The 57671-nt window shown below is 60.6% G+C and carries 50 protein-coding genes and 1 tRNA gene (2 of these 51 running past the window's edge); 25 read left to right on the forward strand and 26 right to left on the reverse strand.

Annotated elements, in window-relative coordinates; translation table 11 throughout:
• On the reverse strand, window positions 1–868 hold the 5' portion of the coding sequence (locus ACQZAB_RS05030; RefSeq protein WP_428387649.1) for a SulP family inorganic anion transporter. The gene continues 779 nt to the left of window position 1, outside the view; the window shows 868 of its 1647 coding nt (coding positions 1–868); it begins with the start codon at window positions 866–868; its stop codon lies beyond the left edge, outside the window.
• Between the two features lie 243 nt (window positions 869–1111).
• On the opposite strand from ACQZAB_RS05030, the gene ACQZAB_RS05035 reads away from it, so the two are divergent.
• The 3 genes from ACQZAB_RS05035 to ACQZAB_RS05045 all read left to right on the forward strand — a co-directional run bounded on the left by ACQZAB_RS05035 (window position 1112) and on the right by ACQZAB_RS05045 (window position 6968).
• Window positions 1112–2557 carry an efflux transporter outer membrane subunit gene (locus ACQZAB_RS05035; protein WP_428387650.1) on the forward strand — a complete coding sequence of 482 codons (1446 nt, stop codon included), beginning with the start codon at window positions 1112–1114 and terminating at the stop codon, window positions 2555–2557.
• Window positions 2550–3785 (forward strand): efflux RND transporter periplasmic adaptor subunit, encoded by a 1236-nt coding sequence (locus ACQZAB_RS05040; RefSeq protein WP_428387652.1) that lies wholly within the window; start codon window positions 2550–2552, stop codon window positions 3783–3785. The genes ACQZAB_RS05035 and ACQZAB_RS05040 overlap by 8 nt, the downstream gene beginning before the upstream one ends.
• A gap of 105 nt (window positions 3786–3890) precedes the next feature.
• Window positions 3891–6968, forward strand: coding sequence for an efflux RND transporter permease subunit (locus tag ACQZAB_RS05045; protein ID WP_428390142.1), 3078 nt, complete (start codon window positions 3891–3893; stop codon window positions 6966–6968).
• Between the two features lie 46 nt (window positions 6969–7014).
• On the opposite strand, the gene ACQZAB_RS05050 is transcribed toward ACQZAB_RS05045, so the two are convergent.
• The gene (locus ACQZAB_RS05050; RefSeq protein WP_428387654.1) at window positions 7015–8013 is read right to left on the reverse strand and encodes a glycoside hydrolase family 130 protein; all 999 of its coding nucleotides are present in this window, start codon (window positions 8011–8013) and stop codon (window positions 7015–7017) included.
• A gap of 276 nt (window positions 8014–8289) precedes the next feature.
• On the opposite strand from ACQZAB_RS05050, the gene ACQZAB_RS05055 reads away from it, so the two are divergent.
• The 7 genes from ACQZAB_RS05055 to ACQZAB_RS05085 all read left to right on the forward strand — a co-directional run bounded on the left by ACQZAB_RS05055 (window position 8290) and on the right by ACQZAB_RS05085 (window position 18911).
• Entirely contained in the window at window positions 8290–9330 is a 1041-nt protein-coding gene (locus ACQZAB_RS05055; protein ID WP_428387656.1) for a LacI family DNA-binding transcriptional regulator, read from the forward strand.
• Window positions 9331–9431: 101 nt separating this feature from the next.
• Window positions 9432–10082 (forward strand): PEP-CTERM sorting domain-containing protein, encoded by a 651-nt coding sequence (locus tag ACQZAB_RS05060; protein WP_428387658.1) that lies wholly within the window; start codon window positions 9432–9434, stop codon window positions 10080–10082.
• 110 nt (window positions 10083–10192) lie between these two features.
• Window positions 10193–11074 (forward strand): type II secretion system protein, encoded by an 882-nt coding sequence (locus ACQZAB_RS05065; protein ID WP_428387660.1) that lies wholly within the window; start codon window positions 10193–10195, stop codon window positions 11072–11074.
• A gap of 93 nt (window positions 11075–11167) precedes the next feature.
• Entirely contained in the window at window positions 11168–12667 is a 1500-nt protein-coding gene (locus tag ACQZAB_RS05070) for a glycoside hydrolase family 113 (RefSeq protein ID WP_428387662.1), read from the forward strand.
• A 16-nt stretch (window positions 12668–12683) separates the two neighbouring features.
• Window positions 12684–14192, forward strand: a complete 1509-nt coding sequence (locus ACQZAB_RS05075) for a hypothetical protein (protein WP_428387663.1) — start codon at window positions 12684–12686, stop codon at window positions 14190–14192.
• A gap of 71 nt (window positions 14193–14263) precedes the next feature.
• Window positions 14264–17272, forward strand: coding sequence for a hypothetical protein (locus ACQZAB_RS05080; RefSeq protein ID WP_428387665.1), 3009 nt, complete (start codon window positions 14264–14266; stop codon window positions 17270–17272).
• A 511-nt stretch (window positions 17273–17783) separates the two neighbouring features.
• Window positions 17784–18911, forward strand: a complete 1128-nt coding sequence (locus ACQZAB_RS05085) for a transposase (protein ID WP_428387667.1) — start codon at window positions 17784–17786, stop codon at window positions 18909–18911.
• Between the two features lie 267 nt (window positions 18912–19178).
• Here ACQZAB_RS05085 and ACQZAB_RS05090 read toward each other — a convergent pair whose 3' ends face one another.
• From ACQZAB_RS05090 to ACQZAB_RS05120, 7 genes are all read right to left on the reverse strand, one after another.
• The gene (locus ACQZAB_RS05090) at window positions 19179–21041 is read right to left on the reverse strand and encodes a hypothetical protein (protein ID WP_428387669.1); all 1863 of its coding nucleotides are present in this window, start codon (window positions 21039–21041) and stop codon (window positions 19179–19181) included.
• Complete coding sequence (locus ACQZAB_RS05095) at window positions 21038–22270, reverse strand: hypothetical protein (RefSeq protein ID WP_428387671.1); 1233 nt, start codon at window positions 22268–22270, stop codon at window positions 21038–21040. Before ACQZAB_RS05095 ends, ACQZAB_RS05090 begins: the two co-directional genes overlap by 4 nt.
• The gene (locus ACQZAB_RS05100) at window positions 22267–23427 is read right to left on the reverse strand and encodes a glycoside hydrolase family 130 protein (RefSeq protein WP_428387673.1); all 1161 of its coding nucleotides are present in this window, start codon (window positions 23425–23427) and stop codon (window positions 22267–22269) included. Before ACQZAB_RS05100 ends, ACQZAB_RS05095 begins: the two co-directional genes overlap by 4 nt.
• Window positions 23428–24303 carry a type II secretion system protein gene (locus ACQZAB_RS05105; protein ID WP_428387675.1) on the reverse strand — a complete coding sequence of 292 codons (876 nt, stop codon included), beginning with the start codon at window positions 24301–24303 and terminating at the stop codon, window positions 23428–23430. It lies immediately after the preceding gene.
• 87 nt (window positions 24304–24390) lie between these two features.
• Window positions 24391–25425: a PEP-CTERM sorting domain-containing protein gene (locus tag ACQZAB_RS05110; RefSeq protein ID WP_428387677.1), complete on the reverse strand. Its 1035-nt coding sequence runs from the start codon at window positions 25423–25425 to the stop codon at window positions 24391–24393.
• A gap of 238 nt (window positions 25426–25663) precedes the next feature.
• A complete protein-coding gene (locus ACQZAB_RS05115; protein ID WP_428387679.1) occupies window positions 25664–27676 on the reverse strand; it encodes an alkaline phosphatase family protein in 2013 nt (670 codons plus the stop codon).
• Window positions 27677–27730: 54 nt separating this feature from the next.
• Entirely contained in the window at window positions 27731–28372 is a 642-nt protein-coding gene (locus ACQZAB_RS05120) for a PEP-CTERM sorting domain-containing protein (RefSeq protein WP_428387681.1), read from the reverse strand.
• 156 nt (window positions 28373–28528) lie between these two features.
• Here ACQZAB_RS05120 and ACQZAB_RS05125 point away from each other — a divergent pair, with 156 nt between their 5' ends.
• From ACQZAB_RS05125 to ACQZAB_RS05135, 3 genes are all read left to right on the forward strand, one after another.
• Complete coding sequence (locus ACQZAB_RS05125) at window positions 28529–29695, forward strand: XylR family transcriptional regulator (protein WP_428387683.1); 1167 nt, start codon at window positions 28529–28531, stop codon at window positions 29693–29695.
• A gap of 168 nt (window positions 29696–29863) precedes the next feature.
• Window positions 29864–30112: a hypothetical protein gene (locus tag ACQZAB_RS05130; protein WP_428387685.1), complete on the forward strand. Its 249-nt coding sequence runs from the start codon at window positions 29864–29866 to the stop codon at window positions 30110–30112.
• Between the two features lie 100 nt (window positions 30113–30212).
• A complete protein-coding gene (locus ACQZAB_RS05135; RefSeq protein ID WP_428387687.1) occupies window positions 30213–30434 on the forward strand; it encodes a hypothetical protein in 222 nt (73 codons plus the stop codon).
• Between the two features lie 211 nt (window positions 30435–30645).
• Here the strand turns inward: ACQZAB_RS05135 and ACQZAB_RS05140 are convergent.
• A tRNA-Ser gene (locus tag ACQZAB_RS05140) sits at window positions 30646–30736 on the reverse strand.
• A gap of 105 nt (window positions 30737–30841) precedes the next feature.
• Between ACQZAB_RS05140 and ACQZAB_RS05145 the strand changes: the two genes are divergently transcribed.
• Both ACQZAB_RS05145 and ACQZAB_RS05150 read left to right on the forward strand, forming a co-directional pair.
• The gene (locus ACQZAB_RS05145) at window positions 30842–31621 is read left to right on the forward strand and encodes a prolyl oligopeptidase family serine peptidase (RefSeq protein ID WP_428387689.1); all 780 of its coding nucleotides are present in this window, start codon (window positions 30842–30844) and stop codon (window positions 31619–31621) included.
• 152 nt (window positions 31622–31773) lie between these two features.
• A complete protein-coding gene (locus ACQZAB_RS05150; protein WP_428387691.1) occupies window positions 31774–32433 on the forward strand; it encodes a PEP-CTERM sorting domain-containing protein in 660 nt (219 codons plus the stop codon).
• Between the two features lie 73 nt (window positions 32434–32506).
• Here ACQZAB_RS05150 and ACQZAB_RS05155 read toward each other — a convergent pair whose 3' ends face one another.
• A complete protein-coding gene (locus tag ACQZAB_RS05155) occupies window positions 32507–33490 on the reverse strand; it encodes a type II secretion system protein (RefSeq protein WP_428387693.1) in 984 nt (327 codons plus the stop codon).
• Between the two features lie 275 nt (window positions 33491–33765).
• Between ACQZAB_RS05155 and ACQZAB_RS05160 the strand changes: the two genes are divergently transcribed.
• Entirely contained in the window at window positions 33766–35358 is a 1593-nt protein-coding gene (locus ACQZAB_RS05160; protein ID WP_428387695.1) for a M14 family zinc carboxypeptidase, read from the forward strand.
• A 4-nt stretch (window positions 35359–35362) separates the two neighbouring features.
• On the opposite strand, the gene ACQZAB_RS05165 is transcribed toward ACQZAB_RS05160, so the two are convergent.
• The 6 genes from ACQZAB_RS05165 to folP form a co-directional block, all read right to left on the reverse strand.
• Window positions 35363–36202: an alpha/beta hydrolase gene (locus ACQZAB_RS05165; protein ID WP_428387697.1), complete on the reverse strand. Its 840-nt coding sequence runs from the start codon at window positions 36200–36202 to the stop codon at window positions 35363–35365.
• Between the two features lie 42 nt (window positions 36203–36244).
• Window positions 36245–36814, reverse strand: a complete 570-nt coding sequence (locus ACQZAB_RS05170; RefSeq protein ID WP_428387698.1) for a PIN domain-containing protein — start codon at window positions 36812–36814, stop codon at window positions 36245–36247.
• 50 nt (window positions 36815–36864) lie between these two features.
• Complete coding sequence (locus ACQZAB_RS05175) at window positions 36865–37329, reverse strand: excisionase family DNA-binding protein (RefSeq protein WP_428387701.1); 465 nt, start codon at window positions 37327–37329, stop codon at window positions 36865–36867.
• A gap of 151 nt (window positions 37330–37480) precedes the next feature.
• The gene (locus ACQZAB_RS05180; RefSeq protein WP_428387702.1) at window positions 37481–38128 is read right to left on the reverse strand and encodes a hypothetical protein; all 648 of its coding nucleotides are present in this window, start codon (window positions 38126–38128) and stop codon (window positions 37481–37483) included.
• A gap of 156 nt (window positions 38129–38284) precedes the next feature.
• Complete coding sequence (locus ACQZAB_RS05185; RefSeq protein ID WP_428387704.1) at window positions 38285–38566, reverse strand: flagellar biosynthesis anti-sigma factor FlgM; 282 nt, start codon at window positions 38564–38566, stop codon at window positions 38285–38287.
• Between the two features lie 436 nt (window positions 38567–39002).
• The gene (gene folP, locus ACQZAB_RS05190; RefSeq protein ID WP_428387705.1) at window positions 39003–39905 is read right to left on the reverse strand and encodes a dihydropteroate synthase; all 903 of its coding nucleotides are present in this window, start codon (window positions 39903–39905) and stop codon (window positions 39003–39005) included.
• Window positions 39906–40052: 147 nt separating this feature from the next.
• Here folP and ACQZAB_RS05195 point away from each other — a divergent pair, with 147 nt between their 5' ends.
• Window positions 40053–40484, forward strand: coding sequence for a hypothetical protein (locus tag ACQZAB_RS05195; RefSeq protein WP_428387707.1), 432 nt, complete (start codon window positions 40053–40055; stop codon window positions 40482–40484).
• Window positions 40485–40486: 2 nt separating this feature from the next.
• On the opposite strand, the gene ACQZAB_RS05200 is transcribed toward ACQZAB_RS05195, so the two are convergent.
• From ACQZAB_RS05200 to ACQZAB_RS05210, 3 genes are all read right to left on the reverse strand, one after another.
• Complete coding sequence (locus tag ACQZAB_RS05200) at window positions 40487–41908, reverse strand: MATE family efflux transporter (RefSeq protein WP_428387708.1); 1422 nt, start codon at window positions 41906–41908, stop codon at window positions 40487–40489.
• Between the two features lie 68 nt (window positions 41909–41976).
• Window positions 41977–42726, reverse strand: a complete 750-nt coding sequence (locus tag ACQZAB_RS05205) for a ThuA domain-containing protein (RefSeq protein WP_428387710.1) — start codon at window positions 42724–42726, stop codon at window positions 41977–41979.
• A gap of 633 nt (window positions 42727–43359) precedes the next feature.
• Window positions 43360–43527, reverse strand: coding sequence for a hypothetical protein (locus ACQZAB_RS05210; RefSeq protein ID WP_428387712.1), 168 nt, complete (start codon window positions 43525–43527; stop codon window positions 43360–43362).
• A gap of 261 nt (window positions 43528–43788) precedes the next feature.
• Here ACQZAB_RS05210 and ACQZAB_RS05215 point away from each other — a divergent pair, with 261 nt between their 5' ends.
• Complete coding sequence (locus ACQZAB_RS05215) at window positions 43789–44235, forward strand: hypothetical protein (protein WP_428387714.1); 447 nt, start codon at window positions 43789–43791, stop codon at window positions 44233–44235.
• Between the two features lie 7 nt (window positions 44236–44242).
• Window positions 44243–45961: an NfeD family protein gene (locus tag ACQZAB_RS05220; protein WP_428387716.1), complete on the forward strand. Its 1719-nt coding sequence runs from the start codon at window positions 44243–44245 to the stop codon at window positions 45959–45961.
• 287 nt (window positions 45962–46248) lie between these two features.
• Here ACQZAB_RS05220 and ribD read toward each other — a convergent pair whose 3' ends face one another.
• Window positions 46249–47301, reverse strand: a complete 1053-nt coding sequence (gene ribD / locus ACQZAB_RS05225; protein WP_428387718.1) for a bifunctional diaminohydroxyphosphoribosylaminopyrimidine deaminase/5-amino-6-(5-phosphoribosylamino)uracil reductase RibD — start codon at window positions 47299–47301, stop codon at window positions 46249–46251.
• Window positions 47302–47358: 57 nt separating this feature from the next.
• Between ribD and ACQZAB_RS05230 the strand changes: the two genes are divergently transcribed.
• The 6 genes from ACQZAB_RS05230 to lpxC all read left to right on the forward strand — a co-directional run bounded on the left by ACQZAB_RS05230 (window position 47359) and on the right by lpxC (window position 52422).
• On the forward strand, window positions 47359–48300 hold the full coding sequence (locus ACQZAB_RS05230; protein ID WP_428387720.1) for an AsmA family protein: 942 nt from the start codon (window positions 47359–47361) through the stop codon (window positions 48298–48300).
• Window positions 48293–49489 carry an anhydro-N-acetylmuramic acid kinase gene (locus tag ACQZAB_RS05235; protein WP_428387722.1) on the forward strand — a complete coding sequence of 399 codons (1197 nt, stop codon included), beginning with the start codon at window positions 48293–48295 and terminating at the stop codon, window positions 49487–49489. Before ACQZAB_RS05230 ends, ACQZAB_RS05235 begins: the two co-directional genes overlap by 8 nt.
• A gap of 131 nt (window positions 49490–49620) precedes the next feature.
• Window positions 49621–50550: an N-acetylmuramic acid 6-phosphate etherase gene (murQ, locus tag ACQZAB_RS05240; protein WP_428387724.1), complete on the forward strand. Its 930-nt coding sequence runs from the start codon at window positions 49621–49623 to the stop codon at window positions 50548–50550.
• Window positions 50551–50621: 71 nt separating this feature from the next.
• On the forward strand, window positions 50622–51071 hold the full coding sequence (locus ACQZAB_RS05245; RefSeq protein WP_428387726.1) for a hypothetical protein: 450 nt from the start codon (window positions 50622–50624) through the stop codon (window positions 51069–51071).
• 17 nt (window positions 51072–51088) lie between these two features.
• Window positions 51089–51547, forward strand: coding sequence for a hypothetical protein (locus ACQZAB_RS05250; RefSeq protein WP_428387728.1), 459 nt, complete (start codon window positions 51089–51091; stop codon window positions 51545–51547).
• 14 nt (window positions 51548–51561) lie between these two features.
• On the forward strand, window positions 51562–52422 hold the full coding sequence (lpxC, locus tag ACQZAB_RS05255) for a UDP-3-O-acyl-N-acetylglucosamine deacetylase (protein WP_428387730.1): 861 nt from the start codon (window positions 51562–51564) through the stop codon (window positions 52420–52422).
• 69 nt (window positions 52423–52491) lie between these two features.
• Here the strand turns inward: lpxC and ACQZAB_RS05260 are convergent, their stop codons facing one another.
• From ACQZAB_RS05260 to ppk1, 5 genes are all read right to left on the reverse strand, one after another.
• Window positions 52492–52887 (reverse strand): 2Fe-2S iron-sulfur cluster-binding protein, encoded by a 396-nt coding sequence (locus tag ACQZAB_RS05260; protein ID WP_428387732.1) that lies wholly within the window; start codon window positions 52885–52887, stop codon window positions 52492–52494.
• Between the two features lie 267 nt (window positions 52888–53154).
• Window positions 53155–53868 (reverse strand): hypothetical protein, encoded by a 714-nt coding sequence (locus ACQZAB_RS05265; protein ID WP_428387734.1) that lies wholly within the window; start codon window positions 53866–53868, stop codon window positions 53155–53157.
• Between the two features lie 206 nt (window positions 53869–54074).
• On the reverse strand, window positions 54075–54887 hold the full coding sequence (locus tag ACQZAB_RS05270) for a hypothetical protein (protein ID WP_428387736.1): 813 nt from the start codon (window positions 54885–54887) through the stop codon (window positions 54075–54077).
• 126 nt (window positions 54888–55013) lie between these two features.
• On the reverse strand, window positions 55014–55751 hold the full coding sequence (locus ACQZAB_RS05275) for a hypothetical protein (protein WP_428387737.1): 738 nt from the start codon (window positions 55749–55751) through the stop codon (window positions 55014–55016).
• A 328-nt stretch (window positions 55752–56079) separates the two neighbouring features.
• A protein-coding gene (ppk1, locus tag ACQZAB_RS05280) for a polyphosphate kinase 1 (protein WP_428387739.1) crosses the window boundary here: on the reverse strand, window positions 56080–57671 show its 3' portion. The gene runs 727 nt beyond the window's last position; the window shows 1592 of its 2319 coding nt (coding positions 728–2319); the start codon falls outside the window, past its right edge; it ends in the stop codon at window positions 56080–56082.

Raw genomic sequence — 57671 nt, forward strand, 5'->3', positions numbered from 1 at the left:
GATTGGCAACCCCCTGCCCGATCAGCTCTCGATCCGAGTCATGCTGCTTCCGCGTCAGGCTGTCCGCGATCATCGCCGTGAGCAGCGTATCAATACAGCCAAGCACCCCGAGAATCATGCCCTCAAACAGAATCAGGCTCAGCTGCTCAGCCGTAAACACAGGCAGCTGAAATGCTGGCAGGCCCATGGGTATTTCCCCAATTCGCCTCAGGTCAGCCTCCGCAAAAAACGCCAGCCCCACAACCGTTCCCAGAAGCAACGCCAGCAGATGAGGCGGGCACCAACGCCTCCAGGACTGCGGCATCAGAAATAGCACCACCAGAGCAATCCCCGCAAGCAGCACCTCTTGAGGCATCACCCCGACCACCAGCTCCGGCAGCGACTGCAGCATCCCGATCGCCCCACCGCCAGGCGACGCCTGCCCGCTCATCGGTGCCAGCTGCATCAGGATCAGCAGCACACCAATGCCTGACATAAATCCCGATATCACGCTGTAAGGCATCAGCGTGATGTACCGACCAAGCTTGAAAAAGCCGAACAACACCTGCGTCAGGCCCGCCACCAGAACCACTGCGAAGGCCATCGACAAACCACGATCTGGATCCGCCGCATGAAGCGTCGTGATAACAGCCGTCATCACCACCGTCATAGGACCGGTCGGCTCCGAGATCAGCGTGCGTGTCCCGCCAAACAGCGCCGCAAACAAACCCACGCAAACCGCCCCGTACAAACCCGCCTGAGCCCCCGCGCCCGAAGCCACACCAAACGCCAGCGCGAGGGGCAACGAGATCACCGCCGTGGTCACGCCACCAAACAGATCACCCCGCCAGCTGAACTCTCGAAACCGCTCACTGGCAATCATGCGCATGAATACCCAGACACGCCTTCCACATCAGCAACGACCACGCCACTGACGACTGCCCCGATGCTACCTCCCAAAGGATGACAACACCATGACAAACCCCGCAGAACCAGGCAGGGGGGCACCTCGCGCACCTGTGGTCACTTCAGCTCCTGATCCCTATGCTTTGCCATGCCCCTGCCCCGGCTCCACGACCAATGGCTTGGTAGCCATGCATGCACCCTTGGAATAAGTGTCTTGGCAGTCGCCATGGCCACGGGCTGTGAAACCTACACAGATCTTGGCGACTTGCCTCTGGAGAAGTCAGAACCCTTCTTTCTCGACTCGCCCGACCCCCAGTCCGCTCCATTCGAAGAGTCTGTCCCCGATCGCTGGTGGACCATCTTCAGCGATAAAGAGCTCGACCTGGTAATCGATCGGGCACTCGATGAAAACTTCACCCTCGAGACAGCCTGGCATCGTCTCCAGACCGCTTCAGCCATTGCCAGAAGAGCACAAGCGGATCGCTACCCAGAACTGAACGGCACCGCCGGCATCGACTTCGATGACCGCACGGATGGCGACAGCACAACGAACTTTCGTATCGGTCTTGAAGCAAGTTACGAAGTCGACCTCTGGGGTCGAATCGATGATGCCGTACAGGCTCAGCGGCTATTGGCCGAGGCCTCCGAAGAGGACTACCGAGCCGCAGCCCTGTCGCTGGCAGGCGATGTAACGACCGTCTGGTTCCAACTCACCGAAGCCAACGCACAACTCGATCTCATCCGCGAGCAGATCGAGATCAACGAAACCGTGCTCGAACTACTCAAAGAACGCTTCGCGATCGGCGAGATCACCAGCGCCGACGTCCTGCGACAACAACAACTCACCGAAGCGACCAATGAGCAGCAGATCATCGTCCGGTCAAGGCAAGAGGTACTCAAGCACGCCCTCGCGGTGCTTACAGGACAACCACCCCAGACGGTCAATCTGGCCTACAACCATGCATCCAGGCTGCCAGAGCCGCCTCCACTGCCGAAAGCCGGCCTGACCTCCCAACTGCTCCAGCGACGACCCGACGTCCGCGCCGCGATCCGACGACTCGAATCGGCAGATCGAGAACTGGCGGCCGCAGTCAGCGATCAGTACCCAAGACTCGATCTCACAGCGTCGGTTGCCACCGCCGCAGAACAACCCGAAGACCTGTTCCGTGAATGGCTCTTCTCAATCTCCGGGCAACTCGTCGCACCTCTCTTCGATGCCGGCGAACGCCGAGCCGAGGTGGAACGAGCCACATCCTTTCGCGACGAACAGATCGCGCGGTACGGACAAACCGTGCTCGTTGCCTTCCGGGAAGTCCAGGACGCGATCACACAGGAACAACAAGAAATACAACGAATCGAGAGCCTCAGTCGACAGCTGGAACTCACGCAACAAACCGTCGTCCAGCTACGCAACCAATACCTCAATGGCGTCGTCGACTATCTGGCCGTCCTCGATGCACTCACCCAGTTCCAACAGCTTCAACGGGATCAGCTGCAGGCGCAGCGACGACGTATCGAGTTCCGTATCGCGCTCTACCGCGCCGCCGCAGGCGGATTCATCACCTCAAGAGAAGACCAGAAAAAGAACGAAACAAACCAACCCTCGCAGGATCAAACAGACCAAACCGCCATCCCCCGGATAATGACCGCTGGAGAACCCGAACATGGCTGAAGACGGCGGTCACGCATCTGCCGGCAGGCTGCGCAAAACCCTCATCTCAATCGTCGCCTGTCTCATACTCCTGGGAACCGCTTTCGGAGCCAATCTGCTGATCTACAGCACAGAACCCACCGCCGAAAGGTCCGGAGCAACCCGCCGCAGCGCCGCCCTGGTCGAAACCACCACGGTCAGCCGCGGCACCTATCGACCCCGCATCGAAGTGTTGGGAACGGTAAGACCCGCACGTGACATCCTCCTCAGTCCCCGAGTCAGCGGCCAGGTCATCAGCGTTAGCCCGCAATTCAGGCCCGGCAGCCTCATAGAAGCCGGGGAAGTCCTGCTCGAACTCGACCCCGCCGACTTCGAGACAGAACTGGCCATGAGACAAAGCACGGTGACGCAGATCGAAACCGATCTCGCTATCGAACGCGGACGCCAGAACGTCGCACGCAAAGAGTTCGAACTCCTCGGCACCGAGATAGATGCTTCAAACCGTTCGCTCGTGCTCCGGGAACCCCAGATCAAATCCATCCTGGCCCGACTCGCCGCGGCCGAAGCCATGGTCAAACAGGCTCAACTCAACCTCGAACGAACCCGAATCACCGCACCATTCGACGCACAGGTACTCAGCCGTCTGACCGACATCGGCTCACAGGTGGCAACAGGCGATGAACTCGCTCGCCTCGTCAACATCGACGAATACTGGGTGATCGCCACCGTACCGGTTCGAGACCTGATGAGGCTCGACCTCACCCACGAAGACAACAAGCTGACAGCCAGGGATGCACGAGTGGTACTCCGAAAAACGCGCACATGGCCCGCGGGCAGCGTCAGATACGGCAAACTCGTACAGACCATCGGCGAGGTCGATGAACAGACCCGCCTCGCACGTGTGCTCATCACCGTCGACGATCCCCTCGGACGCTCAAACGGCCAGCCGCCACTCGTCATCGGATCCATCATCGAAGCCAGCCTGCCCTGCCAACCCATAACCGGTGTCGTAAGGCTTGACCGGGACCATCTTCGCCAGAACGAAACCGTCTGGGTAAACGAGAACGGCCGCCTCGCTATCCGCAAGGTGACAGTCGACTTCAGAGACGCCCAATACGCCTACATCAGCCAGGGACTCAGTGACGGCGACGAGGTGGTAACAACAACACTCGCAACCGTGGTAGAGGGCCTGGAACTGCAACAACTTCAGAACAATCCCACGCACCAGGCACCTACACGATCAGAATAAAACCGGTTCCCGGATCCATGCTTCATGCCCCCACAAGCCGATAAGACAAACCCAGCAAGCACCGCTGACGAGCAGGACAAGCACCATCGCGGACCGCTCGCATGGATGGCTCACAACTCGATCGCCGCTAATCTCATTATGGTGCTCCTGCTCGCAGGCGGGCTCTGGTCCGCGGTCAGCATCCAGAAAGAGGTCTTCCCCGAATTCGAACTCGATGTGGTCAACGTCCGCGTCGGTTATCCAGGTGCCGCACCGACGGAGGTAGAGCAAGGCATACTCCGACCTATCGAAGACGCGATCAGAGGCGTCGACGGCATCAGCGAGCTCACCTCACAAGCCAGCGAGGGCAGCGGATCGGTGTCCATCGAACTGGTCGCCGGCGCCGAACGCATGAAGGCCTTCCAGGACATCGAGCAGGCCGTGAGCCGGATCCGCACGTTCCCGGACGACATCGATCAGCCACAGGTACAACTCCAGTCCAGGCAGCGCGAAGTCATCGAGATCGGACTCTTCGGCTCCGTCGACATCTGGGTCCTGCGCCAACTGGGAGAACAACTCCGCGACCAGCTGCTCGCACACCCCAAAATCACGCAGGTTGAACTCAGCCGCGTCAGAGATTACGTCACCCACATCGAAATCCCTCGCAACCGACTCCGCGAGTACAACCTCACCCTCGATGATGTCGCACAACTCATCGAATCCTCCGCCGAGGATGTGGCCGCAGGAGCTGTGGATACCAGCGGCGGCGAAATACTCCTGCGAGTCAAAGCACGCAAGCAGTGGGCCCAGGAGTTTGCGAACATCGAACTGCTGGCCAACGAGGCCGGCGCGGTGCTACGCCTGGGCGACATCGCAAGCATCACCGACGGCTTCGAAGAGGGCGGCTTCCCATCCCAGTTCAATCAGACACCCGCCATCGAAGTCAATATCTTCAGAGTCGGCAACCAGTCCCCCCTCGAAGTCGCCGACGCCGTAGTGAACGTGATGGCTGCCTACGAAACCACGCTGCCACCAGGCGTCTCCTGGCGCATCAATGGAAATGCCGCCGAAGAGTTCGGCCGCCGACTCTCGCTGGTGGTCGAGAACGGACTGCTCGCCGTGGTCATCGTGCTGCTGATACTCGCCCTGTTTCTGGAGTTTCGGCTGGCATTCTGGGTCATGATGGGAATGACGGTCTCCTTCATCGGCGGAATCATGTTCCTGCCGATCGCCGGGGTCAGCATCAACATGATCTCCCTCTTCGGATTCCTCATGGTACTCGGCATCGTGGTCGATGATGCCATCGTCATCGGAGAGAACATCTATGAACACCGACAGTCCGAAACCGATCGTCTGAAGGCCGCCATAAAAGGTGCACGAGAGATGGCGGCACCCGTGACCTTCAGCATCCTCTCAAATGTCATCGCATTCATCCCGCTGATGTTCATCCCCGGTGAGACCGGAAAGTTCTGGGGACCGCTACCAATCGTTGTCATCATTGTCCTGCTTGTCTCCTTGTTCGAGGCGCTGTTTATTCTCCCGGCCCACCTCGCTCACAGCCGCACCCCGGCGTCCGGGCCGGGCATCCAGGGCAGACTCCACAGCGGACAACAGATCTTCTCGAAATGGTTCACCCGGATAGTTGAAACAATCTACCGTCCGTTTCTAAGAATCTGCCTGAGCTTTCGCTACGTCACCGCTACCGCCGCGCTCACGCTTTTTCTGATCGCCGGCGGATATGCACTCAGCGCACACATGGGCATGATCCTCATGCCCGTCGTCTCCGCACACGAAATCGAGGCCGGCGTGCGCCTGCCCGTCGGCACCACCACCGACCAGGCCGCCGAAATCGCCAACTGCGTGACCGAAGCAAGCATGCGCATGTTCCAGGAACATGACCTCCACCAAGTCGCAGATGGCATCAAAACCAATGTCCGAGGCGGCAGCTTCGTCGATGTCGAGATCGTCATGAAGCCACCAGACCAACGCGATATGACCGCAAACCAAGTCATCGCGCTCTGGAGAGACTCAATCGGCGACCTGCCAGGCGTCGATCAGATCACCTTCGAAGCAGAAGCAGGACCAGGCGGCTGGCGCCAGGATATCAGCATCGACCTCAGCCACGCCGATATCGACATACTCGAAGCCGCCACCAAAGCCCTGGTTCAACGACTCGAATCCTTCGATAACACACGCGACGTCAGTGACAACTACAACCGTGGCAAGCAACAGCTCGATTTCGAACTCCTGCTCGAAGGCAGAGCACTCGGACTCACGCCCGAAGAGGTCGGCCGCCAACTCCGCGGAGCCTATTTCGGATCCCTCGCACTCAGGCTCATGCGCGGCACCAATGAAGTCGAGGTCCGGGTCAAACTGCCGGAAAATGAACGAGAAGACCTGCACCACCTCGAAAGCCTCATCATCCGAACACCCTCAGGTGCCGAAGTCCCACTGATCGACGTCGTCCGTGTTGTCCCAGGCGAGGCCTTCAGCTCAATCAACCGCCGGGATGGGCGCAGGATTGTCAACGTCTCGATGGACGTCGAACCCAAACGCGCCGTCAATCAGGTCATCAGCGCCCTCCGCAATGAGGAGCTGCCCGAACTGCGCCAGAACTTCCCCGGAATCACATGGACCTTCGAAGGAAGTGATGCCGAAATGCGCGACGCCACCGCCAAACTCTGGGGCGGCTTCGGCCTGGCACTCGGCGTCATCTACGCTCTGCTCGCCGTAGCCTTCAGAAGCTACGTACAGCCGCTCATCGTCCTCGTCGCGATCCCCTTCGGCATGATCGGTGCGGTCATCGGCCATATCCTCCTGGGATACGACCTGTCACTGATTAGCTTCATGGGCGTCATCGCGCTCTCCGGCGTGGTGGTCAACGACTCACTCATCATGGTCGATCACGCCAACAGACACCGCGGTCATCAGAACGCTTTCGACGCGATCTGTGATGCCGGCGTGCGACGCTTCCGACCCATCGTCCTTACCACGGCAACGACCTTCGGCGGACTCACACCAATCATCATGGAAACATCACTCCAAGCGCAGTACATCATCCCGATGGCTATCTCGCTCGGCTTCGGGATCGTTTTTGCCACCACCATCATCCTCCTCCTCGTACCTTGCCTCTACATGATCCTCGAGGACGTAAGCTCACTCGCACACGGCAACAACAAACACTCTGCCGCCACACACCAATAAACATCACCCCGGCACACAACCATAGAACTCCGCGATCGCTCCGCAGCTACGCCCGGTGAGTGCGCTTCACGAAGTCAACCACCTCATCCACATACCCAAACGCGAGAGCAGTCACCGTGTCTGCGGCCCCGTAGTAAATCGCGAGCCGACCGCTGGCCTCATCATGCAAAGCCGCACACGGGAACGTCACGTTGGGAACATCACCAACACACTCGTAGTCGTGCCACGGCGAGATCAGATAAGGCGTCGCGCGACAACGAACCTTCCACGGCTCTTCCAGATCAAGCAAAGCCGCAGAAAAGCTGTAGACAAAACCGTTACACGAAGTCAGCACGCCGTGATAAAAAAGCAGCCAGCCCTCTTCCGTCTCAATCGGAATCGGACCAGCTCCAATCTTGGTCAGCTCCCACGGCTGCTCAGGCTTCATCACATGCCGATGCCTGCCCCAATGAACCATGTCGGGACTGTGGCTAAGGAAAATCTCGCCAAACGGCGTGTGCCCGTTATCGCTCGGGCGACTCAGCATCACATACTGACCGTTGATCTTCCGCGGAAACAAAACCCCATTGCGATTAAACGGCAGGTAGGCGTTCTCCACCTGATGAAAGGTCTCGAAGTCGTGCGTGTACCCAACGCCAATCGTCGGGCCGTGATAGCCATTGCACCAAGTGATCCAGTAACGGTCCTCGATCCAAACCACCCGCGGGTCGTACCCGAACGAAAACACCCCCACCTCCTCATCCTCGCAAACCCACGCAATCCTCTCAGGCTCAATCTCCCAGGCCAGACCATCTGACGAGCGCCCCGCGTGAAGCTGCATCTGCCGAGTCCTGCTGTCAGCTCGAAACACGCCCGCAAAACCGTTGCCGTACCTGACGACAGCGCTGTTGAAAATACTGTTCGAAGTCGGAATCGAGTCACGCGCGATCACAGGGTTCGCGCTATAACGCCACAGCACGTCAGAGCTGCCCGAAGGACGATCCTCCCACGGAATAGGGGTTTGTGTGGATGCAGGAAACGTCGATGGGGTCGCCAGGTCGGTCATGAGATTAGCCCTGATACGCGTGAGACAAAATGGTCACAGACACAAAACAGTACCGCATGGAAGGATAACCACTGGCGACCTATTTGCAAACGTTTTCAGTGATTAGCCCCCCTATTCTGCGCGACCCCTATAAATAGATGCCGAACAAACACAATAAATACCCCAAAATTTCAACAATAGCACTTGACAGCGGCCGTTCGATGCTTCATTCTGCAAACGATTCAATTTGAGATCGATTGCGTATCAACCAGCCAGCCGCATCAACCGAGCACCGACATGAGTGTCACCATCGCAGAAATCGCGAAAAAAGCCGGAGTCTCCGCCGGAACCGTCTCGCGCGTGCTCAACGGCAAAAACAAGGAAAACCGGCCCGCAATCGCCAAACGCTCAGAACAGATCCGACGCATCGCACAGGAAATCGGCTACCGGCCCAACCAGGCCGCGAGAACCATGCGCCAGGGCCGATTCGGCTGTGTCGGCTTCCTCAGCTGCTCAGACCCCACCGCAGACTACTTCGAAGTCGCCCTGCTCCATGGGATCCAACGCGGCCTCGCCGAAACCGGCAACCGACTGCTCATGTGCGAACTGCCCATGGCCAGCTTCGAAGACTCCTCCACCATCCCACAGGTGCTCGATGAGTACAGCGTCGACGGCTTACTCATCGAATTCATGTACGACATGCCCGAGGAAACCCTCGCCCGTATCAATCAACTCAGCATCCCCTACGTCTGGCTTAACGCCAAAAAAGCCCATAACTGCGTCTACCCAAACGACTTCGCCGGTGGTCGACTCGCTGCAAAACACCTCCTCGAACTCGGACATACGCGCATCGCCTACGTCAGCTTCCATGAAGCCGACGGCTACATCCACTACTCCGTTCACGACCGCGCCGACGGCTTCTCTACCGCCATGCAGGATGCAGGTCTCGAACCGCTGCGAACCGTCATCACAGGCGGCTTCGTCCACGGCCTCGGCCTCGAACAGGCCAGGGCGCTCCTCGATTCGCCCGACCGACCCACCGCCGTCATCTGCTACGAACGCCACGAAACAGTCGCCATGTGGTCAGCCGCAATGAGCCTCGGCATCAGGATCCCCGAAGACCTCTCACTCATCTGCTTCGGCTCCGACATGATGCGCAACCACACAGGCTTACCAGTCACCACCCTTATCACACCCTTCGCCGAAGTAGGCGAGGCCGCCGTCGAGGTCCTCATGGCCGAAATCCTCGCCGGAGAGCCCGTCCCGGCCACCAGAGCCATCCCCTACGTCATCGCACCATCTCGGTCTTGTGCTCCACCCACAGAAAAGAGACCCTAATGGATGCTAGAAAACCAGAACCATCCGCCCAAAGCGGAATACAAGCCCCAAGCCTTTCACACCGGTCCCGTCTGGACCAACAACCCCTAAGGAGGATTCGTATGTTTGGAGGAAGAACCCAGATCGCACTCATCGCCGGCCTCGCCGCTGGCTTCACGGCCTCAGCCGATGCCCAGCTGCTCTTCTCATTCGAGGATGGCGTCCAGGACTGGGAATACGCCGGCTTCAGCTCACAACCCGGCTCGGTCGCCGTCTCAACCAACTTCGCCACCGAGGGGAGCCAGTCGCTCGCCATCACCCAGAACATCTCCGGCTTCAGCTGGACCGCGACCATCGACTTCTTCAACGGCAAGCAGACCGACGCCTTCAACGCACTGATCGCCGCCGCGGCCAACCCCAACGCCGAAATCGCCTACGACATCACCTACGACCCCGCCTCAACACCCTCAGCCTATACCTTCGTCAACAACTCATTCTCCGTGCAGGCCCCAGACTTCCTGCAGATCGATGGCGTCGGTCTCATCGGATCCGGAGCCCTCGACAACGGGCCCGTCACCCTCACTGTTCAGGAGCCCCTCAGCTCCTTCAACGTGGACCCATCGTCAACCTTCGCCCGCCTGACGCTAGGACTCAACGGCGACTGGGGACGCGCTCCGCTCACCGTCTATCTCGACAATGTCAGAATCGTTCCCGAACCCGCTTCGGCGGGGCTCCTCGGACTCGCCGGACTCGCACTGCTACGCAGACGCTAAACAAACCGGCTCGACAAGAAACACCCAACCATTCCCGGCCGGTTAACGCCGACCGGGAAAATTAACTGTCACTGCGCCTCATCCGCCAGCAAGCCGAACGGAAACAACAGATGAAACACAAAACCCACGCCTTCACGCTCATCGAGTTGCTCGTGGTGATCTCAATCATCGCACTCCTCATAGGCATCCTGCTTCCCGCACTCGGGGCCGCTCGCCTGACAGCAAAGCGACTCGCCGACTCGAGCAACCTGAGGCAGTTTGTCGTGGCCAACACGGCGCTCGCCGTCGATAACGATGGCCGATACGCACACCCGGACACAAACTTCCAGCCCGCCGATACCGCCTCTCTCAGCCAGACATCAGACAGCCTCAGGCGAGCACCCACAACCGGATGGTTAAGGTGGGACGTCGCCCAGACGCTGATGAACAGCTACGGCCTACCCCCCGTGGCCTTTGGCTGCAACAGCTACGTCGAATTCGAAGACATCGACTTCGACGCAGATGCACAGGCAGCCGCCGGCTACACAAACCTGACTTCCGATCCCACCGAAAACAAACAGTGGATCCGCTGGGCCGTCTACGCCGGCAAATACCCCGAAGACAGCCAGGGTAACCCCGCTGGCGGTTCGCTGGTCGATGTCGACACAAGAGAAACCGTGGTCTTCCCCCAGGGACTCGATGACCAGGCAGACAGCGAAGTCATCGTCGCCTGCTATCAGCACATCTCCGCCGCCGCATGGGGCTGCGACCTGCCCCACCTCAACGGCTCCAACGAGAGCATCGCCCGCAACTTCGAAGGCGACCCCTCCCCGCTCAAGATCGGCATCACCCGAACAGTCCAATGGGATCGCATCGAGGACATCTACCGGCCCGACGGCATCTACATGGGCTTCCGCGATGGCTCCGTCGCCTGGCAGGCGCGTGACACCTGGCAGCAGTTCATCTCAAGCACCGGCGCCAGCAACGCCTACTTCTACGTCACCGAACGCTAATCCTCAAAAATCACTGGCTCACGCCACTGTATGGGTGAGAATACTTAAGTGAATCAGCCGAACCAAACATCCCGAACGCTCCTAGCCACCGCGATGGCCATCTTCGCTGCCGGCTCGTCCGCCCACGCAAACCTCACCTTCCAACCCGGCCACGACCCCAAACTCGGCTTCAACGCCGTCTCCTGGTGGAACTTCGGCAACGGCTCAGAACTCTGGGAAACCGAGATCCAGCAGATGTTCGACCACGGCTTCCGCGAGGTCTCCATCAGCCCCGTCCGCTACGTGACACCAGGCGTCGGGGTCATCCCGCAGTCCTCTCAGCGAGGCCCCGAACTCAGCCACATCGCCGCGGGCATCACCCGTGCCAAATCACTCGGCATGACCGTCACCGTCAACCCCTTTGTCGAAGTCGAAAACTTCCAGTACTGGCGGGGCTTCTACGACCCAGCACCGGGCTCCAACGAAGCACAGACCTTCTGGTCCGACTACACCAACTACGTCATCGACGTCGCGACGCTCTCCGAGTCCCTCGGCGTCGAAGCCCTCACCATCGGCACCGAACTCAAAACACTCTCCCGAAACACCGGACACAACCCCAACTGGACCGCACTCATCGACGCCGTCGACACCGTCTTCACAGGCGATATCGGCTACGCCGCCAACTGGGACAACTACGACCACCCCAATGTCGCAGCAACCATCTGGGACCACCCGGCCATCGACTTCATCGGCGTCGACGCCTACTTCCGCATCGTCTCACCACAGGAAGCCGACAATTCAAGCTCCGCGGGCTTCGAAGACCTCGTTGAGAATCGCTGGAACAGCCTCATCGACAACGCCATCCTGCCCTTCGCCAACGCACGTCAGGCCGGCACCGGACTCCCCGTCAAATTCACCGAGTACGGAGCCACACCCCTCAATCGTGGCATCGCCATCGCCTCCAACGGCACCAACCCGGACGTCGACGAACAACTCAAAGGCTTCCGCGGGCTGCTCAAGGCACTTGACGGACGAGCCGACGACATCAACGCCGTGCACGTCTGGCAGTGGGGCATGCCCGGAACCACCGGCAGCGAATTCCACATCGACCCAACACTGCAGACAAACCTCTCAGGGGGATTCGACGAAAGCCTGAACACCGCACTCGGACAGATGCTCTCCGATTTCGTCAGCTCACCAGCAATCCCAGGCGACTTCAACACAGATGGCCTGCTCACAGCCGCCGATATCGACCTGCTCACCAACAGCACCACCGACCCGGCCTTCGACCTCACCGGCGACGGCATCGTCGACGCCACCGACCTCACGACGCTCGTTGAAGAACTCATCGGCACGGCCTTCGGGGACGCCAACCTCGACGGCAACGTCGATCTGATAGACCTCTCTACGCTCGCAGTACATTTCGGCGGGCCAGGCGGATGGGCCGATGGCGACTTCTCTGGGAACGGAGCCATCGAGCTATCCGACCTGAGCCGACTCGCAACGTCATTCGGATTCTCAGCCACATCCGTGCCCGAACCAACAGTCGGACTCCTGATCCTGACCGCACTGATCAAACCCTCAAGAAACAGAGAACAAAGAACCACAACCTGACCTGGAGGATGAATAGATGCCTGCGACACGCTACCTGATCGCCGCTTCAGCACTGACCCTTGCTTCCGCACTGCCCGCGGATGCTTCCATCTTCTCGCCCAGCCAGAGCGAACTACTCGACATCATCGATGTCACCGCCAGCTTCGATGGCGGGGGCTCTCTCTTCGCGGCCTCACTCGATGGCGATGGCGTGCTCTACGACATGGACTTCGCTCAGGGCACCGACGGTATCTCACGCGTTGTTCTCGAAAACAGCGCCTTCGCCGCAGACCTCACAGGACTCGATTCCTTCGACATCCTCTTTAACCCCCAAACCTTCGCCATGGGAGTTAAAACCTACATCGAAACCGGGGCGGGAGACTTCTTCGAATCACCCCTCCAGCAGGTCGGAGTCAACACCACTCAACGCATCTCACTGCCACTCACAGGACTCTCAGGCCTCGAAGATGTCAACGCCTTCGGGGTCCAGATCTTCGACCCCGATAATGGAACATCCTTCGCAACACTCGCCAAAGTCCAGACCGCAGAACCACCCAAACCCACCATCACCAACACCCTCTTCTCATGGGAGAACGGCCTCGAAGGCTGGACCGACCCCGCACCAGAGTTCTTCCCCAACACCGACACAACCCGCCAGGTTGTTTCCGCCAACGCAACCGACGGTGTAAGCGCCCTGGCCATCACCCGCACCACCGGATCCCCCAACTTCCGCTGGGGTAGCGAAGTCCGCTTCGATATCGAAGCCGGCAACACCCAGGAAGAAGTCGATGAGGTCGCCAACCTCCTCAACAACGCCACCTTCCTCGCCTTCGATATCACCATCGATCCTAACGACATCGACCCACCCACCGACTTCCTCGGCTTCAACGTCTCCATCAACGACGATTCGGGCGCTTTCTACCAGTCCTCGCAGCAGTTCTTTAACGAGACAGAGGCTGGCACCTATACCTACCAGACACCGCTTACCGACTTCGAGGGCTTCAACAACGGGTTGACACTCGCTGAAGCCGGCATCGTCGAGAACACCGCCGCCATCATCTTCCTCCTCTCCACTAACACCAACGGGCCCGGCACCTACTACATCGATAACTTCCGGCTCATCACCGAACTCGACGGACTCCCTGGCGACGTCAACAACGACGGCACCATCGACATCGCCGATATCAACGCCTTCTACGCCGAATTTGGCGGGACCAATACCGCGTTCGACCTCGACGGCGATAGCGATGTCGACACCGACGACGCCATCTACCTGATCACGCAGATCATCGGATCAGCCCAGGGAGACGCCAACCTCGATCTCGCCGTAGACCTCATCGACCTCTCGGCACTCGCCAGCAACTTCGGATCCACGCTCATCACCGACTACGCACTCGGCGATTTCAACCTCGATGGTGAAGTCAACCTCATCGACCTGTCCAACCTCGCCACCAACTTCGGCTTCACCGCGGCCGCCCCGGAACCAGCAGGCGCAGCAACCCTTCTCCTGCTTGCCAGCCTGCTCGGCACAAGAAAAACAGCCTGACCGATACAACAAAACAAGCAACAATACACCCATACACATCCCCCGCCCCGGCTGCTCCGATGGAAGGGTCTATGCCACACGCGCGAAAGCAAGAGTTACTGCTGCTGACGATCATCTCGCTCGTCGGGGTACTGACGACAACACCCGTCCAGACACTCGCAAATCAAAGCGAGACGACCACCATGCAGATGAACGCAGAACCCCTGCCGGCCATCATCGCGCTGCGCAGTCCCGGCTCCAACGCAAGCTCATCCATCGCCGTACTTGACCTCGCCACAAACCCGGAGCACGCAACATGGTTCTCCGCAACGTCCTCAGGCATGCTCGGCCCCGCTGACCCGCATCCACTCACCTGGCTCTACCACCAGAACGCCGACAACCAGGCTCTCAATATCACCATCCAGCTCGATCCCGTCGGCCAAACCGTCCCCGACCAGCTCATCCTCGAAATCATCGTCCCCGAACTACCAGGCGTCTTACACGACTGGCTGGCCTTCCACGAGCAATCAGTAACCACAGGCATTTTCACCGAGCAACAAGACCAGCCCGAAGGCCGTGACGACACCACAACGGACCACAGCCTGCCCATCGACAAGGTCGCACTACGCACCAACACCGACGGCTATCTCGTCCTCGATCAGATGGAAGGCATCGAATCGGCGCTCCAGTTCGAAGACGACCGAAGCCACCGGCCGGCCTTCACCGCACGACTCCTGATCCAAACCGATAACCAGTCAACAAAACTCAGCTTCAGGCTCAGACAGCTGCCCTTCCTCGACGTCATGCGCTCGAAAGACCGCGCCCTCGCCATCATGCACCCGACGAGAGCAAGTTTCGCCAGTCAGGGCCCGCCCGCTATCGACCAGGTCGCACTGTCGAATCAAGGACTCAACGCCTACGACCCCCTCACCATCACCGCAGATATCCGAGGCCAGTGGATCAATCCCTTCGATCCCGACGACGTCACCCTCGACGCCCTCATCACCAGACCCGACGGCAGCCGCGTCAGCATTCCAGGCTTCCTGAACCAGCCACACCGCACCGAGATGGTCAATGGCGAGCAGTTCATCCGTCCAACAGGCCAACCCGAATGGCAGGTCCGCTACACCCCAAGCCGACCAGGCCGACACACCGTCGTGCTCCACCTTCACGATGGAACAGAACCCATCACCTCAGAACCGCTGTCATTTGATGTCGAAAAGGCCAACCGACGTGGCTTCATCCGAATCGCCCAGGCAAACCCCTACTACTTCGAATTCGAAGACGGCTCCCTCTACTTCCCCATCGGCATGAACGTCGGTTGGTCCGGTCAGGCCGGCACCGAAGACTACAACATGTACTTCAGCCAGCTCGCCCGGCACGAGGCTAACTTCGCGCGCATCTGGCTCGGACCCACCTTCAATCGCATGGGACTCGAACGGGCCGCCGACCCCGAACAACCCGGTGCAAACGGGCTCGGCTGGATCGACCTGCAAGCCGCTTGGAAAATCGACGAAGTCTTTAACATCGCCCAACAAAATGACATCCGGCTGATGGTCGCGATCGAATCATTCAGCGCCATGCGCGATTCCGCCGAACCACGACACTGGCACGAGTCTCCCTACAACGTCGCGCTTGGCGGGCCCCTCCGACGAACCGGCGAAATGCTCTCCGATCCAACCGCACGAAAACTCTTCAAACACCGACTGCGATATATCGTCGCCAGATACGGCCACCATACGTCGCTGCTGAATTGGGAACTCTGGAACGAGGTCAATGGCATCGACGGCTACAACTCGGCAGACGCAGCCACCTGGCACGCCGAAATGGCCGATCAGATCAAATCGCTCGATGTCTACGAGCACCCCGTCGCAACCAGCTTCTGGATCAACCACGGCGACGAGGCCGTGGACCAGCTGCCGCAACTCGACTTCACTCAAACACACATCTACGGCGCCTCGGACATCCCCCGCTACTTCATCCCGATCGCAAGACGAAAGCTCGACAAGTACCAAAAACCCCATCTCTTCGGCGAATACGGCGTCAACGTCTCCGCAGAAGGCTCAACCGGCGTCGACCTCGACGGGATACACCTGCATAACGGCCATTGGGCAGCCCTGCTCTCAGGGTCAGCAGGCGGACCCATGGTCTGGTGGTGGGATAACTACGTCCACCCCAACAACCTCTACAACCGATTCACACCCCTGGCACGCTTCGTTCAGGACATGCCACTGAACAAGATCGCACTCGAACCCGTGCACGAACTCATCATCAGCCACGCACAGACAAACACAGAAACATCACCCCGACGACCGCTCGTCATCCGACCAGAAGCCCGAAGCTGGAACGCCTGCGACGCAAATCGCCCACGCGACTTCAAAATCTACCCCGATGGCTACGTGTCCGACTTCGACGTCCTGCCCGCAGCACTCCACAGCGACCAGGGCGGAAACGCACACCTCCATAACCCACCAACCTTCAAATTCACACTCCCAGAACCCGCCACTTTCACCGTCCACGTCGAAGGCATCTCTGGCTGGTCCGACTCACGCCTCCAAATCACCGTCAACGAAGAACGCCGCATCGATCAACACTTCCCCGACAACAACGGCCGCGACCAACAGATGATCCATACCTACGACGGCCCCTACACCGTCGAACTGCCCGCCGGCAACCACGTCGTCACCGTCGCCAACAAAGGCCGCGACTGGATGAACGTCAGCTATGAAATCAGCAACTACCTCCGCGCTGACCAGCCGCAAATCGACGTCTGGGCCGCCCGCTTCACCGACACCACACCACAAGGGCTCATCGGACTCGTCTGGCTCCGAGACCAGGCCTTCACCTGGAAAAAACAACAGGACAACCCCGAACCACGCCCCTCCTTCCAAAACCTCAGACTCACCATCCCCGGACTCGATACCGGCGAATACACCGTCGAATGGTGGAACACCTTCACAGGCGAAATCATCAAGCACAGCCGCGCCACCGCTTCTAAACAAGCCCTCACCCTCGACATCCCCCCGCTCCACAAAAGCCTCGCCGGAAAACTCAGACGGGCCTCACCAAGCAAACAATCCAACCCCCCGCAAACACCATAAAAGACCAACCCACCGCCCCAGCCAGGCGACCCGTCACAACAGGACGGCCTTCACCAACCTCACCCACCCCGATCAACCCCAATCAGTGAATCCCTAAAAAAACCAGCGCCCAAAGCGGGGGTCGATCTCAGATATGTCGATGAGTCTCTGCGTCTCAGGGGACTGAGATCCGCATCTCCAACGTGCATCTATATGTAGGGTCAATCTAGGTCGAGTTCTCTCGAGATCCAGCTTGCTAGACCCCTACCGCGGTGGTCCAGGAGATTGTTGTGGGTCTCTGGTGCCCTAAGTGATGTCCGATGTGTCCGGGTTGAGGTAGTACAGTTATGAGCTAAGCGCTTCATATGACTTATCTTACCGATGTCCGCGGCTGCCGACCCGGACATTGGAGGAGAAGAGTATGTCTCAGGCACATGAGCGATCCATCTGGATCCTGATTGATGCCATCTCGGTGTTGTTCGCACAGGCCTATATGGCATCGCGAGCCCGAGCGCTGGGTATACCCTCATCCATGTCCCGGGTTCAGGCGCAGCGCGATCACTCCTACTCCGATTCAGTCTTGCTTGAGCGCGAGTTGGCCATCTTCCGGGGGCACCGTCAGAACCGGCCAGCTAAGCAGCGACTTCACTACACCCCCAAAGAGCGTGCCGAGATCCTCCAGCTGATGCGCCTGCGCGGCTGGTCTGCCAAGGAGACGGCCGCTAGATTCGTGGTATATCCGAACACGATCCGCAACTGGAAAAGGGCGGTCAGAGAGAAGCACAGGGCTGAGGATTATGTTGGCTCACCCCCTTGGAACAAGCTGCACGCCGGGGTGCGCTGGCTGGTCCACGAGATCCGACTCCTCTGTCCCGAACGCGAGTTCGGGACCCGAACGATTGCTCGGCACATCATGAGGGCCGGGGTCCAGATCAGTCGGTCCTCGGTTCTTCGGATACTCGAGGAAGAGCGAGGGCCTCGTCCACCGGCTTGTTCGTCGTCAACTGGATCAGATCGAACTGCGCCCGAGCACTTCTTCCGGCCGCCCTGCCCGAATCATGTCTGGCACATGGATCTGACCATGCTCAAGGTGCTGTGGTTGCGCTTCGAGGTGGCAGCCATCATGGACGGTTTCAGCCGGAAGATGCTGGCCCTAAAAGTCTTCAGTTCAAGTCCAAACACGAATCAGTTGGTGTCTCTGATCGACGAGGTATCGGGGCAAGCCGGCTTGCCCAGATACCTCGTGACTGATCGTGGAGGTCAGTTCCAGAAGCGGTTCAGGAATGAACTCAAGAACCGGGGCATTGAGCACGCCCGCGGCAGGGCTCGGACCTGGCAGTTCAATGCAAAGATCGAGAGGCTGTTCTGGAGCCTCAAGAGCTGGTGGCGGGTGTCCCTGATGGTGCCGAAGGTCGAGGCGATTCAGGAACGCCTGGACGCCTACACCACGTGGCACAATGTCTTCCGGCCGCACGCAGCGTTGGGTACGTTGACGCCTGATGAAGCCTTCATGGGATCATCAACTGACGAACCGATGCAATACTCGGAAGGAGGTGAGTTCGAACCCCAGATCAGGGTCAGGCGACAAAACGTCCGTGGGGACCCCAGACTGCTCTTCCCAGTCATCTTGGTGCGACCTAAAATCCGCTTTGCAGCCTGAAAATGGCCGCTGGCGGAGCACAACAATCTGCTGGACCCCCGCTACACAACAATCTGCTAGTCCTCCGCTGCACACCCAGCTTCCGCAAACCTCCTTCTCCGGCGTACCTCCTTAAGCTTGGCGGAGTGCGAACGCGATCTGCTCCTCCGCAATTCTCTCCTTATTCATTAGAGTGGCCTGTTCCAAACAGAGGCTGAGTCATTGCTGAAAACGAGCACAAATCTGGGTCACGATCCAGGGAGAGCCGCACCTATGACGAATCTAATCTCAGCCTATCGAACGTCTACGACCCAGACCCAACATGGTAATCATGCCAAGCACACCCACTGAGGCAGGTTCCGGGACGCTGGTATGAAAACCGAAGTTCGAGGCAAGAATAGACAGATCGAGGAGTGAAACGGTCCCATTACCATTGAAGTCGCCATCTGCATAACCATTGACCGCAGTCTTGCCAAAGCTAGCGGCCAAAGCACTCAGGTCGAGTAGATCAACACGGCTATCGAGGTTCGCATCACCCATCTGACTTCCAAAGTAGACAGTCACCCACTTTCTGAGGTCGTCGACATCGGTGGTAGCGTCGCCGGTCAGGTCGTATGTGGCATCTCCCTGAAAACTAATCAGCAGATTAATGTCATCAAGATTCAGAACACCATCACCTGTCAGATCTCCGACGGGTAAGTCCGCGTCGAGCAACAAAGCCAAGGTGCTCTGATGCGGGAGAGTCCATGTGATGGTGCCGAGCGGGGAAAGAGTTACGTGAGGTAAACCGCTGCCTGCGGCGAAGCTGGTCTGTTCGATAAGGCGTACCCAAGGTACGTCTTCGAGCGACAGCTCACAAGTCTGCTCTGACCCTGTGGTATTGGCCGCGATCAAGACTAGCTCACCGTCTTGTCTGAGCAGCATGAACTCGTCTTGTGGGGCTGTCTCGGGTAACTGGATGACTTCGGCACCAGCATCTATGAACGAGAGAAACGGATCGAGAGCGTCATAAGTCGGACGTTCGGTGCCATCGATACGCCGCAGCCCCCAGGTCAGGTTGTTCCAGGGCTGGTCGGCGGCTTCCCAGAAGATAGGAGTCGCGACGCCCAGATTGATTGTATGCAGCGTGTTCTGAACGACACGGACTGCGAAGGCTTCTGCTTCTGCAACATTGCCACCCTCATCGGCGTTGGTGTAGTCGACTCCATCGAAACTACGGATCGCAGTGGCATACTCGGTCAGAAAGATGGGCTTATCGTCAGCGGTTGGATTGACCTGGCTGGCGAGATGCTGAATGCTTGTATCAAGCGCCTCCCATGTCGGCTCGACGCCACGCCAATCATCCCAAAGGTGTGCCGACCACCCCCCAATGGCATCGACAGCGTCACTATCAAGCGCGAGCAGCCAGGCTTCACTCTCACCCACGTTCGAAAGGCCGGGACCAAGGATCCCTACATCCTGGTAGCCACGAGCATCCAGACTTGCACGGGTCTGTTTGACCAGGGTGTTGTAAACATCGGGTCCTATGCGCCCGTTCCAGGTCCCGTTGGGCTCATTGGCGAGTTCAATCCAACTGGGTCGGATGCCGTTATCGTCGAGGAAGACGATCATCGCGCTCCAGAAGGTCGCGAAGTCATCGGCGTGGAGCGGGAACATAGCAGTATTCTGATTGTTCAGGAAGCTGTGAGGGATCTGGAACTCATTCAGGATGAGTTCGATATCGTTCTGACGAGCAAATTCCGCGGACTGCTGCAGTGAAGTCAACTGCCAGGATCGGCTTCCATTGTTACCGTTGAAATAGGCAGCAACGTGGTCATACATAGCCTCCCAGTTGTCGTCGGGGATCTGGTTACTGTCGCTAGGCGGTTGCTGGTCGTACTGGAAGAAATTAGACCCAAAGTGGAGGCGCGTGTATCGCATGTTCAGATCGTTCAGGACGCCCTGCCCAACCGTGTCCCCTGCCCAGGTCTGAGCTCCAAAACCCAGCAATTCGTGGCTTGTCTGACCCGTGTTGAGATTGATCTGGATCGTCGCGTTGGAAGCAGAAGCGGTGAGTAACCCCAGACCGAGCGCAGCAATCAAGGTGCGCAGCCTGCCATGGGTCGAGACACGTCGGGACGGAATCCATGATTTGTGTCTGGCGTCAATCAAGGGAGCGATTCCGGTGTCTTTGCGGGTTTTCGTAGCAGACCAGCAGCGAAGGCGCGGTATTCCTTGTCAGAGGGTGGGTGGCCATGTAGCCGAAGGAATCGGGCCACATACGCTCGCGACTCTGCATAGTAGGCCTCCAGCGTGTAATAGAAGGGTTGCTTGACATTCTGACTGTCGATGAGCCAGAAACCCTTGTGCTCGCCGGTTCTGTTCTCGTTGCAGTACATTTCCCAGTAGAGCACGAACGGACAACCCCACTCGAGTGCAACCGCGGCGGTAGCTCGAGATATCGCTTCCTGAGCTTCCGGCGTCTTCATGGTCTCAAGCGGATAGCCGTACTCACCTATCCAGATGCGTTTCCCGGGAGGTAGTCCCTCACGAGGCCTGAGCTTGGACTCGATGTAGTCGAGCCCGTCCCAAAGCCGACGTTCGAGTTCCTCGCCCTCATAAGTACCGTGCTGACCCCCCCAACCGAGCCGGTCGTAGGCCGACCAGGAGACGTAATCAATGTCGATGTAAGGAAGAATGTTGTTGGTGAGTGTCTTGCCTCCATTCATCGCCTTGTCGACCAGCGACAACTCCGTGTAGTGATAGATCTGTACATCGTCATGGGGCACCTCGTGCTTGGCATCGTCGATGGCCCGCTGGCGGACAACGAGCCAGTCGAGCATGCCCTTAACGAGGATGTCGCTGGGATCTTTGGAGCCGTCGTAATCGGGGTGGAGGTGCCAGTCGCCTTCCCAGTGGCCCAGGTAAAAGGTCTTACCGGTGCCGGAATATGTAGTGAGCAGATGAGCCGTCAGATCGTACATCTGCTGATACTCGAGTTGCTTCTCCTCCTCGCTCATCCCATCGGAGAAACCGCCGGTACCCATGCAGTAGACCCAGAGATGGTAGTAGGCGAACGGCATGTCGAGGACGTAGCGGAAGGAGGGCTCGTCGCGGGCGAGGTCCACAACGGTCTGGATATCGGGGTTATGCGGTAGGCCATAGGTTTCGCCAGAGTACTTGTAAGAGAGAGCAACCTTAAGGTGGTTGGACCCCATCGCGCGGATGCGCTTCGCGGTTTCGACCAGGAACGTGTCTTCGGTGAATTGGTAACGCGCACCTATAGTCTGGGTACCGAGGATGTAGTTGAACTGATCCACATCGGACTCCGAAGCATCTGCCAGACCGCCGGGGAAGATGAAGGCGAGCAGAAGCAGAACGGCGGTGCATGCACGCGTCACTGTGGATTCTCCAGGAGGTAACTAATCAGATCGTCGATGGGGCAGGTCGCCAGACCAACGTGTCGGTCACCACCGCCGTAGTAGACCATCAGGAGATCATTTAGGATCAGCGAGCCACAGGGGAAAACTACACCCGGATAGTAGCCTTCTAGTTCCCAGTCGAGTTCGGGTTGAAGGAGCCACTGCGGGGTGCGATGGGTGACTCGCGCGGGATTGTCGAGATCCATGAGGATCGCCCCTAGCCGGTAGTAGCCGTCCTCAGGGCTGACGCCATGATAAAGGTGCAGCCAACCTTGCTCGGTCTTTATCGGCGGTGTGTTACCACCGATCTTGCCCTCCCAGTCGTAGCGGCGGGTCATGAGCAGCTCCGGTGCTTCCATGCTGAGCAGATCGTCGCCTGAACTGATCCAGATCGTTGGTTTGTCGGTGCCGTAAGACTCGCCGGTGTAGGACATCGGCCGCTGGAGCATCCAGTATCGGCCGGCGATCTTCTCGGGGAAGATGATAACGTCGCGATCGTCGATGGCAGGGTCGCTCAGGGCGCCGAGTCGGAGGAAGGATGTGAAGTCCTGTGTCATTGCAAGGTGAGTCGTGGTCAGGTTGTCGCGGAGGCTCGCCGGTGCATGGTCGGGGTACTGCGGTCCAAACCAGGGTCGGTTCTCTGGTGGCTTGATCCAGTAGTGGCCCGGCGGGGTAGGACGTGAGGCGTAGGTGATGTAGTACCAGTCGCCCATCCGGATGATTCGCGGGTCTTCGACGCAGCCGGCGTCTGGACCGTCGACACTCGGGCCGAAGACGGGCTTCTCCGATTCACGGGTGAAAGTGAACCCACCATCATGGCTGCGCGCCATGCCGAGGTAGACACGATGCTCAGGCTCGTACCCAGCGGCGCGGTAGAGCATGATGACTTCACCGGACGCTTCGTCCAGAACCACGCCGGGGTTGGTGGCTACGGCTGCCTCCCACGCATTAGTCGGGTCTGGCGAGAGAATAGGCTTATCGCTGTGGCGCACGAGCCTGGGGGCAGAACGCCCCGAGCGACTGACACGCTTATGGAGCTCACGGGTAATCTCACCGGCAAGCTGCTGTTCCTGACTGGCGGGCGTAAGGCTCATCGCTTCATAGTCCTTGTCGATCGATGGGGATCTGAGTTGCATTCACTGAGTGTCGGGCCGTACATGCTTGTTGAGAAGGCTGCCTCTAACTTGGCTCGACGCGCGTCCGTCCGACCAGAGCACGTTGACACTGCCACGCTCGCTGCCACTATCACCACCTCCAGCGTGTCGCCAACGCAGATCACCAAAGTTGTCGGGTGGGAGCCGCTTGACAGAATCAGTGTTTAAGCCTTCGTTGATGGTGTCGCTGTTGTCAGCATCCGACGAGTCGTAATAGCGTCGGTTGTTGTACACGTCGTAGTCGTCGAGAGCCGTAAGCGTCGCCCATGCCAAACCCTCGAAACGCACACCAGCTGCGTTAATAGGGTTGGCGAGGATGCGCCCGTCGGCGATAAGCATCACCTCAGTCGTCCTGACGACTCGCTCGAGGTTGTACGCCTTGATCTCGTCAAAGTCTTGTTGGGTGTTCCAGACCGGGACGGTCAATGGATGCGCGCTGTACTGGATTCTGCCAGTATCGAATCCGGTCGCAGGACAAATGAATGCATCGACCGTCTCCTCGCCGGTCCCTGTGGCCCCGGCAGAAGTGTAGTTGGTCCCGCCACCTCCGGAGATATACGATTGAAGCAGTAGCGACCACTCCGTACCGCTGGGTCCGTAGCTGGAGAGGCCGTTAGCCGGTTGGCTCGCGACCACGGCGCTGACGAAGGAGGGCGGGTTGAAACCTTTATGCTCGGTCGCGTAACCGAAGAACGCGATACCTAGCTGGCGTTGGTTACTAAGACAGGCGACATCCTGTGCGGTACGTCGCGCGGCACCAAGTGCGGGAAGGAGAATGCCAATGAGCAAGGCGATAATCGAGATGACAACCAGGAGTTCGATCAGGGTAAAGGCTTGGCGTTGGATATGATGATTCATGAGGCGAAACCCTGTGCGTGTTGGTTGGTCGGGGAGAGTCCGTGAATAGCCTCCGAGATCCGGCATTGCCTGGATCTGAGGGATATCTCAGCGCCTACGTTGTGAGGCGGCTCCGAGCCCGAGCGCTAGAGCGGCCAGACTAGTCGGCTCGGGAATCGTGGCGGTAAAGCCAAAGTTGGTGGCGAGCAGCGACAGATCGATCAGATTGACCTCTTTATCCCCGTTGAAGTCACCCTGCTCCCAGCCTGTGTTGATCTGTCCGAAGCTCGAGGCAAGGCTGCTTAGATCAATGAGATCGATGTTGAGATCGAGGTTCGCATCACCCTGCTCTGTGCCGAGAATGTCCTGAACAAGAAACAGGAGGTCATCGCTGTCTGTGATGCTGTCGCTGGTGAGATCGAAGGCTGGATTACCAAAATTAGCTGTCAGCAGATCAATATCGGCATCATCAACGATGCCGTTGTCGTCGAAGTCACCAGGGATGGGCTGGGAACCCGTATCACCCGCAATGATCCCGACACCGGGCTGATCCTCGTAAGCCAGGTCAAAGATCGTGATCCGCGGAGCTCGGGCGAAGGCTTCGACCTCCAATCGGACACGGGCCCAGCCGAAGAAGTCGTCGGCATCATTGCCATCATCAACCCCATCGGAGTCGATACGGAATCCGAGATAGACCAGATCAGGGTCGGCACTGTCATCGAAACTACCATTGCCATCGCCTACGCCCGCGTAAGACATGAGCGTGCTGCCGCGAGTGGCAGCACCGGGCCCAATCAGATCGCCAGCTCGGAAGGCACTGACACGATCGCTCCCCGTGTCGGCGTCAAGAACACGTAAAGCATCGGTGACCTGTCCCGGAGCATCGCCACGGATAACGCTGTAGGAGTAGTAGGTATAGGCGTGGTTGTAGAAGCCGGAAGTGAACACCAGCAGTTCCGGTGTTGAGTCGCCGAGAATATCGACGTACCCAATGGCGTTGGGGTCATCACCGTAATATCCAACTTCATAGGCACCGAAGAACGAGCCGGTTACCTGATCTGGGTCAAGGTCGATGTAGTTGATCGTGGCATCGGCCCTGGCGGCGAAAACACCTGCTGCAGCGGCGGTGAGGTAGGTCGCCATCCGAGCGTTAAGCAATGAGTAGAGGTTCGTTTGCGAGTGAGCCTTGGATTCCATAGCAGCGATCTCCCTGAGAGGTGCCGCCTAGGCCACTTGGACACGATTCAGATGTGCGGCCTGGCGATGTAACGGTGACGCTTAAAACAACGAGATACAGTTCAATTCGCAACTGGCTCAGAAAGATAGACCAGCTCTCGAGTAAGGCCAACCTCATATTGTGTCTTACAGGTGCACAATATTGTCACATTCCAAGATCTACGTCCTCGGCACGCCGACTGGCAGCCAGCTCGTGCTTCCAAGCCATCTCGCTGTCGGGATTCTCTGCCCGATACAACGCGGCAAGCAGTCTGTGAGCTTCGGGAAGATCACCCTTTGGGGCGAGCCGGATAGCGCTCTCAAGGCTGACGATGGCCTCGGGGGTTTGCCCGAGTTCTTTTAAGGCCCAGCCAAGGTGATAATGGGCTTTGGGAAAGGCGCTGATCAGCGCGATAGACCGGAACGCAAAGTCCACAGCCTGCTCGTAGCGGCCACGAGCAATCATGATGCGTGCAAGCCCATTAAAGGCTATGGCGTTCTCGTCAGCGGAGACCTCAAGAGCGCGGCGAAAGGCTCGCTCGGCATCATCCCAACGCTCAAGCAGGATGTAGGCTCGGCCAACGTGCCCCTGGATGTGCGTCTTATCAGCACCGTGCTCTTCAGCCTTCGTCAGACAGTCAAGCGCCTGCTCACCTTCCCGACGACTGAGGTGCAGGTCTGCCTGGAGTAAGAGAACAAACGGAAGCATGGAGGCAACCTCGCCCAACTCGGCGAGCACACCTTGGCACTGATCCGGCTCGTTCATGCGCACGTAGCAGTAGGCAAGGCTGATCATCAGACCATCACGAACATCAGGCTCAGCGGTATCGATCAACTCACGCCAGATGGGGACGGCTTCCGCACAACGTGGGCCATAGGTCAGGGATGTGGCGAGGTTGTGCCGAGCTTCGCGCGTCGTGCGCTCGATCGCCTTGTGAGCATCTTCGCCGGGGTCCTCGATATAACCCAGATCAACGAGTTGACGAACAGCAGACGCCTCAACACCAGGATCCGCACGTGCTTCTTCGGGATGCTGGCCATCATCGCCATCAATGGACTCCCACGACAACACCCTGTCGGGCTGCCTGGGGTCGGCCAGGATCTCACTCCAGACGCGCCCATCCATGTCGGCACCAATCGGCAGACCGAGGAGATGAAGAATGGTCGGCGTCACATCAAGTAGCGAGGCTCCGTAGACGTTGGATCCCGGCTGAATACCCGGACCAGCAGCAACGGCAATGCCAAACGGGCGGTGCCAACTAACCGGGTTTTCATAACCCTTGAGGCCGGGACGACCGGCACCACTATGAAAGCCGTGGTCGGAGACGAGTATGACCGTCGTGTCCGAACCAGCGTAGGCGAGCATCGCCTCCAGCATCATGTCATGGAACCGATAGCAAGCGGTAACACACTCACCGTAGAGCCTGGCATCTGCTTCAGAGACACCCTGCATAGCCGGTGGGTGGTAAGGCATAAAGGTGTGGCCAAAGTGGTCAATTGCATCATAGTAAACAGCGGTCAGATCAGCGGGCTGAGTCTGGATGAGATGACACGCGGCGGCATGGACCGTAGACATCTTGGCGATCAGGCGCGCGAGTTTGGCCAGTCGATCGTCGCTACTCTGATCAATCTCCCTTCCATGCGGGACAAAGGGCAGAATAGATTGAGCATCGAGCCGAGACGGGTCGACCACCAGATCAAGTAAGGGGTCACGGAGGGATGGGGGGTGGATGATGTCACTATCGGCCTGACGCTTGTCCGGCGGCTGGGTGGCAAGCGTGCCATAGGCGTCGGAGACAACACAGCCACGAATCGGCTCAGCCGGTGCACTCGCGAACCAGCCAACAACGTTGGAGTTCATCTGGTTCTGGCTCAGTATGTTCCAGATGGCTTTGCACTGCCGACTCGTTGACGTCACTGGCCGGATCCCTGTGCCATCGGGCCGAGGCTCAACAAAGCCAAAAATGCCATGGCGATCGGCATGCTTGCCAGTCGCCACAGAGTTCCAGAGCATCGGTGAGAGCACGGGTCGGAGCGTGCTGATACGCCCCCGCACACCTGTATCAATCAGCCGGCGCAAAGCGGGCATCTTTCCCTGCTCAAGCAGGGGATCAATGATCTGCCAATCAGCTGCATCCCAGCCGATCAGCAGAACTCGGCGGGCTTGGCGGTCAGTCATGGCTCGGTCCTGCTCATCAGCAAGGCTGTGAGATCGACGCCCGCCACTTCTCGGTTATCGCCGCCGAGTGGCGAGCGCTCCAAGACCCGCCGCCAGCAAAGCGAGGCTGGTCGGTTCTGGCGTCCGGATCTCGGTACCGGGGTTTGTCTCGTAGGCTGCTTCATAGATGGTGACAGCCGGGAAACCGGAGCTGAAGTGATCGATGTCAAGGCGAAGCCAGCCGAAGCTGGGCCCATCAGGACCTGCACCATCTAGGTCGATCTGGAAGCCAAGGAAGTTGCCGATGCCGAAGTTGTTGCTCAGCCCGTAAGCACCAGAGGCCTGAGCACCAGCGCTAGGTTGATTGGTGAGCAGAGACCCGGGGCCGATATCGACACCTGAACCGAAACTCTCAAGGTTATTGGCGTCACTGCCGGAGGTGAGGGTGTCTAGGTCGCCCGAGAGACCAGTAGGATAGCCGCCAGAGGCCACACTTCGGATCACTACGTAACCCCCATAGCCACCACCAACGAAGATGCCCATGTCGCGAACGCTGTCAGCGTTGATATCCAGATACGTCCAGCCGCCTCCGAGTTGCGTGTCGCCGAGGTCAACCGTGACCACCCCTGCCTCGCTGGAGCCTGCCCCAACCGAGAGGCCGAATGCCGCTAGGGCGTAGCGGCTGAGGTCGACATGCGTCTTTTTTCCGTCTTTCATCGATCGTCTCCCCTATAGAGATGAAGTGCGAACAAAGGCACTGAAACTAAGATACGGCCGTACTATGCCACAAGCCTACAGCACGGCAACCCGTTTTTTTGTCGCTGCAGGATAAAATATGGTCAACTGGCCCTCGGTTGCTCATATTGGTGTGTGATGAAGAGCTTAAAGCACATCGCCTTGCTCATTCGCATGGACCGCGCTTTCGACCGTGACATTGCTCAGGGTGTTGGAAGCTATCTACGAGACAATCCGCACTGGAGCGTCTTCGTAGGAGAGAGTGCTTCCGACGCCTCCTCTGAGATCGCCGACTGGCACGCCGACGGAATCATCGGCGACATCAACGCTTCATGGCCTAGAAGGATCGCCGACCGCACCGGGGTCCCACTCGTCGGGTTCGGTGTTCCGACGCCAACCGGTGATTTTGGGGGACGCCCCGTCGTCATGGCTCACCACCACCAGATCGGTGCCATTGCGGCCAACCACCTTCTCGAAAAGGGCATCAAGCATCTGGCGTACTGCGGCCTCGATACTCTGCCCGAATTCCACTACTCGCTGCTGCGCTGGCAAGGATTTCGAGATACGACCGAGGCGGCAGGCGGCACCTTTCATCGCTATAAACCGGACCCTAACGTCGCCGGCAACTGGGGGGCCGAACAGGCACGGCTACGCTCTTGGCTTGTGACTCTGCCCAAGCCGGCCGGAGTATTGGCTCTGTACGACGGTCGCGCCTTGAAGGTCATTGACGCAGCGCGTGTCGAAGGCATACGCATCCCTGAAGACATCGCAGTCCTGGGGATCGACAACGATGTGAGCTACTGCCGCGTGTCCGACCCCACGCTTTCCAGTATCGAACCAGGCTCACATCGCATCGGCTACCAGGCCGCGACCGTACTGGATGGGTTGCTCAGCGGCGTAGTCCCGAAGCAAAACATGATGCTGATCCCCCCCGAACGGGTGGTCGAGCGTAACTCCACCAACACAACGGGTTTCGAGGACGAACAGGTCGCTGAGGGTATACGGTTCATACGTATTCATGCCTGTGATCCGATCACCGTGGATCAGGTGCTGGACCATATTGGCGCTTCAGTCTCGACCGGACACCGAAAGTTCAAACAGCACCTCGGGCGTTCGATTCATGCCGAGATTAGACGTGTTCAGATGGAACGTGTCAGGCGGCTCTTGATAGTGACGAACCACCCAATCAAACAGATTGCCTACGAGGCGGGTTTCGAGAACACGAAATACCTCGCACGTGCGTTCCGCGAAGCGCACGGAACAACACCCAGCGAATTCCGACGCACCAATCAAATGCGTAGTTAAACGCTTGACGGCCACTCGCAGAATCGTCTGAATCTATGACCTGATACGTATTGAAAGCTAGTCCGATTCATTTCGCTTCCCACGAATAAAGCCAGTGAACGCACGGAGCTATCACCCATACTGCTAATACGTCTACCCTCCTCAGCCCTTCTCGCCGCTATTGCCTGCTTGCTCGGATTCCTCACCGCTTGCGGAGAACAACCCGAACAACGCACCACAGACGGCCGAACTATACTCAACGACTGGGAGAAATGGGGTCATTTCGAAGCCGAAGCCATGCATCGTGTAGTAGACGACTACAGCGCTTCCCAGGATCGTGAGCTAGTCAGGTTTCTCTCCATTAGTTCGATCGATCAGAAAGTCCTCCTCGCCACGGCAGGAGGCAATCCACCCGATATCGCAGGTCTCTGGAGCTAACTTGTACCCAGCTACGCGGAGATTACCTTCCCCAGCGAATCCCGAAACCAAGCAGCACCTGGTCAATGCAGTAGGGCTGGCACATCGCCGGCTGGAGGAGATGACCGAATCGAGAACCACGACGGCCGACTACGCAACGAAGATCGGGCTCCACAAAGCCCGGGTCCAGAAGCTCCTACCCCTGACGTATCTGGGACCACAGATTCTCAAAGCGGTCCTCACCGGGACACTCTCACCCCGGATCACACTGAACGATCTGCTGCAAGCGGCCCGCCACCTCGACTGGGATCAGCAGGCCAAAATGCTTGGTCTCGCGTTCTGAGTACGCCATAACCAAGTGCTCTTTGGGGGAGGCATACGAACCTGCGGTCGTCAGATAGACACCTTCGAAATCGCCCCGAGAGACACTTCGGTGATACCACCGAGATTCCCGCGATCGGCCCCTCTGCAAAGGTGTAGAGATACTGAAATACGCCGCATATTCGGCCCATAGACCTGAAATAAGCTCGGTCTCTGATTATCTGAGTCTCAAGCGGAGAGGGCGGGATTCGAACCCGCGGTAGGGAAGTTAATCCCTACGACGATTTAGCAAACCGTTGCCTTCAGCCGCTCGGCCACCTCTCCAAAGGTGCCGCCAGCCAAAATCGACCAGCGGTGGCACAAGCCATAGCATAACGCCGTCTCCCCCCGACTCAAAGCCCAGCAACACCCCCGCCGAAAGCCATCCAAATGACCAGAAGCCTCACCCTCATCGCCCTCACCCTCCTCCTCACCACCACCCTCCTCACCGCCGATCACCACCAGCCCACGAATGCCAAACAGTCCCCCGCACGCCTCGAAACCACCATCCAGAAAGACCTCAGCCTCAACTACCTCATCGCCCTCCCCACCGGCTACCACGCCAGCCCCGACCAGACATGGCCCCTCATCCTCTTCCTCCACGGAGCCGGCGAACGAGGCGACGACCTCAACAAAGTCAAAGCCTGGGGACCCCCAAAGAAAATCGAAGAAGGCATGCCCATCCCCGCCATTGTCGTCAGCCCCCAGTGCCCCCAGGACAGCTGGTGGCCCGACGAAGTCGATGCCCTCCACGCACTCCTCGACCAGATCGAACAAACCCACAACGTCGACCCCGACCGCATCATCGTCACCGGACTCAGCATGGGCGGCTTCGGCACCTGGTCCCTCGTCGGTTCAGAACCCGACCGCTTCGCCGCCGCCGCACCCATCTGTGGCGGGGCCACCTGGAACGACGCCCGAACCATCGGACAACACCAGGTCCCTCTCTGGAACTTCCATGGCGAAGCCGACAACGTCGTCCCCATCGACGAATCACTACGCGCCATGAAACGCGTCCGCGCCGCCGGACACACCACCGCCAAACTCACCATCTACCCCAACGGCAACCACGGCGCCTGGATCCCCGCCTACAACGACCCCGAACTCTGGACCTGGATGCTCAACCAGAACCGCGCCGACCGACTCGCCGAAGAAACATCCAACGAATAAGCACGACGAGCCACAGATGACCAACGAACGCACCCTACGCCCCCGCTTCCCCAGATCCACAACCACCAAAACCCACTTGGCGTATCCGAATGAACGCCGTACAATCGGGCCTCGCCTGTAACACTATCACCTGTTCAAAGAGGGAAGAATCCATGAACAAGCTCCACCTGACCGCTGCGCTCGCCGCCGCACTCACCACCGCCCACGCCGCCTCCGCCGCCGTCTCGGTCTACGGACCCACCGGCCCCACCGACGGCACCGAGGCCGACTTCAACACCCTGTTCCCCGTCACCACCCCCATCGACTTCGACGCCGTCGCCGCAGGCACCACCCTCGAAGTCCCAGGCGGCCTCGATGACGGCAACGGCCCGCCCCTCGAATCCCCCATCGCCTTCGACGACTTCACCCTCACCATCGTTGGAAACAACAACACCTTCGACGACACCTTCGTCTCCACCGCCACCGAGCTAGGCGTCGGCCTCTTCGATGGCGAGCACGAAACCGTCACCCTCACCTTCAACGACCCCATCCTCGCCTTCGCCGCCACCTTCGAATCCCCCGCATCCTCCAACGGCTTCGAAATCACCATCGATGGCACCGAAGTCGACACCTTCCCCCTCTTCCTCCCAGGCGGCGGGCAGGGCCAGCAGTTCCTCGGCCTCGCCAGCGACACCCCCTTCACCACTGTCACCTTCACCTCGGCCTTCGGCGGCGAAACCTTCTTTATCGACAACGCCGTCATCGCCATCCCCGAACCCGCCTCCCTCGCCCTCCTGAGCCTCGGAGCCCTCGCCCTCCGCCGCTCGAAGTAATCAGCACCAAACCCAAAAACAAAAAGCCCGGCCAACCAAGGCCGGGCTTTTTCATGCCGTCATCAATTAAGCATCAGTCCGCATACCGGAACAACGTATTCCCATTCCGGTCCGTTTCTTCAACCAAACGCGGATAGAACTGCGAATAAAAACCACGGTTAGGCGGGGCGTTGTAACTACCCACCTGCGTGTCAATGTAATCAGGCCCCGCCTGCACAAACTCCACATGACCATCCATGAAGCCAACGTTCGCCCCACCCCCAACCACCGTTTCGTCCTCCGAACGCTTGAACGACTTCACGTGGTTGTCCGTAAACGCATCACCGCCAGAAACATCCGCATCCGGAAAGTCATTCTGACCCGCTTCGTCCGAATCAAAAATCAGCATCCCCTTGCTCGGATTCCGGAACCATCGCTCCGTCTTCACCCGGTCATCACCACCCGCCCGGTGCGAGGTCGCATTCCCGGAACCCGCCATCCGAATCGATAACGGGTCATCCGAACCCGACACCACCATCCCATCCGGATACGTCCCGCCATCCGCCCAACCCCAGATCTCATAACTATGACCCGAACGATCCGGATTAGGCGACCCACTCCGAGCCGCCGTTGTCATCACCACACGAGGGGCCCGGGCCAGAAAACGATTACTGCCACTCCCCAGTACACGCGTATCGACCTGCTCATCCACAAAATCATTCGTCGACGGACAGATCAGGATGTTGTACTGATCGCCCCCGAGATACCCAGACACATTTCTAAAGCCACCACCACCAACCAATTCACGACGCTCATGGCTATATAAATGCAGGAAGTTGTCGTCGGAGTCATCAGAGGTCTCACCAATGAACACCCCAAACTCATCGTCCAACGCGAACGCCACCGAAGCCCCCACCAGACTCCGGATGTTCGTCGAACACTGCAGCCGCCTCGCCGTATCCCGCGCCGCCCCCAACGCCGGCAGCAGAATCCCGATCAGCAACGCGATGATCGAAATCACCACCAGCAGCTCGATCAACGTAAACCCATAAACCGATCGCCGAAACGATGTAACCATGTTCCATGGCCTCCAGAGTGCTGCACCGCTCTTCATGTCCCAGGCAGGCCAACCCACGCTGCCCGGATGAGCCCGGGAAAACCCAGCAACCCAATGCGGGGGGGGTGGGGAGGGACACAAAAAAAGCCGGCGACAGCCAGCTTATGCTCAGTCAGAAGCCCGGCAGCCGCCGAACCCTGCATCTTGTACCGCGTAAGTTTACCGTTTAACCCCTCTAGGGCCAACCCCCAGTGAACGACGTACAAAAGCCCGAGCCTCGAACCGGACACCCAACCATGACCACCACCCTCCGCCAACTGCTCCTGCTTGCCGTCATCCTTCTCGCCACAAGCGCACCCCTCCACGCCCAAACCACCCCCGACTGGGTCACCCAGACCCCCAACCTCACCGAGATCACACCCTTCGAAGCCGAAAACCGCCTCCTCGACAGCCTCCCCACCCGCCCAGGCGTCGCCGTCACCACCGCCGGCCGCTCCGTTGAAAATCGCCCCATCCGCGTCGTCCACTTCCATCGACCCGCAGACACCCTCCCCACTGCCGCCAACCCCAGCCCCGCCCGACCCTTCACCATCCTCCTCATCGGCCTCCAGCATGGCGACGAGCCCGCTGGCCGCGAAGCCCTCCTCACCCTCATCACCGACCTCACCAACCACCCCGACCGACTCCCGCCCAACACCGACCTCTGGATCCTCCCCACCGCCAACCCCGACGGCCTCGTCAACAACACCCGACGCAACGCCAACAACGTCGACCTCAACCGCGACCACCAGATCCTCAGCCAACCCGAAACCCAAACCCTCCACCGACTCGCACGAACCCTCACCCCCGACCTTATCGTCGATGCCCACGAGTTCCGCCGCGACACCTCCGACTACACCAACCAGGGCTGGCTCGAATGGCCCCTCATCATGCTCGACACCGCCAACCACCCCCTCCTCCCACTGCCCGTCTACACCCACGGCCTCCAACTCATCGAATCCGCCAAACCCCTCATGCAGACCCACGCCGTCAACTACGCCCGCTACCTCATCGGCGACGCACCACCCCAAGGCGAACTCCGCTTCAGCACCCTCGACCCCGACGACGCCCGCAACGGACTCGCCTTCCACGCCGGACTCAGCTTCATCATCGAGTCAGGTATCTACCGCCAGCACCCCAACCCCCAGCACAACCTCACCGAACGCACCCGCGCCTACCGACTCCTCTTCCACCACCTCATCACCGCCCACACCCGCCACCCCAATCTCATCCCCCAGATCCGCGCCGCCGCCAACCAGCCCCTCCCCAACACCATCCCCACCAACACCCTCTGGGCCGAAGCCCTCCCCGAATCACCCGACGCCACACCACCCGCCACCCCCACCATCCCCGTCATCGACCAGGCCACCGGCGAAACCCTCAACGTCCCCGCACCCGGCTTCCGCACCACCCGCGTCATCAAGCAACGCGTCCAAACCCCACGCACCTACCTCATCCCCGCCCAACACGCCCCCGCCTACCGCCAACTCCTCGACCACCACGCCATCCCCTACACCATCCACCCCACACCCGCCGACCCTCCCCACCACCTCATCGAAGCCGTCCGCCTCATCACCGTCTCCACCAACTACGACAACCTCTACCACCGCTACGACGGCCTACAACAAACCCAGGTTCTCACCCCCACACCCAGCCACACCGAACTCGGCCTCGACCAGCCCGGCGCCCTCAGGATCGACCTCCGCACCATGACCCCCCGCGACGCCCGCCGAACCATCGCCATCCTCGAACCCCGTATGGCCTTCGGCCTCTACCAATGGCCCACCTACCGCCAAGCCATCAACCCCCAAACCAACCTCATCCCCGTCTACCGCATCCTCCCCGAGTAAACCACTACTCACCCGCCATCAGCGTCTTCACAAAACGCAGCAGCAACCCATGCGCCGGCCTCTCCACACCCGCATGGTCAAACCCCTCCAGCTCATACAACTCCGTCCGCTCGTGTCCCGACAGCTTCATCATCCGGGCGAAGTACGCGTTCTCCTCATACCGACCCAGCAACTCCAGCTCCCGATCACCCGTCACGATCATCAAAGCCGGCGCGTCACCCCGCACATGAAACACCGGCGCCAGGTCATCCACCTCCGCCCGCAACCGATCCCCACCCCGCTCCTCCCGCACCGTCACATGCGTGATCGCCTGACCACTCAACGACGCAATCCCCAACAGCCGATCCGCATCCACACCCTCCGCCGCCAACCACCGACGATCCAGCCCGATCATCGCCACGAGATACCCACCCGCCGAAGCCCCCGCCACAATCACCCGATCCGGATCACCACCATAAGCCTCGATGTGCTCAAACACCCAAGCCACCGCCGCCGCCGCATCCTCTATGTAAGCAGGTGCCTCCACCTCCGGGTTCAGCCGGTAGTCCACCGCCACCACCGCAAACCCCTGCCTTAGCAACTCCCCCGGCACGTACCGCTGCCCCATCCGCAGCCCGCCCGCATGAAACCAAACCACCGTGGTAAACCCCTCCACTCCCTCCGGGTAATACACATCCAGCCGACAACGCTCCCGCGCATACGCCGCCGCCTCATCCGGCATCTCCACCACCTCCCGGTAAAGCACATCCCGCTCCCAGCCGTACCCCTGCACAACCGCCTCCTCTGCCAAAACCCAGCACCCGCCAACCACCACGAGCAACACCAAACCAGCCAGAATCCGCATAAGCAACTCCATGCCGCAGGACCAAAAATAGCATAAACGCTATTAATTCACCAGGCCAAGGAAAGGTCTCAGGGTGGCCGCCGTCGCTACCAACTGGTTCTTCTCGTACACCTCCAATAGCTTCGCGGGCGAAAGAACCGGAGACTTCAATCGTTCTAAAACAACATGCACACTTCCAACAACAACCTCTGGATACAGGTCCAACAGGTTGGTAACAAAAGTATCCGGATGCTCCGCAGCAAGCCCAAGTGGCTCTAGGACAGATTCAGGAAAGTGCTTCAGGTTGTAAGTCACGATTACATCAGCTTGTGCATGAACCGCAGCAGCCAACACGTGCTCATCACCCGGATCAGGTAGCCTCAAACCCCGCATCGTTGGCTCGTACCCCTCAACAACGAAATCCAAAGCATACTCACCCATACGCTGGATTAAGTGATCGATCGACACTCGCGAATAGCCCTGGCTGCCTGACAACACACCTCGAAGCTCCTCGAGAACATGCACAGAGCAAGTACCACGAAATGTACCCGTCGTCGCAAGTTGCATGAGAAGATCACGGACTGAACCCGGCACCAATACATTCGTGTCGAAAAAGACCGTAAAACCACTCAAATGAAGCTCCAGCGCACATGACCCCCTGCGCATCCGCAAGATGAGACAATCTAATCATAGTCGCCAGCACGCTGCGACATCCCCGCAAGATCGTCTAGCACCTCGGATCGCGCAATCTGCTGCCGGTCTCTATACGCCAGCACATCCGCCACATTGACACGGCGATGCAAGCCCACTTTACGATAAGACATCTCTCCCTTCTCCAATAACTTCACAAGAAACGGACGCGACACCCCCAGTAATTCTGCAGCCTTCTGCGTCGTTAACTCTCCTGACAGTGGCAGCAAGCTCACAGCCTGGCCCGCGGCCATGTGCTCCAAGACATCCTTGAGCAGCCGCGTCACCATCGCCGGCAATTCGATGAGGTCTCCATCTGCTTCCACTCTCACACGCAGATGCCCCTCCTGACCCTTACCAACCCCAAGCGAATCAGCGTGAGCTCGAAAAATGCTGATCGCCGACCTCGCCTGCTCCACTTCTTCTGCCGTCGGTGCAGCTAAATTCATGGATGCCATCGCAACCTCCTTACTTGTAAATTCTATCGCCCAAACGAAATAAACGCAATAAAAGAAACATCCAAAAACCCGCCAAAATCTGATCATCCATAAAAAAGACGCCGCAGACCTCCCAGCCCACGGCGCCCAAGAACCAGAAACCGATCTCAACTCAACCTAAAGCCGCCACCGCCGAACCCTCACCATTCGCCCCACGAAGCGGCTTCACCCCCACCGTCATCTCCACATACTCATTCGACGACGTATAGCTCCGATTCACCTGGTAAGGCACATCCGTCCCCCGCAATAGCGACAACTCCACACTCGCCAGATGATCGTCCCGGTTTTTCTTCAGACCCGCCGCCGTAAACCGCGCCAGCTCACGAACCAACGCCACCGCAGCGCTATAACTCGGATTCGCCGCCAGCATCCCCAGGCCCAGCTCCGCCGCCTTCGACCGCACGATCGCATCCATGTCCTCGCCAAACCGACGAATGTCCCGGTCGCACTCGAACACCAGCAGTTGCACCACCAGAAACTCACCCGGATTCTCCGGCCCATAAGCCAGATACCCATCTCCCAGAAACCCCGCCCGCATCCCCGCCCTCAGGTTCGGAAAGATCGTCCGGTTCACACCCAGCCGACCCTCACTCGCCCCGCGCTCATCCAGCGCCAGACTCGCCACACACAACTCGTTGTGCCGAAGATCCCAGAACTCGCCAAAAGGCGTATGCCGCTTGAGCAACCCAAGACCCGTCAGACACACCGCAATCGGATCCACCGACGCATCAAACCCTCGACCACCTACCGGTTCGCTCATGAGTCAACCTTTCAAGCGGATCATCCCGCCATCCAGGACCCAACCACCGCCCGCGCGCGCACAAAGCCACCGCTAACCCAAATAGAAAAAAGCCCCACACCGGGAGGCATGGGGCTTCCTGAATCAACGAAAATAATCCGGACGAGACGGCCGGCCCTAGAGCAACTCATCTCCGAGGTCTTCGGCCAACGCATCCACCGCGCCGTTCAGACGCTCCTCAGTCTCGTACGTCCCATTGGCAATCTGCTCACGGATGTCAGCCACCAGCCCCAACCGAGGCGGCAAATCTGCGAGCTTGCTGAGAATCTGCGCCGCGGGCGAAATCTCAGCCTGATCCGACGGCCGACGCACCGCCTCAGCCGACTCGCTCTGGGGACGGCTCTTGCCACCCACCGGCACCACAATCTGGCTTCCTTGGATCGGTGCAATATCTGACATAACAGGCACTCCTTACATGGGCCATCTCAAGGCCCGAATCTGGCCCGCCCGAAACCGTCCAGGACTTACCGGAGCCTGGGCAACAAATCGGAGGGGAGGACCAGCCGGTTCACGACCGGTAGCTGTCTCACATAGGAACTATCGCCCATCTCAACTTCCGATCTTGAACAACACCTGACAAAGGGTACAGCTGACCTAAAACAATACATATAAAACGCTTAAAAGCAATAATCGCACCTAGCGTCCGGTAATGACCACCCCGCCAGTACTGGCAACAACTCACCTGACAACCACCCCACACAAACCTAAACCCAGCTATACAAGGAACCTAGCTCACAACAAATGGTCGCGTTTTGTTCGGTATTACCCCAAACCCAAATTTCTAAATTTTCCACCAGCAACCCACACCACACAGGTTACCCAACCCGAAACAGGATCAGCGTTCACCACCCGAGACGCACAAACCCCAAGACACCTCCGCCGCCTGACGGTTGTCACGAACATCGTGAACCCGCAGCAGCCGAACCCCAGCCGCCACCGCCAACGCCGTCAACGCCGCCGTCCCCCCCAAACGATCCGACGCCCCCTCCGTCGTCCCAGGCGACAACCCCGCAATCATCCGCTTCCGACTCGCCCCCACCAGCACCGGCACCCCCAAACCACCCGCCGGATCACACCACCCCGACAAAGCCCCCATCAGCGACACGTTGTGCGCCAGCCTCTTCCCAAATCCCAACCCCGGATCCAGCACCACCGCCTCCCGCGCTATCCCCGCTGCCTCCGCCGCCGCCAGCCGCTCCCGCAAAAACGCCTCCACCTCCGCCACCACATCCCCATAAGCAGGTGCCTCCTGCATCGTCCCCGGCTCACCCTGCATGTGCATCAAAATCACCCCGCAGCCCGCTCGAGCACACAACCCCAGCATCCCCGCGTCCTCTCGCCCGCCCGACACGTCATTCACCACCGACGCCCCCGCCCCCAAAGCCGCCTCCGCCACCTCCGCCATCGTCGTGTCTATAGATACCACCGCCCCCAGCCCCGCTTCACCCAACGCCGCCACCAATTCACGAATCACCGGCTCCGTCCGCCTTTGCTGCTTCCTCGCACCCACCCGCTCCGCACCAGGCCGCGTCGACTCGCCCCCCACATCAATCACCGCCGCCCCCGCCCGCGCCATCGCCACCCCCGCCGCAACCGCCCGCGACACCCCCTCAGAACCCTCCCCGTAAACCCCGCCATCCGAGAAACTGTCAGGCGTCACATTCAACACCCCCATCATCCGCGGAACCGCACCCATCCCCAGATCCAGACACCGACCTCGTCCAAACATCCACTGCATCACCCAATACTACCCAGCCCCCACAAACCCAGCCCCGATCGGCAAACCAGGCAAACCCTGACGGTCCTGCCGCCCATACTCGCGAATCGATCCACCACCCACCCCACCACCCTCAAGCCCCAACCACACAGCCCGATAACTCACACCATGACCACGCTACACATCGGTGCCATACCCGTGACCGACCAACTCCTCGAATCCCTCGACGCCCTGCTCGCCAGGCTCGACCAGCAGGAGCTCACACTCGGCACCTCCAACCGCGAGACCGAGCGCCGTGGCGTCTCCGCCCCCGTCGAATTAGGCGTCCTCTCAGGACCCGAAGAACCCGACGCCCTGCCCAACCCCGACGACTTCCGACCCCTCTACCCCGGATGGATCACCGACACCTCCCCCGTCGGACTCGGCATCCTCACCGAAAGAGACCTCCCCGGAAACATCCGACTCTGGGCCGACCTCACCCGACTCGCCGGACAGCCCCTCCTCCTCCCCGTCCGCGTCATCTACTGCCTCAAAGTCCTACGCTCCACCTACCGCGTAGGCCTCGCCTTCGAACTGCCCAACCAACCCCTCGCCGCCTGACATCAAACCGCCTGACGCTTCCACCCACCCTGCCAGAAACGCAGATAGAACAGCGTCGCCCGGAATATCCACTCCGAGCACAACCCATACCACACCCCCACCAGGCCCAACTCCAGATACCAACCGAAAAACACAACCAACGGCAGCCTTAAGCCAAACAGACTCAAAAAACTCAGCCACATCGTCACCTTGGTATCACCCGCACCCCGCAATGCCGCCGAAATCACAATCGACACCGCAAACAACGGCTGCACCCACCCACAAATCCACAACAACTCAGGCGTCATCGCCAGGTGCTCCGGCTGATCACTAAACAGCCCCGTCAGCCACGTCGGCACCAGCACAAACGCCAACCCGAATAGCGACATCAACCCCACCCCAATCGCCGTGCACGACAGCGCCGCCTGCGACGCCCGCCGCGGATCATGCGCCCCCAGATACTGACCCACCAAAGTCGACGCCGCCTGCGCGACCGCAAACCCGCCCAGAAAACTGATCGACTCGATCCGGATCGCAATCATGTGCGCCCCGATCAACCCATCACCCACAAACCGGCCCACCAGCGCCAGCACCGCAAAGTTCCCCAGCCAGATCCCCACCGACTCCAGAAACTGCGGGATCCCCACACGCACAATACGCTGCATCGTGTGCCAGTGAGGCCGAAGCCACATCGCCATCAGCTTCACACCCGAACCACCCCGCACCAGCACAATCAGCGTCAGCACCGCACCCACCACCCAGGCCACCGCCGTCCCCGCCGCAATCCCCGCCACACCCCAACCACCAATCGGCTCCGGACCCCGCACAAACAAAAGCGACAACCCGATGTTCACCAGGTTCACCGCCACCATGATCCGAAAAGGCGTCCGCGCATCACCCGCCGCCCGCAGACAAGCCGCCCCAATGAACAGCACCGCATTCCCCACCGCCGACAACGCCACGATCTGCAGATACGAAACCGCCAGCTCCCGAGACGTCCCCTCCAACCCCGCCAGATCCGAAACCGCCCCCGCAAACACCATCAGCAAAACCATCATCAGCAACCCCATGCCCACCGCCAACAGAATCGCCTGACCCGTCCCCGCATTCGCCAGCCGACCCTTACCCCCACCCACCGCCCGCGACACCAACGCCCCCGCACCAATCCCCACCGCCCCCATCAGCATCCCCTGCAGCCACGTCACATACCCCGCGATCCCCAACGCATCCGTCGCCGCCACACCCACCGCCGCCGGCTCAAGGTCCGCCGCCAGAATGATGTCCACCGTCCCCACCAGAAAGTTCAGATACTGCTCCAGCAACGGCCAGATCGACAGCACCCAGACCTGCCGCGGCAGCGACAGCCCCGCCAACCGTCCCGACAAAGGACGTGGCTTCTCCTGCGGGATCGCACCCGCCGACGCCGCCGACGGACCGCGTGTCACAAAACCTCCAGACTAAAACCCCGCCAACCTCACAACAGCCACCCACCCTAGCACCAACAGCGCCAACCCTACCGCTTCGCAATCGGGCTAAGCGGGTCCTTGATGTTCGGCGCATCCAAACGGTAAGGACTCCCCTCCGAAGGTGCCGCCCACATCACCGCATTCCCCAGCACCTTCCGCACCTCCGGCTGATAGTAGATCGGATACGTCTCATGCCCCGGCCGGAAGTAAAACACCCGACCCTTTCCCCGGCGCCAGCAGCAACCCGACCGAAACACCTCACCCCCCTCGAACCAGCTCACAAACACCAACTCGTCCGGCTCAGGCACATCAAACAGCTCCCCATACATCTCCGCCTTCGGCACCTCGAAATACTCATCCAGCCCATCCGCAATCGGATGCCCCGGATTCAGACACCACACCCGCTCCATCTCATCCGCCTCCCGCCACTTCAAGCTGCACGTCGTCCCCATCAGCTTCCGGAAGATCTTGCTGTAGTGACCCGAGTGCAACACCAGCAACCCCATCCCCTCCAGGACCCGCTTCTGCACCTTCTCCACCACCGCATCCGAAACCTCCCCGTGCGCCTTGTGCCCCCACCACGTCAACACATCCGTCTCCGCCAGCACCTCATCCGTCAGCCCATGCTCCGGCTCATCCAGCGTCGCCGTCCGAACCACCACCGCCGACCCCAGCTGCTCCTCAATCGCCCCCTGCATCACCACATGCATCCCATCCGGATACACAGCCCGCACCGCCTCGCTCTCCTTCTCATGACGAAACTCATGCCAAACCGTCACACGAATCGGCGATGCCATAACCAGCTCCTTGGCCAGAAAAACCACGAAAAACCCGGCCCAGCGTTGTAGCCGCCCCCACACCCCCCCGCAAGCCCACCCACCAGCCCCAGCGACTCTGATCCCACCACCCCCTCTGCTACCCTGTCAACACACTTCCGAAGGGCCCCCATGTCCCTGCTAACCCACCGAAACCGCAGATGCCTGTTTGTCACCCTTGCCCTTTTCCTAGCTGCTTCCGGATGTGCATCGCACACAGAAAGGCTCACCCGGATACAGAACGCCATAAGCAGCGCCGGTGGACCTCTCACCTTCCAAGACCTCAACACCTACGCCGTAATCCCTGAAGGCTCAAGCAACGCTGCGCTGATCTACCAACAGGCCTTCGACGCCTGGGTCAGGGACGAAGCACTTGAGAAACAGATGCTCACAACGGGCGTGCATCGCTTTGAGGAGATCCCCCCGCTGGGCGAACCCCCGACCGGAAACATGCTCTCAGCCGCTCGCGAATACACCCAACGAAATCAAACAGCGATCGGACTACTCTTCAAAGCCTCCCACCAGCCGCATTTCAGAATGCCTGTCGATTACAACCTTGACCAGCCAACAGATGTCATCGTCCTCAAATGGCTACACCGCTTCAGACACGCCACCTCAAAATTGCTTGCCGAACAGTTGTATGTCGACATGGCCGACCAGAACGGTGACAAGGCCGCAGACACGATGGCCGCTATCTTTCGGATCGCCGGTCACGCGCAACAGCAGCCCGAACTGATCTGTGTACTTGTCGGGAATACGCTCAACGCACAGGCTTATCAACACTTGACCGAACTCAGAGCAGCTCTTCCACTGTCACAACAAGCACTCGGCAAGATCATCTCAGCGATCCAGAACGACTCCGAGCCAGAAAACTTCACAAGGGCCCTACACCATGAGCGAGCCCTGACCAACGAGATTCTCTCGGGTAACACTAACGTACTCTCAGATAATATCCGAGTACCCGAGGTACCCGACACCAATAAGACTCGGCACCACGCCGACGCCCTGGCCTCCGCTAATCGCTTTATTCATGACACCCGGGGGATGAAAACACCAATCTACGCCGCAAAACAGGAAAAAGTATCCACCGACCCGGATGGTTATGACTGGGAACAGTTCAAGCCACTACACCGCAGCTACCTGAGCCTGCAACACGGCCGAGCCCTCCGCCGCGTAAACCTCACCGCCCTCGCCACCGACCGCTACCACCTCGACCACAACACCTTCCCAACCACCCTCGACCAACTCGTCCCCGACTACCTACCCGCCATCCCCGAAGACCCCTTCAACCCCGGCCAGCCCCTCAAACTCACCCCGAGCCCCTTCGGCGTCATCATCTACTCGCTCGGCGACGACCTCACCGACAACAACGGCCGCCGCTACGCCGAAGACGGCCGCGACCGTCAACCCGGCACCGACATCACCGCCTACGCCTTCACCACCCCAGGCATCCCCCAACCCCTCCCCGACCCAGCCAAAGACCTAAACTAACCACACCATGAACCCCCGCCCCCTCCTCCTCATCCTGGCCTTCACCCTCCTCCTCGCCTCCGCCCTCGCGCAGACCACCACGCCCACCACCAACACCGTCACCGCCTCCACACCCGGAGCCACCCCAGCCACCAACGCCCTCCAGCCCGTCGCCCCCAAACCCACCGTCATCCCGCCAGGCGGCAAGATCGCCATCCTCCCCATCCAAGGCGTCATCCGAGGAACCCTCGAAGAACTCATCAAACGACGCACCGAACGCGCCCTCGCCCAGGGCGCCACCGTCATCGTCTTCGAACTAGATACCCCAGGCGGCGAACTCGTCGCAGCCCTCCGCATCTCCCGCTACATCAAATCCATACCCGTCCCAACCGTCGCATGGATCAACCCCGACGCCTACTCCGCGGGCATCCTCATCGCCTCCGCCGCCGACGAGCTCGTCATGGCCACCTCCGCCACCATCGGCGACTCCGCGCCCATCTCACCCATCGACGGCAACCTCGGAGCCACCGAACGCGCCAAAGCCCTCTCGCCCCTCCTCGCCGAGTTCCGCGACAACGCCACCCGCAACGGCTACGACTACGCACCCTTCCACGCCATGTGCGTCCTGGGCGTCGAGGTCTACCTCATCGAAAACCCCGAAACCGGCGAACGACGACTCGTCAACCAGATCGACTACCAGCTCATGGTCCACGGCTCGCCCACCCTTGCCCGCCAACTGTCCCAGGGACTCCAGCAGTTCTCCGGCAACACCCCCGACCCCTCCACCGTCGGCGAACCCACCCAGGAAATCGCCACCAACAACGACCTCGGCAAATGGCTCCCCGTCAACGTCCTGCCCTCAGGCACCGCCATCCCCGATGGACGCATCCACGACGGCAGATCCCTCCTCACCATCAAGGACATCCGCGCCCGCGACATCGGCCTCAGCCGCGCCACCATTGACAACACCACCGCCCTCATGGCCGACCTTCAGGCCGCCGACCTCATCGTCGTCAACAACTCCTATGCCGAAGCCGCCGCCCTCTTCCTCTCCCAATGGTGGGTCCGCGGCATCCTCATCGCCATCTTCCTCATAGGCGTCCTCCTCGAACTCGCCGCCCCCGGACTCTCCCTCCCAGGACTCGTCGCCGTCCTCGCCCTCGCCGGTCTCTTCGGCGCCCCCCTCATCCTCGGCCTCGCCGCCATCTGGCATCTCATCCTCTTCGCCGCCGGACTCCTCCTCCTCGTCACCGACCTCCTCTTCCTCATCGGCTTCGGATTCCTCGGCGCCGCCGGACTCGCCATGATGGTCGTCGCTATCGTCGTCTCCGTCCTCCCCTCCGGCGCCTCGCCCCTAGGCGTCACCGACCCCGCCTACTGGAACCAGCTCGCCGGTGCCCTCGCCGCCCTCGTCCTGGGCGGCGCACTCGCCGGCACCGCCGCCTTCCTCCTCTCAAGATTCATCAAGGAAATCCCCCTCATCAACCGGCTCGTCCTCAACGAACCCCAACCCATCGGACCACCCTCCGAACACATCGCCGGCGACGAAGTCCTCGGCGTCGGAACCCTCGAGGTCGGACACACCGGCACCGTCGCCTCCGCCGTCATGAGACCCGCCGGCGAAGTCGAAATCCTCGGACAACGCATCGACGCCGTCACCGATGGCGAATTCCTCACCCAGGGAACCCCCATCAAAATCACCGAAATCCACGGCAACCGAATCGTCGTCGCCCCCATCAACCCCTAACCCGGTCACGAGCAAGCCCGGCCAGTCATAAGCCCGGTCGCGACGCGGCCGAGGCCACCACCAAGATGCGCCGGGTGCCACGGGTTCTTCCGCCGCAGGCGGAAAAGCCGTGCCGCCACCTTCAAACATGGGTGGCTGTGGGCACGTCGTAGATCCGCCGAAGGCGGGCCGCGTGCCCACAGAACCAAACATCTCATCCGGTGAGCCGGGCCGTGTCGGCCCGAGCCAATCCACGTGACTATCGGATGCACGACTTTGTCCGCCGCAGGCAGATAAGTCGTGACCAATCAATCCCCACCCACCACATACCGCACCAACACATCCCCCCCAATCGCCTCCACCCCCTCCAACACCAACCCCTTCGCCTCCCCCATCACCGCCCGCTCCGCCCCCGTCACCGCACTCAACCCCGCCGCGTCCCCAAGCATCTTCGGCCCCACAAACACCCACACCTCATCAATCAGCCCCGCCTCAAACATCGACCCCATCAACCGCGACCCACCCTCCACCAGCACATTCGCCGCTTCATGCTCCTCCACCAGCCGCCGCAGCCCGCGCTCCGGATCATCCACCACTACTACCTCCGGCCCACCATCATTCAAGAGCTTCGCCGTCTTCGGCAGCCGCCCCTTCGGATCCACCACCACCCGCCGCGCCACCCGCTTCACCTCAACCCCGCGCGCCGTCAGCGAAGGATCATCCGCCACCGCCGTCCCCACACCCACCATCACCGCATCCACCCGCGCCCGCAGCTCATGCACCCGCTCCCGCGACGCCTCGTTGCTGATCCACTGACTGTCCCCCGTCCGCGTCGCGATCTTCCCATCCACCGTCTGCGCCCACTTCGCGATCACCCACGGCAACCCAGTCCGCAGCCGCTTCAGCCACGACCGGTTCAGCCGCTGCGCCGCCACCCAACCATCCCCCACCTCCACCGCGATCCCCGCCTCCTTCAGAATCGCAAACCCACCCCCCGACACCTCGACGTACGGATCCTCCATCGCCGCCACCACCCGCGCCACCCCCGCCTCCCGAAGCGCCACCGCACACGGCCCCGTCTTCCCCACGTGCGCACAAGGCTCCAGCGTCACATAACACGTCGCCCCGCGCACATCATGACCCCGACGCCGCGCATCACCCAGCGCCTCCACCTCCGCGTGAGACCCCCCAAAACGCCGATGCCAACCCTCCCCCACCACCCGCCCCTCCAAAACCACCACTGCGCCGACCATCGGATTCGGTTCCACGAAACCCAGACCCCGCTCGGCCAGGCTCAGCGCCCGCGCCATCCACACAGAAGCCGGGGTTGCAAAATCAGGAATGGATGAAGGTGCGGTCATGCTCGGATGATACGATTGTGGGTCCGAAACGAACGTCACCACAAGGGAAAACAACTCATGAAACCCGCCATCCGCTGGACCCTCGGCATCGTCGCCGGCATCTTCGGCCTGATCGTCATCGCGTTGCTGATCCTCTTCTTCAACCTCAACACCGCCCTCAAGCACGCCGTCGAGCAGGGCGGGACCTACGCGCTGGGCGTCGAAACCACGATCGACAGCGTCAACCTCGACATCTTCGCCGGCGAGCTGACGCTCACCAACCTCAACGTCGCCAACCCCGAAGGCTTCTCCGAGAAGCCCTTCATGAACCTCCAGCACGCGCAGGTGAAGGTGGATACCTCCACCCTGACCTCCGACCTCGTGCAGGTCGGGCTGCTGGCGATCGACGGCTTCGACGTCTCCCTCGAAATCCGCGACGAGCAGAACAACTACGACGTGATCCTGGCGAACCTCGAACGCTTCTCATCGGGGGACACCGCACAGCCGGCCGAGCCTTCGACCCAGGCGATCGCTGTGGACAAGATCGACATCCGCAACGTCAAGGCCGACGCCGACGTGAAGCTGACCGGCAGCCAGCAGCGGACGGTGCAGGTGAATCTCCCGCCGATCGTCCTCACCGACTTCCGCAGCGACGCCGATCAGGGCCCGATGATCGGGCAGCTGACTGGCGTCATCACCCGGGCCATCCTGAGTGCCGTGCTCAGGCAGGGGGCCGACCTGCTCCCGGCCATTGCGCTCGGGTCGCTTGAGGAGGGCCTGGACTCGGTGGGCGACGCGTCCAAGGCCGCCGTCAAAGGCCTGGGTGACGCCGGCAAGGCCGCGGTTCAGGAAGTGCTCAGCGGCGGGGAAGGGGCGCGAGGGACGCTGGACAACATCGGCGACAACCTCGAAAACGCCGGCCGTGATGTCGGCAACGCCGTCGGCAACCTCTTCCGGCGGAACAACAACAACAACGAAGAAAACAACGAGCAGACCAACGACGAGCCGGCCAGTGAGTGAGCCGGTGGTCGCGGCTTCGACGCTGGGGAACGACGGTTCAGAGGTTCGGTACGCCATCGGCTGCATGACGGGCACGAGCCTGGACGGGCTGGATGCGGCGCTCGTGCGGGTGACCGGGCATGGGCTGGGGATGTCGGCGTCGCTGGTCGCGCATCACGCGGTCGACCTGGATCCCCAGCTCGCCGATCTGCTGCGGAGCCTGGCCGAGGGCAGACCGCATCCGGCATGGGATTTTCTCCGGGCCGGCCGGGCGGTCGGCGAGCTCTACGCGCAGGGGGTGGAGGAGCTGCTGGCCGGGCAGGACGGGGACCTGGCGGTCGATCTGGTGGCGGCCCACGGGCAGACGCTCTGGCATCTGGGGGATGAGGGGCTGTCCTGGCAGCTGTTCGATCCCTGGCCGATCGTCAGGCGGCTGGGCATCCCGGTGGTTTATGACCTCCGGCAGGCCGACCTGATCGCTGGGGGGCAGGGGGCCCCGATCACGCCGATCGCCGACCCGATCCTGTACGGGCGAGGCGAGCGGCTGGCGGTGGTGAACCTTGGCGGGGTGTGCAACTACACGCTGTCGTTTCCTGCGGCGGAAGGCTCGGCGGGTCTGGGGGAAATCCGGGCCGAGGACCTGTGTCCCTGCAACCTGCTGATGGATGGCATGGCTCGGGTGCTGCTGAACAAGGCTTATGACAAGGATGGGCAGGCGACGCGGGCCGGGCGGGTGCTGGAGCCGGTGGTGGCCTCGATCGAAGCGGGTCTGGTACAGGCGCTGGAGCAGCGTTTCGAGGGCCCGCAGTCGCTGGGGCGGGAGCAGTTTGGCGAGGCGTGGATCAAGGGGCTGCTGGCGGGGAACCCGGATGTCTCAGCGGAGGACTGGCTGGCGTCGAGTGCGGCGTCGATTGCCCGGCAGCTGGTGGCGAAGATCGATCCTGAGGGCGTGGAGCGGGCGATTCTGGCCGGTGGCGGGAGCCTGAACCCGGGGCTGACGGCCCAGATTGCCCAGGCCTCCCAGCATCCCGATATCTGGCGGCTTTCGCAGGATCTCGGGATTCCGGGCGAGGCCCGGGAGGCGGCGGAGTTCGCGATTCTGGGGCTGCTAAGCTCTGACGGGGTGCCTGTGACGCTTGAGGCGGTGACCGGCGCTCAAAATCCGGGCGTGGCGGGAAGTTGGGCTTGGCCTACGCCCGATCTGGGGTAGAATCCTAGGAAGTATGTAAGAACTATAAGACCGTGGCATGGGCTGCCCGTGTCTTGTGCTGGTTCTGTTTGAGAAGAAGACTTCACCCTCTAGACGAAGTGAGGCCTGCCGTGGCATCGACGCTCCCCAACATGCAGCCATCGGAAGACCGCGGTCATCTCCTCACGGAGCAGCGTCTGGATGCGGCGGCGCGGCTGGACACGCTGTCGACGTCGGAGGTGCTGGAGGTCATCAACGATCAGGATGCGACGGTGCATCGCGCGGTGCGCGAGGCGATCCCGCAGATCACCAGGCTGGTCGACCGGGTGGTGGAGGGGCACAAGAAGGGGGGCTCGCTGGTCTACTCGGGAGCGGGCACGTCGGGCCGGCTGGGGGTGCTGGATGCGTCGGAGTGCCCGCCGACGTATCACTGCGACCCGAACGATGTGATCGGGATCATGTGTGGCGGGGACACGGCGCTGCGTGTGGCGGTTGAGGGTGCTGAGGATGATCCGGATGAGATTCTGCCGCACTTCGAGCGGATCGGTCTGGGGCCGAACGACACGTTCGTGGGGATTGCTGCGGGCGGAACGACGCCTTATGTCTGGGGCGCGATCGAGCACGCCAAGGCTCGGGGGGCTTCGACGGGTCTGGTGAGCTGCGTGTCGATCGAGGACCTGCCGGCGGACCTGCCGTTGGACAAGCTGGACTTCCCGGTGGAGTTGCTGGTGGGTCCGGAGGTGGTGACGGGTTCGACGCGGATGAAGGCGGGGACGGCGACCAAGCTCGCGCTGAACATGATCACGACGGCGACGATGGTTCGGCTCGGGAAGGTCTGGGGGAACCTGATGATCGACCTGCAGATCAAGAACGCGAAGCTGGTGGATCGGGCGATCCGGATCCTGATGGGTCAGAACCCGGGGCTGACGCGTGACAAGGCGCTGGAGGTGCTGCATGCGGCGCATGGCCGGGTGAAGCTGGCGCTGGTGATGGCGGGTCGGGACCTGGACGTGGAGAAGGCGCAGCAGCTGCTGGAAGAAAACGCGGGTCAGGTGCGGCCGTTGCTGGGTGAGCCGAAGTAGGCTTCGGTTAAGAAATATCTTGGGTGCCGAGGGGCGTGGGCCTACACTTCTGATGGTGATCGGAGGTTGTTATGCAGAAGCCCGGTGAGCGGATCGATGAGGGTCAGGATCTGTGCCCGCATTGTCTGCGTCCGGTGGGCAAGCTCGATCATTTCTGTCCGGACTGTGCCCGGCCGATCACGGCGCATGCGGCGATCGATCCTTTCGGGCAGGTGCTGACGGCGGGCTCGGTCTATCGGCAGGCGAGTGAGGGTCCGGCGCGGCCGATGGTGGTGGTGGGGATGTGGATGCTTTGTCTGCCGATGTTCTTTGCGTTTGCGGCGGGTCCCTTCGGCATCGCGATCGGCCTGGTTTACCTGATGATTCTCTGGCGTGTGACGGCGCACTACCTGCGGCAGCGGCAGGAGGAGCAACGGGCGTCCGAGGCTGGTGAGCCAGAACTACCGCCTGAGCTGGAAGAAGACCTGCTGACGGCGGAGGCGCTGAGTTATGAACTGGAGGGCGGGGATGTTCGGTCGTGAGATGAGGGGCGTGCGGTTTGGCTGATTCGGAAGGCCGCGGGACATCCGAGTCGTTGCTGTGCCCGCAGTGCATGGTGGAGCTGGAGGGTGGGGTGTCGTGCCCATCGTGCGGGTATTCGGCGATCACGAGCACGCTGGGGCTGGGAGCGATTCCAGCGCAAGCGGGGAGTCGGACGCCCTGGTCGTGGCTGCTGATTCTGATCGGCTGGGTGTTTGTGCTGCCGGTGGTGCCGTGGGTTTTCACGCAGGATCTGGTGTTCGGGCTTGTTGCGCTGGTTGGGTACTTTTATGTGCTGGTTAAGCTGATCGGTGTGGTGGGGCGAGCGTGGCGGGACAAGTGGGATGTGGGTGAGGATCCGTGGGATGAGGCGGATTACGAGGAGTTGCCGCCTGATGAGGAGGAGGATCTGCTGACGGCGGAGGCGCTGAGTTACGATCTCGAAGAAGAAGAGCTCGGGGACGAGGGGCGCGGATGATCTATGCTGCGGGGATGGATGGACGATGTGGGCGACGGACGCTGGCGGGTGAGGTGACGCTGAAGGACGTGGGGCTGTTTTCGAGTGTGCCTGTGGCGATGCGTCTGCGGCCGGCTGAGGCGGGTCGTGGGGTGGTGTTTGTGCGGACGGATGTGGGGGGTGTGGAGATTCCGGCGTTGGTGTCACGGGCGGTGGATCAGCCGAGGCGGACGGCCTTGGCGGCGGCGGGGCGGCCGGAGGTGACGGTGGAGACGGTGGAGCACGTGCTGTCGGCGGTGAGTGGGCTGGGTGTGACGGACGTGGTGATCGCGTTGGATGCGGCGGAGGTGCCGTCGTTTGATGGGTCGTCGCTGGCGTTTGTGGAGGCGATCGGGCGGGTGGGGTTGGTGGATTTGGAGGGCGAGCTGGAGCCGTTGGTGGTGACGGAGCGGGTAGAGGTGTTGGAGGGTGACAGCCGGGTGGTGGTGGAGCCCCTGGCGGCGGGCGAGGGGCCATCGTTGTCGTATGACCTGGATTATGGGGATCACCCGGTTCTGAAGGCGGGTCGGGCGGTGTATCGGGGGGGGGTGGATGATTACGGAGCGGAGGTGGCACCTGCGCGAACGTTTGTGCTTGAGGCGGAGGCGGAGGCGTTGCAGGCAATGGGGCTGGGAAAGCACCTGACGGCGGCGACGCTGGTGGTGTTTGGGGTTGGGGGCGTGTTGCCGCCTAACGAGCTGCGGTTCGCGGACGAGCCGGTGAGGCACAAGCTGCTGGATCTGATGGGGGATCTATCGCTGGCGGGGCGGCCGATTGTGGGGCGTGTGTCGGCGTGGAAGTCGGGTCATGCGCTGAATCGGCGGATGGCGGGGCGGTTGTTGGAGGTGTTTGGCTAGCACCCGATAGGCGTGATGTGGGTTTGGGTGACCCGGGCCGACACGGTCCCGGCTCGCCGGGGGTTGGGGCTAGTGGGGGACTTCTTTGACGGCGTTGCGGTTCCAGGCGGGGACTTTGACGACGATTTCGCCTTCTTCCTGGATACGGCACTGGCAGGAGAGCCTGGAGTTCATCTGGATGCCGGGCGCTTCTTCGACGCGGTCGAGTTCTTCGTCTTCGGCCTCGTTGAAGAGCTCTTCGCCTTGTTCGAGGTAGACGTGGCAGGTGGAGCAGGCGCAGACCCCGCCACAGGCGTGTTCGATGCCGATGCCGTTGTCAAGAGCGACTTCGAGGACGGACTGTCCGACGGCGGCTTTGAGGTCGAGTTCTTTCTCCTGGTTGCCGGTGAGGGGTTCGGGGTCTTCGAGGATGAACTTGATGGGGACGGTTTTGGGCCCGGTGACTTTGGCGGCCTTCATGTGCATGGCGGGTGTTCCAATGGGGTGGGTTGCGGGTCGGTTTTGGCCCGTTTTTGTCCGTTTTGGGTCGGAATCGTTTGGTTTCGTGCTGATTCTAGGCGCTTTTTTGGGGGGTGTGCGCGCGCTTTGGCCGGGTGACGGCGCACGGGGTGGCTGGGGCGTGGCCCGATCTGGCTGGCGGATTTGCGCACGGTTCGGATGGGTGATGCGTCAAAAAAGACAGGACCATCACCGTGGGGTGATGGTCCTGCGTGGATTTCGATGTCGGGGCTATCAGGCCGTGCGGCGGCGGAGGAGAACTGCACCCATGCCGATGAGGCCGGCTCCGAAGGCGGCGGGGGTGGGGACGACCCGAACAGTGATGCTCTGGGAGCCGAGCAGTGTTGTCGAAGCGGCATCGCTCACACTGATGGAGATTTCATAATCGCCGGCAAGGTTGGGCTGGAAGGTGCCGAGGCCGCCGGTGTTGATGAAGTCGAAGCCGATGTTCCATGAGTTCTGGATGACAGAAAGGGTGGCTGCGGTTCCGGAACCGAATTCGAAGTCAATGGCAGGACCGAAGTCGAGGGTGTAGGTATCGGCTTCGGGGTCGATGATGGTAAGGACGACGTCGGTGTTTTCGAAGTTGCGCTCGCCGAGGTCAATGGAGTAGTCGAAGTTCCACCAGGCGCGAGTGGGATCCGGCGTTAAGTCGGTACCGCTGACGGTGGAGATGCCGGGCTGGACGGTGTAGAGCGTGCCGGAGCCACCGACGCCGGCCTGGCCCTGGAAGCGCTGCTTGCCCTTGATGCCGATTTCGATGTTGTTGTTGTTGACGTTGGTTTCGACGATACGGGTGATCGCGAAGTCGTCGCTGAGGTTGCCGGTGCCGGGCGTGAAGGGGGTGTTGAGGGTGTCACGGGTGGTCTGGGTAACGGTGAGTGCCTGAGCCTGGCTGATGCCTGCTACGCAGGTGGCGGTGGCGAGCAATAGCGCGAACTTGTTCATCTGTTCATCCTCTCGGAATTTTGGGTAGTTGCCCGGTAGGGCCTTCTTCTCTGCGGTTGCTTAAGACTAATGGATTTATGGCATTACGCAAGGGGATTGTGGGGTTTATGTCGTTAGGTGTTGTCCCGATGTGGGGTTTTGGATAGAGAAAGACCCGCTTGCGCGGGTCTGGTGGGTGTCTGGGTTGTTTGCGGGGTGTGGGTGTTTTATCTGCGGCGGAGCAGGACGGCACCCATGCCGATGAGGCCGGCTCCGAAGGCGGCGGGGGTGGGAACGACGGAGAGTTGGGCGTTATCGACGGCGATGCCGCCTGCGACGTCGATGTTGGTGAACCAGCTGTAGCGGTTGCCGCCTATTTCGGTGGCGATGACGTCGAGGGCGGAGTTACGGGTTTCGGTGAAGAGCAGGGTGCCGGCGGCGTTGCGGAGGTTGAGATCGACGGCGAGGCTGCCGTCGCCGGCGTCGTAGAAGGCGTGCTCGAAGGTGTACCAGCCGGCGGATCCGAGGGCGATGTTGTTGATGGTTTCGAGGTCTTCTCTGGGGTCGAAGTTGGTGTTGTTGCTTCCGCCGACGAGGAGGTCGCCGGTGCTGGTGTCTTTGGTGACGTGGAAGATGAAGTCGCGTTGGTGGCTGCCGTCGGAGCCGTTGGCGGCGACGGAGTAGTCAAAGCCTTCGCCAGCGGCGAGGGTGGCGGGGTCGAGGTAGATGTCGATGGAGGCGAGCATGCCGCCTGGCCAGACGGTGCGGTAGCCGTCGAACTGGCTAAAGGGGCCGCTGAGCCCGATGTTGGGTGTATTGGTCTGGGTGAAGATGGCGTGGAAGCTGCCGTCGGCGGAGGTGATGCCGTTGGTGCCGGAGGCGACGCGGTTAACGTTGCCGGTCCAGCCGTTGTTTTCATCGAAGAAGCCGGCGGTGTCGGTCTCGAAGCCCTGGTCGAAGACGAGGCTGAGGGCGGATGCGGGCACGGTGGCGGCCAGGAGGGCGGCGGTTCCAAGGCATAGGGTATGGGTGCGATTCATCTCTTCTTTCCTCTCGCTGTGGATTCAGTGGGTCCGGAACGCAATCTGTATGGAAACAGCTTTATCCGGTGAAAGCAAGAGTAAATGGATGGTTTTAGGGAAAACCAGCGCCCGGGGTGGCGGCGCTCAGTGTGAGCGGCGGAGGAGAAGGGTTCCGAGGCCGAGGAGGCCGGCGGTGAAGGCGGCGGGGGTGGGGATGAGGTTTCCGGTGAGTTGGAGGTTGTCGAAGGCGAGGTCTTCGTCGCCGGCGTTGTTGGAGAAGCTGACGACGATGTTGATTTCGGATTGGTTGAAGGCGGAGAGGTCTAGGGAGACGGGGGCGAAGTTGTCGGTGAAGGCTTTGGTATCGCTGATGGTGGATTCGAGGTCGTCGCCGGAGACGGAGAACTGTTCGATGCCGTTGACCTGGACTGCGAAGGTGTCAGCGAGTTCGAAACCTGTTGCGTCGTTGGCGGCCCAATCGAAGGTTAGGGTTAGGTCGGTGTAGTTGGTGGCATCGATGGGGTCGAAGGTGAGGAGGAGCAGGCCGTCGACGTCGTCGGCATGGAACCAATTGGTGGTGTTGCCAGCATCGGTCAGGTCGTTGGAGGAGGTTACGGAGTTATTGACGACGCCGATGAGGTCGCCGTTTTCAGTGCCGCTGATGGGGCCGTTGCTGCCGTTGGCGTTGTTGGTGATGGAGACTGACCAGCCGAGGCCGGAGCTAGAGTCAAAAAAGGTTCCGGCGGCGGTTCCGAGGTCGGTGTCTTGCGTGATGATGTCCGCGAGGGTGTTGCCTTCGAAGTCCTGGCTGGCGATGGTGATGGCGAAAGCCGGAGTGGCGAGGGCGGACAGGAGGATGGCTGGGGTGATGGTGGCTTTCATCGGGGGTCTTCTCTTCTCGGGGCGTTGTTGGCCTGGGGACAGGTTAGCTTCTTTGTTGGGGTGGGCAAGGGTTTGGGTGTGAGAAACGGGTGAGGCGGGAGATTGAGAGAAGGGGATGTTTTGGCGCTGGATGAGGGTGTGGGGGGGCTGAAGCAGGGGGTATCTCAGGCGTCTGGGGTGTTTGGGGGTCGCGGGGGCCGCGTTGCGGGCGGGCTAATGGGGTGGCACCCGGGGGCGGGTTGTTGGGTGGGGGGCGTGTCGGCACTCAGCCCGGGCCGGCACGGCCCGGCTCGCCGGGGCGTGCGTAGCTATGGGGATTGGGGTTGGCTCAGGATTTGTGGTTGTGGGTTCTTGGGGTGAGGCGGTCGTTGGTGGAGGGGCGGATGGTTTCGGCCTGTTGGCGGTGGCGGTCCATGAGGGTCTGGTGGGTGCCGAGGGTGGCTTCGGGTCTTGGGTTGTTGGGGTCGGGTTGCCGCTGGATGTAGGAGCCGTCGGGTTGCATGTCCCAGGCCTGGCGTTGGTCGTGGCGCATGATGTCGATGATCTCGGCGAGTTTTCGTCGGGCGGCGTGGTCTTCGATGGGTGTGATGCACTCGACGCGGTTGTTGAGGTTTCGGTACATCCAGTCGGCGGAGCCGATGTAGTACTCGCCTGGCATGGGGTCATCGGGGTCGTGGTTGTTGTTGGTGTCGGGGTTGTTCTGGTTGAGGGGGTGGTTGTGGAAGTAGTAGATGCGTGAGTGTTCGAGGAAGCGTCCGATGACGGAGACGACGGTGATGTTGTCGGAGAGTCCGGGGACGTTGGGTTTGAGGCAGCAGAAGCCGCGGACGATGAGTTCGACGCGGACGCCGGCCTGGGAGGCTTCGTAGAGTCGGCTGCAGAGTTTCTTGTCTTCGAGGCTGTTCATCTTGGCGATGATGCATGGTCGTGCGGGGTCGTCGGGGTTGGCGCCTCGTTTTTTCCAGGCTTTGGTGTGCTGGATCTCGCGGTCGATCATCTCGTTGAAGCGCTGGCGCATGTTGATGGGTGCGACCAGGAGTTTCCGGAAGTCGGACTTGGCGGATCGTCCGGTGAGGAAGTGGAAGAGCTGAACGAGTTCGGAGGTGAGTTCGGGTCGGCAGGTGAGCAGGCCGAGGTCGGTGTAGAGGTTGGCGGTTTTGGAGTGGTAGTTGCCGGTGCCGATGTGCGCGTAGGAGCGCATGCCGTCGGGTTCGCGGCGGACGACGAGGGTGGTTTTGGTGTGGGTCTTGTAGCCGACGAGTCCGTAGACGACGTGGATGCCGGCTTTTTCGAGTCGTTGTGCGAGTTGGACGTTGCGTTCTTCGTCGAAGCGCGCCTTGAGTTCGACGAGGCAGACGACCTGCTTGCCGCGTTCGGCGGCTTTGATGAGTTCGGGGATGAAGGGTGAGTCTTCGGAGGTTCGGTAGAGGGTGGCTTTGATGGCGACGGCGGCGGGGTCGGAGGCGGCGGCGCGGATGAAGCGTTCGACCGAGGCGGAGAAGGACTCGTAGGGGTGGTGGACGAAGATATCGCCTGAGCGGATGACGGAGAAGATGTCGGCGTCTGCGTCGGCGAGGCGCGGGGGGATGGTGGGTGTCCAGGGTGTCTGTTTGAGGTCGGGTCGGTTGACGGCGTGGATGGCCCAGAGGTCGGTGTAGTCGAGCTCGGCGGGCATGCGGTAGACGTCTTCGTCGGAGAGTCCCATTTCCTCGATGAGGAACTGGTTCATGGGGACGCAGGGGTCGTCGTCGACTTCGAGTCGGATGACTCTGGCGAAGCGTCGGTCGCGGAGTTCCTGCTCGATGAGGTCGAGGAGGTCTTCGGCGTCTTCTTCATCGCGTTCGACGTCGGCGTTTCGTGTGATGCGGAAGGGTTCGATCTCGACGATGTCCATGCCTTCGAAGAGTTCGGGCAGGTGGT

The sequence above is a fragment of the Mucisphaera sp. genome, assembly GCF_965279675.1.
In the GTDB taxonomy this organism is placed as follows: Bacteria; Planctomycetota; Phycisphaerae; order Phycisphaerales; family Phycisphaeraceae; genus Mucisphaera.

What these genes read in the sequence shown, in the direction of transcription:
- ACQZAB_RS05035 (WP_428387650.1), top strand. Translation starts at nt 1,112, where the DNA reads ATGGCCACGGGCTGTGAAACCTACACAGATCTTGGCGACTTGCCTCTG.
- ACQZAB_RS05040 (WP_428387652.1), top strand. Translation starts at nt 2,550, where the DNA reads ATGGCTGAAGACGGCGGTCACGCATCTGCCGGCAGGCTGCGCAAAACC.
- ACQZAB_RS05045 (WP_428390142.1), top strand. Translation starts at nt 3,891, where the DNA reads ATGGCTCACAACTCGATCGCCGCTAATCTCATTATGGTGCTCCTGCTC.
- ACQZAB_RS05050 (WP_428387654.1), bottom strand. Translation starts at nt 8,013, where the DNA reads ATGACCGACCTGGCGACCCCATCGACGTTTCCTGCATCCACACAAACC.
- ACQZAB_RS05055 (WP_428387656.1), top strand. Translation starts at nt 8,290, where the DNA reads ATGAGTGTCACCATCGCAGAAATCGCGAAAAAAGCCGGAGTCTCCGCC.
- ACQZAB_RS05060 (WP_428387658.1), top strand. Translation starts at nt 9,432, where the DNA reads ATGTTTGGAGGAAGAACCCAGATCGCACTCATCGCCGGCCTCGCCGCT.
- ACQZAB_RS05065 (WP_428387660.1), top strand. Translation starts at nt 10,193, where the DNA reads ATGAAACACAAAACCCACGCCTTCACGCTCATCGAGTTGCTCGTGGTG.
- ACQZAB_RS05070 (WP_428387662.1), top strand. Translation starts at nt 11,168, where the DNA reads ATGGCCATCTTCGCTGCCGGCTCGTCCGCCCACGCAAACCTCACCTTC.
- ACQZAB_RS05075 (WP_428387663.1), top strand. Translation starts at nt 12,684, where the DNA reads ATGCCTGCGACACGCTACCTGATCGCCGCTTCAGCACTGACCCTTGCT.
- ACQZAB_RS05080 (WP_428387665.1), top strand. Translation starts at nt 14,264, where the DNA reads ATGCCACACGCGCGAAAGCAAGAGTTACTGCTGCTGACGATCATCTCG.
- ACQZAB_RS05085 (WP_428387667.1), top strand. Translation starts at nt 17,784, where the DNA reads ATGTCCCGGGTTCAGGCGCAGCGCGATCACTCCTACTCCGATTCAGTC.
- ACQZAB_RS05100 (WP_428387673.1), bottom strand. Translation starts at nt 23,427, where the DNA reads ATGCAACTCAGATCCCCATCGATCGACAAGGACTATGAAGCGATGAGC.
- ACQZAB_RS05105 (WP_428387675.1), bottom strand. Translation starts at nt 24,303, where the DNA reads ATGAATCATCATATCCAACGCCAAGCCTTTACCCTGATCGAACTCCTG.
- ACQZAB_RS05110 (WP_428387677.1), bottom strand. Translation starts at nt 25,425, where the DNA reads ATGGCGACCTACCTCACCGCCGCTGCAGCAGGTGTTTTCGCCGCCAGG.
- ACQZAB_RS05115 (WP_428387679.1), bottom strand. Translation starts at nt 27,676, where the DNA reads ATGACTGACCGCCAAGCCCGCCGAGTTCTGCTGATCGGCTGGGATGCA.
- ACQZAB_RS05120 (WP_428387681.1), bottom strand. Translation starts at nt 28,372, where the DNA reads ATGAAAGACGGAAAAAAGACGCATGTCGACCTCAGCCGCTACGCCCTA.
- ACQZAB_RS05125 (WP_428387683.1), top strand. Translation starts at nt 28,529, where the DNA reads ATGAAGAGCTTAAAGCACATCGCCTTGCTCATTCGCATGGACCGCGCT.
- ACQZAB_RS05135 (WP_428387687.1), top strand. Translation starts at nt 30,213, where the DNA reads ATGACCGAATCGAGAACCACGACGGCCGACTACGCAACGAAGATCGGG.
- ACQZAB_RS05145 (WP_428387689.1), top strand. Translation starts at nt 30,842, where the DNA reads ATGACCAGAAGCCTCACCCTCATCGCCCTCACCCTCCTCCTCACCACC.
- ACQZAB_RS05150 (WP_428387691.1), top strand. Translation starts at nt 31,774, where the DNA reads ATGAACAAGCTCCACCTGACCGCTGCGCTCGCCGCCGCACTCACCACC.
- ACQZAB_RS05155 (WP_428387693.1), bottom strand. Translation starts at nt 33,490, where the DNA reads ATGGTTACATCGTTTCGGCGATCGGTTTATGGGTTTACGTTGATCGAG.
- ACQZAB_RS05160 (WP_428387695.1), top strand. Translation starts at nt 33,766, where the DNA reads ATGACCACCACCCTCCGCCAACTGCTCCTGCTTGCCGTCATCCTTCTC.
- ACQZAB_RS05165 (WP_428387697.1), bottom strand. Translation starts at nt 36,202, where the DNA reads ATGCGGATTCTGGCTGGTTTGGTGTTGCTCGTGGTGGTTGGCGGGTGC.
- ACQZAB_RS05175 (WP_428387701.1), bottom strand. Translation starts at nt 37,329, where the DNA reads ATGGCATCCATGAATTTAGCTGCACCGACGGCAGAAGAAGTGGAGCAG.
- ACQZAB_RS05180 (WP_428387702.1), bottom strand. Translation starts at nt 38,128, where the DNA reads ATGAGCGAACCGGTAGGTGGTCGAGGGTTTGATGCGTCGGTGGATCCG.
- ACQZAB_RS05185 (WP_428387704.1), bottom strand. Translation starts at nt 38,566, where the DNA reads ATGTCAGATATTGCACCGATCCAAGGAAGCCAGATTGTGGTGCCGGTG.
- folP (WP_428387705.1), bottom strand. Translation starts at nt 39,905, where the DNA reads ATGCAGTGGATGTTTGGACGAGGTCGGTGTCTGGATCTGGGGATGGGT.
- ACQZAB_RS05195 (WP_428387707.1), top strand. Translation starts at nt 40,053, where the DNA reads ATGACCACGCTACACATCGGTGCCATACCCGTGACCGACCAACTCCTC.
- ACQZAB_RS05205 (WP_428387710.1), bottom strand. Translation starts at nt 42,726, where the DNA reads ATGGCATCGCCGATTCGTGTGACGGTTTGGCATGAGTTTCGTCATGAG.
- ACQZAB_RS05215 (WP_428387714.1), top strand. Translation starts at nt 43,789, where the DNA reads ATGAAAACACCAATCTACGCCGCAAAACAGGAAAAAGTATCCACCGAC.
- ACQZAB_RS05220 (WP_428387716.1), top strand. Translation starts at nt 44,243, where the DNA reads ATGAACCCCCGCCCCCTCCTCCTCATCCTGGCCTTCACCCTCCTCCTC.
- ribD (WP_428387718.1), bottom strand. Translation starts at nt 47,301, where the DNA reads ATGACCGCACCTTCATCCATTCCTGATTTTGCAACCCCGGCTTCTGTG.
- ACQZAB_RS05230 (WP_428387720.1), top strand. Translation starts at nt 47,359, where the DNA reads ATGAAACCCGCCATCCGCTGGACCCTCGGCATCGTCGCCGGCATCTTC.
- murQ (WP_428387724.1), top strand. Translation starts at nt 49,621, where the DNA reads ATGCAGCCATCGGAAGACCGCGGTCATCTCCTCACGGAGCAGCGTCTG.
- ACQZAB_RS05245 (WP_428387726.1), top strand. Translation starts at nt 50,622, where the DNA reads ATGCAGAAGCCCGGTGAGCGGATCGATGAGGGTCAGGATCTGTGCCCG.
- lpxC (WP_428387730.1), top strand. Translation starts at nt 51,562, where the DNA reads ATGGATGGACGATGTGGGCGACGGACGCTGGCGGGTGAGGTGACGCTG.
- ACQZAB_RS05260 (WP_428387732.1), bottom strand. Translation starts at nt 52,887, where the DNA reads ATGCACATGAAGGCCGCCAAAGTCACCGGGCCCAAAACCGTCCCCATC.
- ACQZAB_RS05265 (WP_428387734.1), bottom strand. Translation starts at nt 53,868, where the DNA reads ATGAACAAGTTCGCGCTATTGCTCGCCACCGCCACCTGCGTAGCAGGC.
- ACQZAB_RS05270 (WP_428387736.1), bottom strand. Translation starts at nt 54,887, where the DNA reads ATGAATCGCACCCATACCCTATGCCTTGGAACCGCCGCCCTCCTGGCC.
- ACQZAB_RS05275 (WP_428387737.1), bottom strand. Translation starts at nt 55,751, where the DNA reads ATGAAAGCCACCATCACCCCAGCCATCCTCCTGTCCGCCCTCGCCACT.